Origin of the sequence: Enterobacter sp. 03-F-07-AD-ECC, assembly GCF_047530935.1 — a bacterium.
GTDB lineage: Bacteria > Pseudomonadota > Gammaproteobacteria > Enterobacterales > Enterobacteriaceae > Enterobacter > Enterobacter cloacae.
The window spans coordinates 1-49,176 of sequence record NZ_JBLKBZ010000025.1; the positions used below are offsets into that span (position 1 = coordinate 1).

Annotated in this window: 50 protein-coding genes, 1 tRNA gene and 2 pseudogenes; 24 read left to right on the forward strand and 29 right to left on the reverse strand. The window is 54.9% G+C overall.

What is annotated here, in order from left to right:
• Positions 1-8: 8 nt before the first annotated feature.
• A complete protein-coding gene (locus tag ACMWKA_RS22350) occupies positions 9-692 on the reverse strand; it encodes an MBL fold metallo-hydrolase (protein ID WP_414760614.1) in 684 nt (227 codons plus the stop codon).
• Positions 693-882: 190 nt separating this feature from the next.
• On the opposite strand from ACMWKA_RS22350, the gene ACMWKA_RS22355 reads away from it, so the two are divergent.
• From ACMWKA_RS22355 to nfsB, 3 genes are all read left to right on the forward strand, one after another.
• Positions 883-1,473: a TetR/AcrR family transcriptional regulator gene (locus ACMWKA_RS22355; protein ID WP_013097680.1), complete on the forward strand. Its 591-nt coding sequence runs from the start codon at positions 883-885 to the stop codon at positions 1,471-1,473.
• Positions 1,463-1,831, forward strand: a complete 369-nt coding sequence (locus ACMWKA_RS22360) for an MmcQ/YjbR family DNA-binding protein (RefSeq protein WP_013097681.1) — start codon at positions 1,463-1,465, stop codon at positions 1,829-1,831. The genes ACMWKA_RS22355 and ACMWKA_RS22360 overlap by 11 nt, the downstream gene beginning before the upstream one ends.
• A 120-nt stretch (positions 1,832-1,951) precedes the next feature.
• A complete protein-coding gene (gene nfsB / locus ACMWKA_RS22365) occupies positions 1,952-2,605 on the forward strand; it encodes an oxygen-insensitive NAD(P)H nitroreductase (protein ID WP_013097682.1) in 654 nt (217 codons plus the stop codon).
• Between the two features lie 27 nt (positions 2,606-2,632).
• Here the strand turns inward: nfsB and ACMWKA_RS22370 are convergent, their stop codons facing one another.
• The 5 genes from ACMWKA_RS22370 to ACMWKA_RS22390 form a co-directional block, all read right to left on the reverse strand.
• Positions 2,633-3,235 (reverse strand): hypothetical protein, encoded by a 603-nt coding sequence (locus tag ACMWKA_RS22370; protein ID WP_414760615.1) that lies wholly within the window; start codon positions 3,233-3,235, stop codon positions 2,633-2,635.
• A gap of 78 nt (positions 3,236-3,313) precedes the next feature.
• Positions 3,314-3,601, reverse strand: coding sequence for a helix-turn-helix domain-containing protein (locus ACMWKA_RS22375; RefSeq protein ID WP_013097683.1), 288 nt, complete (start codon positions 3,599-3,601; stop codon positions 3,314-3,316).
• Positions 3,582-3,911: a type II toxin-antitoxin system RelE/ParE family toxin gene (locus tag ACMWKA_RS22380; protein WP_044158813.1), complete on the reverse strand. Its 330-nt coding sequence runs from the start codon at positions 3,909-3,911 to the stop codon at positions 3,582-3,584. Before ACMWKA_RS22380 ends, ACMWKA_RS22375 begins: the two co-directional genes overlap by 20 nt.
• Positions 3,912-4,050: 139 nt before the next feature.
• Positions 4,051-5,085 carry a DUF2157 domain-containing protein gene (locus ACMWKA_RS22385; protein WP_214452873.1) on the reverse strand — a complete coding sequence of 345 codons (1,035 nt, stop codon included), beginning with the start codon at positions 5,083-5,085 and terminating at the stop codon, positions 4,051-4,053.
• Positions 5,082-5,951, reverse strand: a complete 870-nt coding sequence (locus tag ACMWKA_RS22390) for a helix-turn-helix transcriptional regulator (protein WP_013097685.1) — start codon at positions 5,949-5,951, stop codon at positions 5,082-5,084. Before ACMWKA_RS22390 ends, ACMWKA_RS22385 begins: the two co-directional genes overlap by 4 nt.
• A gap of 107 nt (positions 5,952-6,058) precedes the next feature.
• Here ACMWKA_RS22390 and ACMWKA_RS22395 point away from each other — a divergent pair, with 107 nt between their 5' ends.
• Together ACMWKA_RS22395 and ACMWKA_RS22400 are read left to right on the forward strand one after the other, a co-directional pair.
• Complete coding sequence (locus ACMWKA_RS22395) at positions 6,059-7,495, forward strand: MFS transporter (RefSeq protein WP_129253500.1); 1,437 nt, start codon at positions 6,059-6,061, stop codon at positions 7,493-7,495.
• Positions 7,496-7,559: 64 nt separating this feature from the next.
• Positions 7,560-8,804, forward strand: a complete 1,245-nt coding sequence (locus ACMWKA_RS22400) for a mechanosensitive ion channel family protein (protein ID WP_020689363.1) — start codon at positions 7,560-7,562, stop codon at positions 8,802-8,804.
• On the opposite strand, the gene ACMWKA_RS22405 is transcribed toward ACMWKA_RS22400, so the two are convergent.
• The 4 genes from ACMWKA_RS22405 to ACMWKA_RS22420 all read right to left on the reverse strand — a co-directional run bounded on the left by ACMWKA_RS22405 (position 8,805) and on the right by ACMWKA_RS22420 (position 13,266).
• Positions 8,805-9,776, reverse strand: a complete 972-nt coding sequence (locus ACMWKA_RS22405; protein WP_414760616.1) for a LacI family DNA-binding transcriptional regulator — start codon at positions 9,774-9,776, stop codon at positions 8,805-8,807.
• Positions 9,777-9,851: 75 nt separating this feature from the next.
• Positions 9,852-10,994, reverse strand: coding sequence for a Gfo/Idh/MocA family protein (locus ACMWKA_RS22410; RefSeq protein WP_130626547.1), 1,143 nt, complete (start codon positions 10,992-10,994; stop codon positions 9,852-9,854).
• Positions 10,987-12,012: a sugar phosphate isomerase/epimerase family protein gene (locus ACMWKA_RS22415; protein ID WP_414760617.1), complete on the reverse strand. Its 1,026-nt coding sequence runs from the start codon at positions 12,010-12,012 to the stop codon at positions 10,987-10,989. The genes ACMWKA_RS22410 and ACMWKA_RS22415 overlap by 8 nt, the downstream gene beginning before the upstream one ends.
• A 15-nt stretch (positions 12,013-12,027) precedes the next feature.
• Entirely contained in the window at positions 12,028-13,266 is a 1,239-nt protein-coding gene (locus tag ACMWKA_RS22420) for an MFS transporter (RefSeq protein WP_029882613.1), read from the reverse strand.
• A 235-nt stretch (positions 13,267-13,501) separates the two neighbouring features.
• On the opposite strand from ACMWKA_RS22420, the gene ACMWKA_RS22425 reads away from it, so the two are divergent.
• Positions 13,502-13,801 (forward strand): helix-turn-helix domain-containing protein, encoded by a 300-nt coding sequence (locus tag ACMWKA_RS22425; protein WP_013097693.1) that lies wholly within the window; start codon positions 13,502-13,504, stop codon positions 13,799-13,801.
• Positions 13,802-13,924: 123 nt separating this feature from the next.
• On the opposite strand, the gene pheP is transcribed toward ACMWKA_RS22425, so the two are convergent.
• The 8 genes from pheP to ACMWKA_RS22465 form a co-directional block, all read right to left on the reverse strand.
• Entirely contained in the window at positions 13,925-15,313 is a 1,389-nt protein-coding gene (pheP, locus tag ACMWKA_RS22430) for a phenylalanine transporter (protein ID WP_414760618.1), read from the reverse strand.
• Positions 15,314-15,415: 102 nt separating this feature from the next.
• Entirely contained in the window at positions 15,416-17,389 is a 1,974-nt protein-coding gene (locus ACMWKA_RS22435; protein WP_414760619.1) for a PhoX family protein, read from the reverse strand.
• A gap of 125 nt (positions 17,390-17,514) precedes the next feature.
• Positions 17,515-19,698, reverse strand: a complete 2,184-nt coding sequence (locus ACMWKA_RS22440) for a TonB-dependent receptor (protein ID WP_029882617.1) — start codon at positions 19,696-19,698, stop codon at positions 17,515-17,517.
• A 223-nt stretch (positions 19,699-19,921) separates the two neighbouring features.
• Positions 19,922-20,197, reverse strand: a complete 276-nt coding sequence (gene yahO, locus ACMWKA_RS22445) for a DUF1471 family periplasmic protein YahO (RefSeq protein WP_013097697.1) — start codon at positions 20,195-20,197, stop codon at positions 19,922-19,924.
• A 150-nt stretch (positions 20,198-20,347) separates the two neighbouring features.
• Positions 20,348-21,379, reverse strand: a complete 1,032-nt coding sequence (locus ACMWKA_RS22450) for an ABC transporter ATP-binding protein (RefSeq protein WP_040021458.1) — start codon at positions 21,377-21,379, stop codon at positions 20,348-20,350.
• 1 nt (position 21,380) lies between these two features.
• On the reverse strand, positions 21,381-22,955 hold the full coding sequence (locus tag ACMWKA_RS22455) for an ABC transporter permease (RefSeq protein WP_414760620.1): 1,575 nt from the start codon (positions 22,953-22,955) through the stop codon (positions 21,381-21,383).
• A 24-nt stretch (positions 22,956-22,979) separates the two neighbouring features.
• The gene (locus ACMWKA_RS22460; protein WP_335261385.1) at positions 22,980-23,996 is read right to left on the reverse strand and encodes an iron ABC transporter substrate-binding protein; all 1,017 of its coding nucleotides are present in this window, start codon (positions 23,994-23,996) and stop codon (positions 22,980-22,982) included.
• 358 nt (positions 23,997-24,354) lie between these two features.
• Positions 24,355-25,185: a CPBP family intramembrane glutamic endopeptidase gene (locus tag ACMWKA_RS22465; protein ID WP_094085173.1), complete on the reverse strand. Its 831-nt coding sequence runs from the start codon at positions 25,183-25,185 to the stop codon at positions 24,355-24,357.
• A gap of 705 nt (positions 25,186-25,890) precedes the next feature.
• On the opposite strand from ACMWKA_RS22465, the gene ACMWKA_RS22470 reads away from it, so the two are divergent.
• The gene (locus ACMWKA_RS22470) at positions 25,891-26,142 is read left to right on the forward strand and encodes a helix-turn-helix transcriptional regulator (protein ID WP_023620425.1); all 252 of its coding nucleotides are present in this window, start codon (positions 25,891-25,893) and stop codon (positions 26,140-26,142) included.
• Positions 26,097-26,438 carry a DUF3024 domain-containing protein gene (locus ACMWKA_RS22475; RefSeq protein ID WP_023620426.1) on the forward strand — a complete coding sequence of 114 codons (342 nt, stop codon included), beginning with the start codon at positions 26,097-26,099 and terminating at the stop codon, positions 26,436-26,438. Before ACMWKA_RS22470 ends, ACMWKA_RS22475 begins: the two co-directional genes overlap by 46 nt.
• Positions 26,439-26,712: 274 nt before the next feature.
• On the opposite strand, the gene ACMWKA_RS22480 is transcribed toward ACMWKA_RS22475, so the two are convergent.
• From ACMWKA_RS22480 to ACMWKA_RS22490, 3 genes and pseudogenes are all read right to left on the reverse strand, one after another.
• The gene (locus ACMWKA_RS22480; protein WP_023620427.1) at positions 26,713-27,036 is read right to left on the reverse strand and encodes a hypothetical protein; all 324 of its coding nucleotides are present in this window, start codon (positions 27,034-27,036) and stop codon (positions 26,713-26,715) included.
• Between the two features lie 2 nt (positions 27,037-27,038).
• Positions 27,039-27,794, reverse strand: coding sequence for a DUF4225 domain-containing protein (locus ACMWKA_RS22485; RefSeq protein WP_040021465.1), 756 nt, complete (start codon positions 27,792-27,794; stop codon positions 27,039-27,041).
• A 66-nt stretch (positions 27,795-27,860) separates the two neighbouring features.
• Positions 27,861-28,314: pseudogene (locus tag ACMWKA_RS22490) on the reverse strand (recombinase family protein); the annotation flags it as partial.
• A gap of 1 nt (position 28,315) precedes the next feature.
• Here ACMWKA_RS22490 and ACMWKA_RS22495 point away from each other — a divergent pair.
• Positions 28,316-28,498: pseudogene (locus ACMWKA_RS22495) on the forward strand (integrase); the annotation flags it as partial.
• Positions 28,499-28,513: 15 nt separating this feature from the next.
• Here ACMWKA_RS22495 and ACMWKA_RS22500 read toward each other — a convergent pair.
• Positions 28,514-28,590, reverse strand: a tRNA-Arg gene (locus ACMWKA_RS22500).
• Positions 28,591-28,868: 278 nt separating this feature from the next.
• Here ACMWKA_RS22500 and ACMWKA_RS22505 point away from each other — a divergent pair.
• The 3 genes from ACMWKA_RS22505 (at position 28,869) to fimZ (ending at position 31,752) form a co-directional block, all read left to right on the forward strand.
• Positions 28,869-29,567, forward strand: coding sequence for an EAL domain-containing protein (locus ACMWKA_RS22505; RefSeq protein ID WP_414760621.1), 699 nt, complete (start codon positions 28,869-28,871; stop codon positions 29,565-29,567).
• Between the two features lie 24 nt (positions 29,568-29,591).
• Positions 29,592-30,314, forward strand: coding sequence for a helix-turn-helix transcriptional regulator (locus ACMWKA_RS22510; protein WP_023622262.1), 723 nt, complete (start codon positions 29,592-29,594; stop codon positions 30,312-30,314).
• Positions 30,315-31,119: 805 nt separating this feature from the next.
• Complete coding sequence (gene fimZ / locus ACMWKA_RS22515) at positions 31,120-31,752, forward strand: fimbria biosynthesis transcriptional regulator FimZ (RefSeq protein WP_013095936.1); 633 nt, start codon at positions 31,120-31,122, stop codon at positions 31,750-31,752.
• A gap of 51 nt (positions 31,753-31,803) precedes the next feature.
• Here fimZ and sfmF read toward each other — a convergent pair whose 3' ends face one another.
• From sfmF to fimA, 6 genes are all read right to left on the reverse strand, one after another.
• Complete coding sequence (gene sfmF / locus ACMWKA_RS22520; RefSeq protein WP_013095935.1) at positions 31,804-32,328, reverse strand: fimbria assembly protein; 525 nt, start codon at positions 32,326-32,328, stop codon at positions 31,804-31,806.
• 9 nt (positions 32,329-32,337) lie between these two features.
• Complete coding sequence (gene fimH / locus ACMWKA_RS22525) at positions 32,338-33,342, reverse strand: type 1 fimbria D-mannose specific adhesin FimH (protein WP_020685033.1); 1,005 nt, start codon at positions 33,340-33,342, stop codon at positions 32,338-32,340.
• A 13-nt stretch (positions 33,343-33,355) separates the two neighbouring features.
• Positions 33,356-35,920 (reverse strand): fimbrial biogenesis usher protein, encoded by a 2,565-nt coding sequence (locus ACMWKA_RS22530; protein WP_013095933.1) that lies wholly within the window; start codon positions 35,918-35,920, stop codon positions 33,356-33,358.
• Between the two features lie 14 nt (positions 35,921-35,934).
• Entirely contained in the window at positions 35,935-36,627 is a 693-nt protein-coding gene (fimC, locus tag ACMWKA_RS22535; protein ID WP_013095932.1) for a type 1 fimbria chaperone FimC, read from the reverse strand.
• 34 nt (positions 36,628-36,661) lie between these two features.
• Complete coding sequence (gene fimI, locus ACMWKA_RS22540) at positions 36,662-37,207, reverse strand: type 1 fimbrial protein subunit FimI (RefSeq protein WP_013095931.1); 546 nt, start codon at positions 37,205-37,207, stop codon at positions 36,662-36,664.
• A 68-nt stretch (positions 37,208-37,275) separates the two neighbouring features.
• The gene (gene fimA / locus ACMWKA_RS22545) at positions 37,276-37,839 is read right to left on the reverse strand and encodes a type 1 fimbrial major subunit FimA (protein WP_013095930.1); all 564 of its coding nucleotides are present in this window, start codon (positions 37,837-37,839) and stop codon (positions 37,276-37,278) included.
• A 311-nt stretch (positions 37,840-38,150) separates the two neighbouring features.
• On the opposite strand from fimA, the gene folD reads away from it, so the two are divergent.
• The 5 genes from folD to ACMWKA_RS22570 all read left to right on the forward strand — a co-directional run bounded on the left by folD (position 38,151) and on the right by ACMWKA_RS22570 (position 42,668).
• Complete coding sequence (gene folD / locus ACMWKA_RS22550; RefSeq protein WP_013095929.1) at positions 38,151-39,017, forward strand: bifunctional methylenetetrahydrofolate dehydrogenase/methenyltetrahydrofolate cyclohydrolase FolD; 867 nt, start codon at positions 38,151-38,153, stop codon at positions 39,015-39,017.
• A gap of 1 nt (position 39,018) precedes the next feature.
• Complete coding sequence (gene ybcJ, locus ACMWKA_RS22555; protein WP_040021473.1) at positions 39,019-39,231, forward strand: ribosome-associated protein YbcJ; 213 nt, start codon at positions 39,019-39,021, stop codon at positions 39,229-39,231.
• Positions 39,232-39,466: 235 nt separating this feature from the next.
• Positions 39,467-40,966, forward strand: a complete 1,500-nt coding sequence (locus ACMWKA_RS22560) for a PTS transporter subunit EIIC (RefSeq protein WP_014830936.1) — start codon at positions 39,467-39,469, stop codon at positions 40,964-40,966.
• A gap of 83 nt (positions 40,967-41,049) precedes the next feature.
• Positions 41,050-42,066, forward strand: a complete 1,017-nt coding sequence (malI, locus tag ACMWKA_RS22565) for a Mal regulon transcriptional regulator MalI (protein WP_020685029.1) — start codon at positions 41,050-41,052, stop codon at positions 42,064-42,066.
• A gap of 74 nt (positions 42,067-42,140) precedes the next feature.
• Entirely contained in the window at positions 42,141-42,668 is a 528-nt protein-coding gene (locus tag ACMWKA_RS22570) for a metal-dependent hydrolase (protein ID WP_045902391.1), read from the forward strand.
• A 52-nt stretch (positions 42,669-42,720) separates the two neighbouring features.
• Here ACMWKA_RS22570 and cysS read toward each other — a convergent pair whose 3' ends face one another.
• On the reverse strand, positions 42,721-44,106 hold the full coding sequence (cysS, locus tag ACMWKA_RS22575; RefSeq protein ID WP_414760622.1) for a cysteine--tRNA ligase: 1,386 nt from the start codon (positions 44,104-44,106) through the stop codon (positions 42,721-42,723).
• Between the two features lie 174 nt (positions 44,107-44,280).
• Between cysS and ppiB the strand changes: the two genes are divergently transcribed.
• The 7 genes from ppiB to mnmH all read left to right on the forward strand — a co-directional run bounded on the left by ppiB (position 44,281) and on the right by mnmH (position 49,002).
• Positions 44,281-44,775 carry a peptidylprolyl isomerase B gene (gene ppiB, locus ACMWKA_RS22580; RefSeq protein WP_020685026.1) on the forward strand — a complete coding sequence of 165 codons (495 nt, stop codon included), beginning with the start codon at positions 44,281-44,283 and terminating at the stop codon, positions 44,773-44,775.
• Positions 44,776-44,778: 3 nt separating this feature from the next.
• Positions 44,779-45,501 (forward strand): UDP-2,3-diacylglucosamine diphosphatase, encoded by a 723-nt coding sequence (lpxH, locus tag ACMWKA_RS22585; protein WP_414760623.1) that lies wholly within the window; start codon positions 44,779-44,781, stop codon positions 45,499-45,501.
• A 140-nt stretch (positions 45,502-45,641) separates the two neighbouring features.
• Positions 45,642-45,851: a YdgH/BhsA/McbA-like domain containing protein gene (locus ACMWKA_RS22590; RefSeq protein WP_013095921.1), complete on the forward strand. Its 210-nt coding sequence runs from the start codon at positions 45,642-45,644 to the stop codon at positions 45,849-45,851.
• A gap of 65 nt (positions 45,852-45,916) precedes the next feature.
• Positions 45,917-46,102, forward strand: coding sequence for a hypothetical protein (locus tag ACMWKA_RS22595; protein ID WP_023620085.1), 186 nt, complete (start codon positions 45,917-45,919; stop codon positions 46,100-46,102).
• A 160-nt stretch (positions 46,103-46,262) separates the two neighbouring features.
• Positions 46,263-46,772, forward strand: coding sequence for a 5-(carboxyamino)imidazole ribonucleotide mutase (gene purE / locus ACMWKA_RS22600; RefSeq protein ID WP_040021485.1), 510 nt, complete (start codon positions 46,263-46,265; stop codon positions 46,770-46,772).
• Positions 46,769-47,836 (forward strand): 5-(carboxyamino)imidazole ribonucleotide synthase, encoded by a 1,068-nt coding sequence (gene purK, locus ACMWKA_RS22605; protein WP_013095918.1) that lies wholly within the window; start codon positions 46,769-46,771, stop codon positions 47,834-47,836. The genes purE and purK overlap by 4 nt, the downstream gene beginning before the upstream one ends.
• A gap of 95 nt (positions 47,837-47,931) precedes the next feature.
• Positions 47,932-49,002: a tRNA 2-selenouridine(34) synthase MnmH gene (gene mnmH / locus ACMWKA_RS22610; RefSeq protein WP_057071963.1), complete on the forward strand. Its 1,071-nt coding sequence runs from the start codon at positions 47,932-47,934 to the stop codon at positions 49,000-49,002.
• Positions 49,003-49,176 lie beyond the last annotated feature (174 nt).

Consider the following 49,176-nt stretch of genomic DNA (forward strand, 5'->3'; position numbering starts at 1 on the left):
CTTTTCTTTCACCCAATGGGTGAAAGCTGAATTTCGAAGGAATGCATATTTATCAAGGCTTTGATTATGCTTTTTGAAGTACTGACGTAGAATCTAGGTCCCCAGTAACGCAGGTGCGATCCCACGCCCAGCGGAGTGACCACGCGTTTCACCTTCGGCAGCAGCGCCGTGATGGTGGCGTAATCCAGGTGATCGTAGTGATCGTGCGAAATGATCAGCAGGTCGATCTCCGGCATGCTGCTCGCCTGCCAGGGATACTCTCCGGCGAAGGCTTTGTTGAGGAATGAAAACGGCGCGGCGTAATTCCCGAGAACGGGGTCGATAAGGATCCGTTTCCCCGCCAGCTGCATATACCAGGAGGAGTGACCGAGCCACACCAGCGTCTCTTGCTCCCGCGGCAGGCTCGCGAGATCGGTTTTCACCAGCGGCAGCGGCTGTGCAGGACGGGCGTTTTCAGTCTTTTTGGTCAGGAACTCCCACATCGCCACCAGCATATTTTTGTCGCCGTTATAGCCTGGTGTGGGTAACGTATTGTGAAATTTGCCGTCGCGATACTGCGGCGAGGCCTCCACTTCCGTGAGCTGCGCACCCTGCGGTGGCTGGCCAAATCCGGCATTCAGAACAAACGGTAAACTCGCGGCTGAAGCAATAATCATGACAAACACCACGCAGATGAAGAGGAACTTTTTCATATCCTGACCCGAAAACGCGCCCCATCCGATGGTTTGCGCGGGCTGAACTTGATTATGAGTGAGTAAGCACTCATTATAGATATGATGATAAAGTCGTCAAGACGTTTTCGATCTTTGACATTCCGCGTTGCAGCGGGTCAAAGCACGTGTTTCAATCAGGGTTTTTACAATTGACAGGAGGAAAAATTTAGTGGCACGTCCGAAGAGTGAAGATAAAAAACAGGCCTTACTGGACGCCGCAACCGCGGCATTTGCGCAGTCAGGTATTGCCGCCTCAACGGCGTTAATTGCCCGTAAAGCGGGCGTCGCCGAAGGCACCCTGTTCCGCTACTTTGCTACCAAAGACGATCTGCTGAATGCCCTCTACCTGCACCTCAAGCAGGACCTCTGTCAGTCAATGCTCTCTAATCTGGATCGCAGCCTTACCACACCGAAAGAGCATACGCGAAACATCTGGAACAGCTATGTGGACTGGGGGATTCGTAACCCCGTGGCGCATGCGGCAATCCGCCAGATAGGCGTGAGTGAAAAGCTGAGTGCCGAAACGGAACTGGCGGTGAAAGAGATGTTCCCGGAGCTGCATGAACTCTGCCGCCGCTCGGTGCGCCAGGTGTTTATGTCCGATGAGTTTAAAACCTTTGGCGATGCGCTTTTCTTATCGCTTGCCGAATCCACAATGGAATTTGCCACCCGCGATCCTTCTCGCGCCGTCGATTTTAAAGCGCTCGGGTTTGAGGTTATGTGGCGCGGGCTTGCCCAGGAAGAGAGCGATGGACAGTAAATCCCTGCAGGAGCACGCCAAACGCGTGGCGCTGGAGCTGCCTTTCACCGAACACTGCTGGCCGTTTGGACCGGAATACGATGTGTTTAAGATAGGCGGAAAAATTTTTATGCTGATGGGCACCGTACATGGACGGCCCCACGTCAGCCTGAAGTCAGACCCGGAAAAATCGCTGTTAAACCAGCAGATTTATCGTGGAGTGGAACCGGGCTATCACCTCAATAAAAAACACTGGATTTCCCTCTACGGTACCGACGACGTTACGCCAGAGCTGGTGACCGATCTCATCAATGACTCGTGGAATCTGGTGGTGGATAAGCTGCCGAAAAAAGACCAGAAGTGGATCAGACCGGTTTGATTGTTCGTCTGAGACGAACAGTATAAGCGCTCGAATCGCACTTATCTTTTTCCGCGTCTCGCTGTAATCTGCTCTCCTTTCGCGCCCGCGTGCGGGCGAATTTCATTACCAGGAGTTGTTATGGATATTATTTCTGTCGCCCTGAAACGCCACTCCACCAAGGCGTTCGACCCCGCTAAAAAACTGACCGCAGACGAAGCGGAAAAGATCAAAACCCTGCTGCAATACAGCCCGTCCAGCACCAACTCCCAGCCGTGGCACTTTATTGTCGCCAGCACCGAGGAAGGTAAAGCTCGCGTGGCGAAATCTGCCGCAGGCACTTACGTCTTCAACGAGCGCAAAATGCTGGACGCTTCTCACGTGGTGGTGTTCTGCGCGAAAACCGCGATGGATGATGCCTGGCTGGAACGCGTGGTGGATCAGGAAGAGGCCGATGGCCGTTTCAACACGCCAGAAGCCAAAGCGGCGAACCATAAAGGTCGTACCTACTTCGCTGACATGCACCGTGTGGATCTGAAAGATGACGACCAGTGGATGGCGAAACAGGTTTATCTGAACGTGGGTAACTTCCTGCTGGGCGTGGCTGCACTGGGCCTGGATGCGGTACCGATTGAAGGCTTCGACGCCGCGATCCTCGACGAAGAGTTCGGCCTGAAAGAGAAAGGTTTCACCAGCCTGGTGGTGGTGCCGGTTGGGCATCACAGCGTGGAAGATTTCAACGCCACGCTGCCAAAATCTCGCCTGCCGCTGAGCACGATTGTGACTGAGTGCTAATACATACGGGCCGCTCGCAGCGGCCCTTTACGCCTTACTGATCACCAATCTGCGGTGCGGATGAACGTCACGATAGTACCCCCACGCAAAGGCGATCCAGCGCTCTTCCAGTTCCGCGTATGAACTTACTGGCGTGAGTCTCCACTCTTCTCCTTCCGTGCCGTCCGCCACGCTAATGCGATAATTCATGGTAAATGCCCAGTCGATCATGCGTAACCAGAACCGTTGACCGTCTCCGGTTTGCTCGCTGTCTGACACTACAATGTCGTATTCGCTTAGCACCCACTGAAAAAACAATTGTGGTAATCCGCTTATCACGCGTTGATGGACAGCGCGGGGCGTACGCCAGACCATAACTTGCGTTGCGGCACCGTGAGGAAAGGTGATCTCTTTATGGAACGCCAGCTTCACGGCATATGCCGTATAAGGTTTGCCTTCGTCGGTAGTGACGAGACGGTATTCATCGCTATAACGCGATTTCAGGAGCCGGTATCCTGCAGGTAGCAAATATCCCGGCAACTGAAAATCCACCGTGCCCCGCGCCAGGAATGCTTCTGTATGTTCGACATTTCGGGAGATAAGCCCGAGTTTTTGACTAAAATCTGCTGACTCAATCATCAGTGGCGACATCGGTGGTTTCTCATCGCGTAAGTATAGTCCACTTTACAACGCATCTAAATGACGCAGATTCAACAGGTTGAACAATGATTAATACAACGTGATCTGCGGATGCTTTACCCCACACACCAACGCATAACGCGTTAAGGTATCCAGACTGGCTCGTGTGATATTTGCTTCCATTCGTGAAACCGTTGGCGCGCTAACCCCCATCCTCTCTGCCACCTGCGCACGCGTCAGTCCGGCCTGGTTTCGCCATTGCGCCAGCATGTCACGCAGACGCGCTTTACGCTCTTCCGCATCAAAAGATGCCTGTACCTCGGAATCACTTAATAACTCTGCTCTTAATTCGTCCCAGTTAATAATCTTCTTGCTCATCTAACATCTCCTGTTGTCTCTTCAGTGCCAGACGGATTTCAGCGGAGGGGGTTTTTTGCGTCTTCTTAATAAAGACCCGCAACAGAAAAATGGTCTTCTCCCGTTGATAGACATAAATTCCGCGACTATGGAGCAGCCCAATTGTTCTTATTTCAAACAAGCCATGTGGCAACGGCTTGCTATCAGGCTCCCTCAATGCGGTTGGATGAGTACGCAATTTATCTAGCTGGCGAATCAACTTCGCCTGTACCACCGCAGGCAATGCGAGGATCTCCTCCCGAACCGCATGATGAACGATAAGTCTGAACATGGTTATTCATCCCTGACGATATTAACATATAAGGCAATTTGCATTAAAGGCTAATTTCACCTTTCGTGATTTACCTTACACGTTTGCGCCAGGATCAACCGAGTCCACGTCGATTCCCTGAATCCTTCTCGCAAAAAACTTACCTGGCCGGGTTACCGGCGTGCCAGATTCGTTCTGCATAGCGCCCAATCACCGCCAGCGACGCCGCGAGGAGCAGGAAGAACACCACTTTGTTCATGCCGTCCCAGAAGTATTCGAAATAGCGGGTGTAGAGGTTAATGCCGAGGAAGGTCAGACCAAAACCGCGCAGCATGCCGTCGTCGGTTTTAAGGCTGATGTAAATGCAGAGCACCGCCGCCACGGCGAACAGCAGCGCCCACGGCAGCAGCGAAGCCTGCGTAACGCCATACCAGTTGTCGATATCGTAGTTGCCGAAAATCGACATGATCCACAGGGCGACAAACAGATACGTGAGCCCCATCGCTTTGCTGGTCGTGTATAGATGGCGCGCCTGCAGCCTTCCGCGCAGCAGCCAGCACAGTGCCAGCAGCGCACCGCCGAAGAAGATAAAGCGTACCGGGTAGTTCATTCCCAGCCAGTAGGCGCCCCAGCCGGACATATAGCCCGTCTCCGCACCAAACCAGTTACCGAGTGAGAGCAGGAAAAACAGCCACACCAGGCCAGAGCGACCAAAGAAGCCCACCAGCCCGTAAACCGCACATCCCGCCAGGAACAGCGGTGCGATATGGCCGCTGCCGTTATCCAGACGCTCCCCAAGTTGCCAGAGCGCGATGGCGGTAAAGAGCACGCCGAGAAAAAGCATGGCTTCAGTGCTGTAATGCCACTGGGTTTCCCGACGCTGTCGGCTGAAGCCCCACAGATAAAACAGCACGGCAACCAGCGCAGGCAGCCCGATGCGGGCGATGGAGGAGAAAGAGAAGAATGCAATAATGCGCGCCATCAGTTCACTGTCGGAGAACAGGCTGCCGATAGCGATGATCACGCAGGCCAGCGCCGTCCAGAAGGCATAGCGGCTGAGCCGCTGCCAGTCCATGGTGACGCGTGTCAAGGTGCCCGCCAGACGCTGATGCTCGTCAGCGCTTAATGTACCTTCCTGCTGCCACTCGTTGAGCGCGCGGCGCAAAAGCCGCTCCTGTTTTCGGGTTACCTTCATTTTGCCTGCTCCGCCAGCCATTCCATCGCCCGCTCCCCCGCGTCATCCACCGGCAGATAGACCAGCAGCCGCGATCCATTACGCGGTGCAGAGTACCAGTACATCTGCTGCAGGGTAAACTCGCCCAGCTCAGGATGGGTAAACAGCTTGAGCTGGTTCTCCACTCCGCGCACGTCGTTGCGCTGATGCCACAGGGTTTTAAATTCTTCAGACACCGCAAAGAAACGCGCCAGTTTCGCTTCCCACAGCGGATCGCCCCGGTGCTCGGCCATCGCCGCGCGGAAATAGGAGACAAAGATCGGCAGCACGTCGTCACGCTTGCCAAGCCGCGCACGCCATGCGGGATGGGTGAGGAAAAGATAAATACAGTTGCGATCTTCCGGCGGGATCGCATTGAAATCGACGCCCATTAAGTGCCCGAAGCTGTCGTTCCACGCCACGATATCGAAGTTGGGTTTCTGGATGCTGGCGGGTTTCGGCATGAGGGTATCAAGCAAGCGACGCGTGCCCTCGCTGATCCCCTCGCAGCCCGTCGCCTGTGGCGCTTCACCCGGCGGCAATCCGGCCAGCACAAAAAGGTGGCGCGTCTCGGTCGGGGTGCATTGCAGCGCTTTTGCCACTGCCGCCATCACGGTGCTGGAGGGATTAACATCTCTGCCCTGCTCCAGCCACGTGTACCAGGTCACGCCCACGTCAGCCAGCAAAGCCACCTCTTCACGGCGCAGCCCCGGCGTGCGGCGGCGGCCGCTGCGCGGCAATCCAAGACGCTGTGGATCAAGGCTCTCACGCCGGGCGCGTAAAAATGCCCCCAGCTGTTTTCGCGTGTCGTCCTTGAGTGAGACAACAGGTTCAGACATCAGCGCCATAACTCCCCCTGCATGGTAGTGCCAGTACCAGTATAAGCAAGAACTGGTACCCGTTTATCAGATCGTTGATGCTACGACCATCTGTTGAATGACGCAATGGAGTTACCATGAATACGTCAGTTGTTTCACCGGGTCGCGCAGGCCTGATATTGCTGTTAACCGGCCAGATGCTGCCGCTGATTGATACCTCGATCACCAACGTAGCGCTGGACGCTATCACCCACTCCTTGCACGCCACCGCCACCGAACTGGAGCTGATTGTCGCGCTCTACGGCGTGGCCTTCGCCGTCTGCCTTGCCCTTGGCAGCAAGCTCGGGGATAACCTCGGGCGCCGTCGTCTGTTTATGTGGGGCGTGGCAAGTTTTGGCCTGGCGTCGCTGCTGTGCGGAATGGCGGGAACCATTGAGCAACTGCTTGCCGCGCGCATCATTCAGGGCGCAGGAGCGGCGCTGATCGTGCCGCAAATCCTCGCCACGCTGCACGTGACGCTAAAAGGCACGGCCCATGCGAAAGCGATCAGCCTGTTTGGCGGTATCGGCGGCATTGCGTTTATCGTCGGGCAGATGGGCGGCGGCTGGCTGGTGTCGGCGGATATCGCCGGGCTGGGCTGGCGTAACGCCTTCTTTATCAACGTGCCCATCTGTCTGGTGGTTCTGGGGCTGAGCCGTCGCTATGTGCCGGAAACCCGTCGCGAAACCCCGTCGCGCATTGACTGGACGGGCACCGTCCTGCTGGCCATCATTCTCTGCTGCCTGCTGTTTCCGATGGCCCTCGGCCCGCAGTGGCACTGGTCCTGGCCGCTGAAGGCCGCACTGATGGCGATTATCCCGCTGGGGTATTTGATGGTCTTAAATGCCCGTAAAAAAGAGCGTGAGGATGCCCATCCGCTGATCCCGCCGCGTCTGATGCAGCTTCGCAGCATCCGCTTTGGCGTGCTGATTGCGCTGCTCTTTTTCAGCGTCTGGTCCGGGTTTATGTTCTGTATGGCGCTGACCATGCAAACCGGTCTGGGAATGGCACCGTGGCAGTCGGGGAACAGTTTTATCGCCCTGGGGGTGACCTACTTTATATCGGCATGGTTTGCCCCGCGTCTGATTGCCCGCTACAGCACCAGCTCGATTCTGCTGACCGGGCTGGCGATTCAGATTATCGGCCTGCTGGCGCTGATTGCCACCTTCCGTCTCTGGGGCATGGACAACACGGCGCTGACGCTGGCACCGGCAACCGGGCTGGTTGGCTATGGGCAGGCGCTGATCGTCAACAGCTTCTACCGCATCGGGATGCGCGACATTCAGCCAGACGATGCCGGGGCGGCCAGCGCGATTTTAAGTACGCTGCAGCAGGCCGCCCTGGGGCTTGGCCCGGCGATTTTTGGTGCGATCCTGCTACACGCGCTGCAAAACCACCACGGCGATTACACCCAGGCGATTAACGTCTTCCTCGCCGTGGAAACCGGCATGATGATCGTGCTGGGGCTGGCAACGTTACGTATGCGCCATCGTCTGTGCCTGCCGGTTGTGAAAACCTGCCACGCCACCAAATAAGCCGCGAATTTGCATAATAGATCCGCAGCCGCCATTATGGGGCTGCATCAATACAGGAGACGTTATGCAGGAATTAATTGCTCAGGTTGAAGAGTTAGGGATTGAAATTAATCACACCACCTCGTTAGTGATTATCTTTGGTATTATTTTTCTTACCGCCATCATTGTTCATTTTATTTTGCACAAAGTGGTGCTCCGCGCTTTTGAGAAACGCGCGCAGGCCAGCAGCCATTTGTGGTTGCAGATCATTACGCAGAACAAGTTATTTCACCGCCTGGCGTTTACCCTTCAGGGGATAATCGTCAACGTTCAGGCGGTACTGTGGCTGCAAAAAGGCAGCGAAGCAGCGGAAATGCTCACCACCTGCGCGAAGCTGTGGGTGATGGTGTATGCCCTGCTCTCTTTCTTCTCGCTGCTGGACGTGATTTTTAATCTGTCGCAGAAAATGGCGACCGCCTCACAGCTGCCGCTGAAGGGGATCTTCCAGGGTATCAAGCTGGTGAGCGCCATTCTGGTGGGGATCTTAATTATCTCCCTGCTGATCGGCCAGTCACCCGCCATTCTGATAAGCGGCCTGGGGGCCATGGCAGCGGTACTAATGCTGGTGTTTAAAGACCCTATTCTGGGGCTGGTCGCCGGTATTCAGCTCTCCGCTAACGATATGCTCAAGCTCGGCGACTGGCTGGAGATGCCGAAATACGGCGCTAACGGCACGGTGACGGACATTGGTCTCACCACGGTTAAAGTCCGCAACTTCGATAACACCATCACCACCATTCCGACGTGGGCGCTGGTCTCCGACGCGTTCATCAACTGGAGCGGCATGTCTGCCTCCGGCGGGCGACGCATTAAGCGCAGCCTGAATATCGACACCACCAGCATTCACTTCCTCGACGAGCAGGAGCAGCAGAAGCTGATTCAGGCGAAACTGCTGAAGCCTTATCTGGCCGCGCGACATGAGGAAATAAACCTGTGGAATCAGCAAAACGGTGAAGGGGAATCGGTATTAAACCTGCGCAAGATGACCAATATCGGCACCTTCCGCGCCTATCTGAATGAATATCTGCGTAACCACCCGCGTATTCGTAAAGATATGACGCTGATGGTGCGCCAGCTGGCGCCTGACGCAAATGGTCTGCCGATTGAAATATATGCCTTCACCAACACGGTGGTCTGGGCGGAATATGAAGAGATTCAGGCTGACATCTTCGACCATATTTTTGCCGTGGTGGATGAATTTGGTCTGCGTATTCATCAGTCCCCCACCGGGAACGATATTCGCTCCCTGGCGGGCGGCATCGCACAATAATCAGGTACTGGCGCGGGAAATAAAGCGCCAGTCCAGCATCACCCTCTCCGTGGGCGCATCCGGGTTATCGATTTTATTCAACAGCAGATCGACTGCCTTGCGCCCGATATCCCGCGAAGGCTGTTCAATGGTGGTCAGCGAGATCATCTCCGCCAGCTCCGTACCGTCAAACCCTACCACCGCGATATCCTCCGGCACACGCAGCCCCACCTGCTGTATGGCACGCAGCGCCCCTGCCGCAAGGGTATCGGACACGGCAAATACCGCGTCCGGCGGGTTGTCCTTCAGCAGATTTTGCATCGCCGCCATGCCCGCGCTGGAGCTGAGATCGCGGGCATATTCCACCACCTGATAATCCAGATCCCGCAGGTGGAGCACGCTTTTGTAACCGCGTTCGCGCAGGCGGGCATATTTGTAGCTGAGATCGTGATTGATCATCGCGATACGTTTGCGTCCGCCGTCGGCAAGCTGGCTGATGGCATGCTGTGACGCGTCCACATCATTGATGCCCACGCAGGAGACCGTTCCGGCATCGGCGTATTCGGCGCACTGCACCCACGGCGCGGAGCCGATCAGGGCGGCAAGTTCAGGCAATTTTGAGAAGGCATCCATGGTGATAATGCCGTCGACGATTTTGCCCGACAGCAGGCTTAACCCCGAGCGGGAGCGTTCGATATCAGACCCGGAATTGCACAGCAAAATACGGTAGCCGTTCTTCTCGGCTTCCTCTTCAATGCCCTTCACCACTTCGGCACAGAACGGGTTGGCGATATTCGAGACCATCACCAGGATCATATAGCTGCGCGCGGTGCGCAGCTGGCGTGCCAGCAGGTTGGGCTGGTAATTGCTCTCTTTGATGGCCTGCAGGACGCGCTCGCGGTTTTTCGCCTTCACGGTATCGCTGTTGTTAAGCACGCGCGAGACCGTTGCCACGGACACTCCGGCAAGCTGAGCGATTTTCTGAATTGACATAGCGACGGCACTTCCTGCGGTTAACGTTTTATGCAGGCTACCATAAATTCGTTGCCCGGCGAACCGGGCAACGCGTTACGCTTGCACACGAACCCAGCGCTGCTGCTGATGGCTTTTCACAATGGCATCAATGATATACATCACGTTCGCCCCGTCGTGGAACGTCGCAAACGCCGGCCGTTCGGGCATCACGCCGACCTGCACGGCACGGTAAAACTGCGCCATCATGTTTTTAAACGCATCGGGCCAGCCTTCGATGTGTCCGCCGGGGAAGTGAGCGCTGTCGGCCACATCGTGGTTCATCAGACCCGGATCGTCACTGAGCGTCTGATTGGCCTGTGCACGATGGCCAATCCACAGCTGTTGCGGCACCTCCTGATCCCATGCCACCGACCGTTCGCTGCCGTTGATTTCAAACGTCAGACGGTTTTTGCGCCCGGCGCTCACCTGCGAAACGCTAAAGCAGCCTTTGCTGCCGTCGTCAAAGCGGAACAGGACTGAGCCAACGTCTTCGGTGGTGACCCGCTTGTCTTCATACTGCGCGTTTTCGTCATGAGTGAAGGTGTGATTGCCTGCCACGTTTGCCTTGCGCGTCGGCCAGACGATGGATAAATCGGCCATCACCTCGATGATGCGACGCCCGGTAACAAACTGCACCGTGTCACACCAGTGCGAACCGATATCCGCCACCGCGCGCGACGCACCGCCCAGGGCCGCATCCACCCGCCAGTTGTAGTCCGTTTCCAGCAGCATCCAGTCCTGCAGATAGCTGCCGTGCGCGGCGAAGATCCGACCGATGCTACCCGCCCTCATCATGCTTGCGGCCTGGCGCACCATGGCAAACTGGCGATAGACAAAGCTGACGCCGTGAATCACCCCTGCCTGCTCCGCCAGCGCTACCAGCTCACGCGCTTCGTCCGGGGTCATGCACAGCGGCTTCTCGGAGAATACGTGCTTTCCCGCGCGCAGGATCTGGCGGTTAATCTCCGCGTGCAGATGGTTTGGCGTGCAGTTGTGCACCACGTGTAAATCCGGATGTGCAAGCAACGCTTCCACGCTGTCGAAGGCGTGCGGCACGTTAAGCTGACGCGCTTTTGCCTGCGCCTCGGCAAACGTACCGTCGCAGAGCGCCACCACCTGCACAAACCCGAGACGCCGAAGCGCCTCGATATGCGCCGGGCCGATAAACCCGCTGCCGATAATGCCGACGTTAATCATCGTTACCCCCTGCGGCAAAATCATCAAACGCGCGCCCGGAGACCGGAATGATGTGGCGGCGGATAAACTCGCTGCCTTCCCTCGCGCCGGTATCACCATCCTTCAGGCAGCACTCCCACTCCAGCACCGCCCAGCCGTCGTAGTCGTACTGGGTCAGCTTGCTGAAGATGCCGTTGAAGTCGATCTGCCCGTCCCCCAGTGAGCGGAACCGCCCGGCCCGGTTGAGCCACGGCTGGTAGCCACCGTAGACGCCGCTGCGCCCGTTGGGGCGAAACTCGGCATCCTTCACGTGAAACGCTTTAATACGCGCATGGTAGATGTCGATAAAGGTCAGGTAGTCCATCTGCTGGAGCAGCATATGGCTTGGGTCGTAGAGAATGTTGCAGCGCGGGTGGTTATCAACAAGCGCCAGAAAACGCTCAAAGGTCACTCCATCGTGCAGATCTTCCCCCGGATGCAGCTCAAAGCAGACGTTCACGCCCTGCTCGTCAAAGGCGTCCAGAATCGGGCGCCAGCGGGTTGCCAGTTCCTGGAACGCCGCCTGAAAACGCTGCTCATTGTGCGGCGGCCACGGGTAGAAAAACGGCCATGCCAGCGAGCCGGAGAAGGTGGCGTGCACCTTCAGGCCTAATCTCGCCGAGGCCACAGCGGCCTGTTTCAGTTTTTCTGTGGCCCATGCCTGCCGGGCGGCGTCATTGCCGCGTACGGCTGCAGGGGCGAAGTGGTCAAACGCGTCACTGTACACCGGGTTTACCGCCACAAGCTGGCCTTCCAGATGGGTCGACAGCTCGCTGATCACCAGCCCGTGCTCCGACAGCGTGCCGGTGATGTCATCACAATAGGTCTGGCTTTCAGCCGCTTTCTGCACATCAAAAATAGCCGGATGGTTACAGGGGATCTGCACCGCCTTATAGCCCATCGCTGCCGCCCAGCCCGCCAGCCCGTCGAGCGTGTTGAACGGTGCATTCACACCAATAAATTGCGACAGAAAAATACCCGGTCCCTTAATCGTTCTCATACCACCTCCAGAACATTACGCCTTGTCATCGTCATACTTAAACGTGAGAAGGAAAATCAGCGCGATCGCCGCGGCAGCCACCGCCGGGATCCACCAGAACGTGACCCACGCCTGCGGAACGGCCTGCCCGGCCACCAGGCGGTTATAGAGCGCGCCGGATATCTGCGAGCCAAGCAGCATGCCGATGCCGTAGGTGAACATCACGATCATGCTCTGCGCCTGACCTTTAACCTTTTCGCCTGCGACCCGGTCGGTATAGATAAAGCCGACGACAAAGAAGAAATCGTAGCAGACGCCGTGCAACAGAATGCCGAGATAGAGCAGGATGCGCCCCTCTTCACTCACGCCCAGCGCAAACATGGCGTAGCGCACAAACCACGCCAGCATGCCGATCAGCAGCATGATTTTCACGCCCAGACGGCGGAACAGCAGCGGAATGACCAGCATGAAGAAGATCTCAGACATCTGCCCGAACGACATGGCGGTACTGACATCCGCAATACCCGCATCCGCCAGATACGAGGCAGTGTAGGCGTAGTAGGTCCCCAGCGGGACGGAGATCAGCATCGCGCAGACGGAAAAGACGAAAAAGTGGCGGGTTTTAAGCAGCGCAAAGGCATCCGCGCAGAAGAGATCGCGAACCTGCACCGGCAGCCCTTTCGCGGGAGCAGGCGTGTGCGGTAGCGTCAGGCTGTAGAGAGCCAGCAGCACGGAGCTGACTGCCGCCACCTGGAAGATGGTGACGCTTGCCGCCACGCCGGTGACGCCGATGAAAATGCCCGCCACAATCCAGCCGATAGTGCCAAACACGCGCACCACCGGGAAGGTTTTATCCACGTTCGCCAGGCTGTGAAAGGCGATATTGTTGGTCAGCGCCAGCGTCGGCATATAGCAGAGCGTATAACCAAACAGCAGACCGATCAGCAGCGCACCGTTTTCAGCAATCAGCGCGCCCGGCACGAACCAGAGGATTGCTGCCCCGGCCAGATGCATCACCGCCATCACCTTTTGCGAAGCGAAGAAGCGATCCACCAGCATGCCGAGCACAAACGGCGACAAAATAGAGGCGATAGGCCCGGCGGAGAACGCATCGCCAATCAGCAACGACATGTTGTGCTGGGTCATCACCAGACCCAGCGTGACCGACCAGCTTCCCCAGATAAAAAACTGCAGAAACATCATCAGCGACAGACGCGGCACCAGCAGCCGGTGCGGTGCTATCGCTTTTCCACTACTTTCAGTTGTTGACACCATGATAAGCCTCACCCTCAAAAGTAATCGATTACAAAACAGTTCAAACAAAAAAGTAATCGATTACAAAATAAAGATCCTGTGGATCGTAGAAGATTTGGGAGGGGGGTCACGATAAAGAGGCTTGCCTGATAAACAGATGTGTTCTGATTGGAATTATAGCCAATAGGCTATAAAATAAGATGATAGCGCTGGCGGACTTTGAGTATCACAGACATCTGGCGAATAAGGAGGCCATATGGCAACGCTAAAAGAACTTATGGCACAACAGAGCGCGGAAAGTCAGGAGCGCATTGCGGCGAAAGTTGAAGTGATGCGCAGAATTGTTGCGCTGAACCAACTGCGGGAAGAGCTCAATATTTCGCAGACAGAACTGGCCGCGGCAATGGGGGTAAAACAACCCACGGTGGCGAAAATCGAACAGCCGGGAAACGACCCCCGACTTTCAACGCTCAAACGCTATGTGAGTGCGCTTGGAGGGGAGCTAAGCATCGATGTAACGTTACCAAACGGGAAACGGATAGCGTTTGAGATTTAATAGTGCAACATGTAGGCCCGGTAAGCGCAGCGCCACCGGGCGTGAAGGCAGGTGCGGTCTGGTTTGATGCGGTCTGTTGCCCTCACCCCGGCCCTCTCCCACAGGGAGAGGGAGAAAAACGGGCTACTTTTTGCGTGAGAGCTTAAACGCGATAAACAGGAACACCACCCACACCGGCAGCAGCATCGCGGACAGACGCATGTCCTCAATGGTGCACATCAGCACCAGGATCATCGCCAGGAATGCAATACAGATGTAGTTGCCTGCCGGATAGAGCAGCGCCTTAAACTGCGTCTCACGCCCCTTGCGGCGCATCGCGGCGCGAAAACGCAGGTGCGCCAGGCAGATCATGATCCAGTTCAGTAGCAGCGTGGCGACAACCAGCGCCATCAACAGACCAAAGGCGGATTTCGGCAGCAGGTAGTTGATCAGCACCACCAGCGACGTAATGGCCCCGGAAAGCAGCAGAGAGTTGACCGGCACGCCGCGGCGGCTGACGCGGGTGAGGAATTTCGGGGCGTTCCCCTGCACCGAAAGGCCAAACAGCATGCGGCTGTTGGAGTACACCCCGCTGTTATAGACCGACAGCGACGCTACCAGAATGACGAAGTTCAGCGCCGAGGCCACCACGTTGCTGTTCAGATCGTGGAAAATCATCACAAACGGACTGCTGTCGGACTTCACTTCCACCCACGGGTAGAGCGCCAGCAGTACCACCAGCGAGCCGATGTAGAACAGCAGAATACGGTACACCACCTGGTTAACCGCTTTTGGAATGCTTTTATGCGGATCGCGCGCTTCGGCCGCGGTGATCCCAATCAGCTCCAGCCCGCCGAACGAGAACATAATCACCGCCAGCGACAGGATCAGCCCCTTCCAGCCCGTCGCCAGGAAGCCGCCGTGCTGCCAGAGGTTGTCGAGAGTGGCCCGCTCGCCGCCGTGGCCTGAGAACAGCAGCCACAGGCCAAAGCCGATCATGCCGATAATCGCCAGCACCTTGATCAGCGCGAACCAGAACTCGGTTTCACCATACAGGCGCACGTTCACGAGGTTAACGGCGTTGATGATAATAAAGAAGGCCGCAGCCCAGACCCACGTTGGCACCTCGGGCAGCCAGTACTGCATATAGATGCCTGCGGCGGTCAGTTCGGCCATTCCCACCAGCACAAACATCACCCAGTAGTTCCAGCCGGAGAGGAAGCCTGCGAACGGGCCCCAGTATTTATAGGCAAAGTGAGCGAACGAGCCTGACACCGGCTCTTCGACGACCATCTCGCCGAGCTGGCGCATGATCAGGAAGGCGATAACCCCGGCGATACCGTAGCCCAGCAGGACCGCCGGGCCAGCCATCTGAATGGCGGGGCCGATACCCAGGAACAGCCCGGTACCGATCGCGCCGCCAAGGGCAATTAACTGAATATGTCGATTTTGCAAACCACGTTGCAGCGTCGGGTTCTGTTCCGACGAAGCTTCAGCGCTACCGTTGCCTGAAGCGGATGACGCGTCTTTCACGTCCTACCCCTGTCTCTTTTTTAGAAGGGGCACGTTTTAACACTTCATGCTGGTGGTAGCAAGTTTAACGCCGGGCCACTGCGTGCACCCGGCGGATAAACGTCACGAACCGATGATCCCACCGTCCGCTTTGATGATCACCACCGTCGACGAACGCGGACGTCCGTTCGGGTTCGCGTCTGGCCAGTTGGAAACAGCACGCGGATTGGCCGGGTCGGTAATATCATCCCCGCCCTCTCCCGGATGCTGAATGTTAATAAACAGCGTGCGGTTGTCCGGCGTAAACGCAATCCCGGTGATTTCACACCCGCGTGGGCCGGTCAGGAAACGGCGATACTCATTGGTGCCCGGAATGGTAGCCACCATCTGGTTATTGCCCATCCCTTCGTACGCTTTCTTATTAATGGTGCTGGAAGAGACATCGGTCTGGATCCACAGCACGCCCTGGTGATCGAACGACAGGCCATCCGGGCTGCCGAATGCTGCCCCCTGCATGGAGCCTTTGGCCTTCGGATCGTCGCTGTCGGTACGCCCGGCCATCACCAGAATATCCCACTTAAAGCGAGCGGCGGCCGGATCGGCTCCCTCTTCGTGCCAGTGCATAATATGACCAAACACGTTGTTGGCTCGCGGGTTGGCGGCATCGACCGGCGCCTTACCCTCTTTACCGCGATCGCTGTTGTTGGTGAGCGTACAGTAGACGCTGCCGCTGGCGTGCGGATCGACCGCAATCCACTCTGGACGATCCATTTTCGTTGCCCCCACCACGTCGGCCGCCAGACGGGTTTTAATCAGCAGATCGCCCTGGCTTTCGAAACCGTTGCTTTTATCCAGGCCATTCTGCCCGAAGATCAGCGGCAGCCAGTCGCCGCTCCCCTCCTCGTTGAACCGGGCAACGTACAGCGTGCCGGACGTCAGCAGCTGCATATTGGCTTCACGGTTGGCAGGATCGTATTTTTTGTCCGAGACGAATTTATAGATGTACTCAAACTTCTGGTCGTCCCCCATATAGACCACCACGCGGTTATCGGCGGCGAGCGTGACGGCGGCGCCTTCATGCTTGAAGCGGCCCAGAGCGGTGTGCTTGCGCGGCGTGGAGCTGGGATCGTAAGGATCAATCTCCACCACCCAGCCGAAACGGTTGGGTTCGTTAGGGGTTTTATCGACGCTGAAGCGGTCATCCACCTCGTTCCAGCGGTAGGATTCATCGCTGTCGCTGATGCCGTAGCGTTTTTCCAGCGGATTAAGATCGGCTTTTTTGACAAAAATATCCGACCAGTTCTCCTCGCAGGTGAGATAGGTGCCCCACGGCGTATGGCCGTTGGCGCAGTTTTGCATGGTGCCCAGCACGCGTTCCCCCTGCGGGTCAGCGGCGGTTTTCATTAAGTCCTGATGCCGCGCCGGGCCGGTAAGCTGCATCGGCGTATTGACGGTAATGCGGCGGGCATACGAAGACGGGCGAACTACCTGCCAGTCGCTGCCCGATTTTTTCACTTCCACCACCGACACGCCCATCGCGTTCTGCCCCTTGCGGGCCTTGTCGAGATTCCAGTTGGCCGTGCCGTCGGTAAACAGCATCCCGTTATCGATGTACTCATGATTCAGCGCCAGCAGGCCATGTTCCGGGTTTTGTTTCCCTTGCGGCAGGCTAAACCACGCCATCCCGTCGTGGTGCATGCCCGCCTGCACGGCCTGTTCGTCGGTGGTGTTGCTGGCATCCTGTTTAAACGTCGGCATGTTGTTCTTGATCCCCGTCGGGTCACCCCAGCGATAAAACGGACGGGCGATATAGCCTTCCGGCACCCTGACCGTATCTTCCGTGGATACGTCGATGCTGGTAAAGCCCAGGGAAACCGCTTTTGCCAGTGCAGATGGCTTTGATACTGCGGCAATGGCGCTTTCAGGTTTGATCAGAAAAGGGAATGAAGCGGCAGCACCCGCCACGGCGCCCATCTGTAAAAAACGGCGGCGGGAGAGGAATACCTCCGCAACCTCGGAGAATACCGGGTTAGCGCTGCGGTTAGTGATATCGTCGCGATGTTCTTTTTTAAATACAGATTTGAGGGGTCTGCCCATAGCGGCTTCCTGTCATTGGCCAAGAGGTAAAGGTCTGGAGGCCAGTGTAAGAAGCTTTTATTACAATTTTATAACAAGGTACGGAAGGATGGGGCATCCCTGCCCCGGATAACGAGGTGGAACGCTTAGAACTCGTAGCCAACCGAGACCTTAAAGGTACGCGGTTCGCCCTGCGTGATGTAGGTGCCGGAATCGTCAACGCTGGACCAGTAGTTTTCGTTGGTCACGTTGTCGATGCCCGCGCGCACCGTCATCTGGTTTTCATTGTGGTTCACCGCGAAGCGATAGCGCATGCCCAGATCCAGCGTGGTATAGCTGTCGAGCTTTTTGCTGTTCGCAAGGTCGGCGTACTGCGTGCCGGAGTGGTTGACGCGGGCGGTAGCCGTCAGGCCCTCAATCGGTTTGATGTCGTACTCTGCGCCCAGCACGGCGTAGAAGTTCGGGACACCAATGGCATCGTTGCCCTGATTCACGCCGTTTTTGGTTTTGGTCAGCTCGGCCTGCAACCAGGTGGCGCTGGCGTTCAGACGCATCCCGAGCATTGGCTCGCCGAAGACGTTCAGCTCTACGCCACGGTTACGCTGCTCAGCGTCCAGGCCGTAGTGACCGCTGTCGTCAAGGATCGCCGACGGCATTTTGATCTCAAACAGCGCCAGGGAGCCGCCCACACGACCAAAGTCCGCCTTCACGCCCACTTCATTCTGCTTAGAGTGAACGATACCGGTGCTCTGGCCGTAGTTGGTGGCCGTGTTGGGCGCGGTTTTACCCGGCTGCAGCGCTTCGGTGTGGTTGGCGTAAAGCGAAATTTCCTCCCACGGTTTATAAACCACACCGTAGGTTGGCATCCAGCGGCTGCCGTCAAAACCGTCCGCGTCGTTTTCCGCACCGGTAATTTTGTTGTACCCGCGGATGACCACTTTCTGATGACGTGCACCAGCGGTAAACAGCAGCTTGTCATCCAGCACGCCCAGGGTATCACTCAGCAGCCAGCCCTGAGTGCGGGTGCGCCCGCTGGTCAGCGGATCGCTGTATTTGCCGCCAGAGCCGTTGAAATTGGAGCTGTCCGGCATCGCGACGCCGGTGTTGTGGTAAATGTTGGTGGTTGGGTTATCCGCCGTCGCCGACATTTTCCAGGCGATTTTTTCGTTTTTGGTCATCGCGGAATACCCCACGTTGACCTTGTGCGAGACAAAGCCGGTAGTGAAGTGACCGCGTATCCCCGCCATACCGCTGACGGAATCGCTGATACGGTTGGTATCAAGACGGCTGACCGTGGCCTTACCGCTCTTGTCCACCAGCTTCGGCGCGCTGTAGATCCCCTCTTCGTGCGCGTGCTGCGCGCCGAGGCCGGTATAGGCCGTCCAGTTGTCAGTGATGTCGTACTCGCTGCGCCACATCCCGAACTCGTTTTCAATGTCGCTGTAGGCCCATTTCTGCGAGAAGTTACGATCGTTTTTCGGCGGCTCAGGCACAAAGTCCACGGCGGAAATGTTGACGCTGGTCGGGCTGCCGTGGAAGGTTTTCTTCTGATAGCCCAGATCCAGCGAGGTGCGGAAATTGTCGCCTTTGTAATCCAGACCGGTGGAGAGCAGCGTGGTGCGGCGGCGGTCGTTCGGCACGCCGGTTTCCCCTTCCCGGTGAACCAGGTTCACGCGCGCGCCGAACTGGTCGTTGTCGCCAAAGCGTCGGCCTGCATCGAGCGTGGTGCCAATCTGTGAGTCGGAGGTGTAGTCCACGCCCACTTTCGCCTGCGGGACGTCGCCCGCATGTTTTGGCTCAAGGTTAATCATCCCGCCCACGCCGGAGCTTGCCGCGCCGTTCATCAGCGAGTTTGCCCCTTTGAAAATTTCAATGCGATCGACCATCTGGGCATCCACCACCTGACGCGGCAGCACGCCGGACAGGCCGCCAAAGGTCATGTCATCGCCGTCAAACTTCAGGCCACGAATACGGAAGGTTTCGGCGCTGTTACCGTAACCCTGAACAAACTGCACGCCCGCATCGTTGGCAACCACATCAGCAATGGTTTTCGCCTGCTGATCTTCCACCAGCTTCGAGGTGTAGCTGATGATATTAAACGGCACGTCCATGGCATTCTGCTGGCCGAGCATCCCCAGACGGCCGCCGTTTGCCACCTGTCCATCCAGGAAGGCGGGTACCAGCTGGTCGCCGCCGGGAGTGAAATCAGGCCCGGTGGCAGACTGGACGACCATGGTGTCTTCTGGCTTTGCCTCTGCCGCCAGGGCAGCGTGGGTCACTGCGCCAACTGCGAGCGCCAGCAGTGTTTTATGCATTCTGGTGTTGTTCATAATGGACTCATTAAATGTGCGCGCAAAAATGGCCCGTTGTCGGGCCTTAGAAAAGCTTATGTGTAATGCAAATGAGAACTATACGCATTATATCTGCGTTAGCAAGTGTAACCGCGCGTTTCGGCCTGAGGACAGGGGGTTAAATGAAGCCGGGGAAGAGAGAGATGTTACAGAGGGAAAGCGTGACGCACAGCCACCCCGGATCCGGGATGGCTGCAGGACATTATTTTTTCTTGTAAATATCGGCCGTGCCGTGAATTTTGTTGTTGGTATTACCTGACGTGAGCACCAGTACGTCGGCACCTTCTTTATCTGCTTTTTCAATCAATTCTTTCTTTGCATCATCAATAGAGACTTCATTTGAAGTGCTTACCGTACCGATTTTTTCATACTGCGATTCGACTTTCTCGAATTCATTTTTCGTCAGCAGTTCAGCCGCAAAGGTATTGGTGGTAAACAGAAACGCCGTTCCCAGCAAAATAGCAGTCGTCTTTTTCATAACCTTTTTTCCTTGAGATTAATCAGCAACTACGAAAAACCTCACACATGATGGTGAGGTTTTATGAGCATGGTAGAGAATCTCAGGAAATGCCACACGTTAAGGAAAATTCTTTTATAACAACCCATTGGATTAAATTACTAACGAACATTAAGAATATTCAAAAACGCGCGCCGTACCAGCAATATCAATACGCACCGCCGCCCCCGGGTGCCATCCAGGCTGACTGACGGTTTTCAGGGTAATCGGCTCCGTTTGTCCGGCTAACGCCAGCGTCAGCGTGGAGAGCTGGCCGGTGAAATCCACGTCAACAATCGATACCGGGCTTTCGTGCGCCGCGCATGCCGTCACATGCAGTTGCTCAGGGCGCAACATCACTCTGCCCTGCCCCGTCGCCTGGGCGTTATCCGTGGGCACCTCGCCCAGCGCGCAGAGCGCATAGCCGCTGGCGAGCTGAGCAGGCAGGATCACCGCATCCCCCAGGAACAGCGCCGTCTCTTCATCCACGGGCTGGCTATAGACCTGATAAGGCGTGCCGACCTGAGTGAAACGTCCGGATCGCATGACCGCCACCTGCGTGGCAAAGGACAACGCTTCGTTTTGATCGTGGGTAACCAGGATCGAGGCCACGCCCGCTTCCGCCAGCAGGTCAGCCGTGGCCTTACGCGTCATGGCGCGCAGGCCGGTATCCAGCGCCGAGAAGGGTTCATCCAGCAGCATCAGGGAAGGACGCTGCGCCAGCGCGCGGGCAAGCGCCACGCGCTGCTGCTGGCCGCCGGAAATCTCATGCGGCCAGTGCGTGGCGAGTTGTCTGTCAAGCGAGACCATCTCCATCAGTGCTTCCACGCGCTGGCGCTTCTCGTGGCGGGTACCGTCTAATCCCCAGGCAATGTTGTCTGCCACATTAAGATGCGGGAAGAGCGCCCCCTCCTGAGGAACAAAGCCAATTTTACGCAGATGCGCGGGAATAAAGTTGTTCTGATCGAACAGGGTTCGGCCCTGCATCACGATCCGTCCGCTATCCGGCGTTTCGAACCCGGCAAGGATACGCAGCAGCGTGGTTTTACCCGACCCTGACGGCCCGACAATCGCCGTCCGGCTTCCCGGCGCGACGCTCAGGTTTAAGCTGTCGAGCACCTGCGCATCGGAAAACGATTTAGAAATGGACGTTAATTCAAGCATCTCATAGCCCTGCAATTTTTTTGGACTGCATATAAAGAATGGCGGTCAGCGGAAGTGAAATCAAAATCATCAGCATGGCGTAAGGCGCAGCGGCAACATAATCGATCTCGCTGGTCAGCGCCCAGAAACCGGTGGACAGCGTGCGCGTTCCCAGCGGGGAGAGCAGCAGCGTCGCCGTCAGTTCGTTACTGACGCCAAGGAAGACCAGCGCCGCCCCTGCCGCCGCACCGGGCGCGGCCAATCGCATGGTGACGCTCCACAATGCCTTCGCGGGCGTGCTGCCCAGACTGCGCGCCACATTTTCGAGCTCCACCGGCGCCTGGGCAATCCCGGCCCGCAGGTTAATGAGCGCACGGGGCATAAACATCAGCAGATAAGCCAGGAACAGCGTAATTTCGGTCTGATAAATCGGACGTGCATAGTGAATGGTGACCGTGACCAGCGCGAGGGCGGTGACGATCCCCGGCAGAGAGCTGGTGATGTAAATGCACCCTTCCAGCATCCGGAAGATGCGGTGCGGATAACGGATACCGAGCCAGGCGATGGGAATGACACAGGCGGTGGTCAGCAGCGCGCCGCCCACGCCGAGCATCAGCGTCTGGCGCAGCGAGTGCCAGAGATCGGCGCTCATCCAGTTCTGTACGCCGCCAAGCCATATCCAGCGACACAGCACAATGAGCGGTACGCCCAGCGCCAGCACAATCAGCACGAGGAAAAACAGCTGGCCCAACACCGCTGCAACAGGCTTTAGCGGCCAGCGCGTCTGTTCACGTGCCGCCCCTGCGGCGATGCGCGCATAACGGGCTTTCCCGCGGGTGACCCCTTCCAGCAGCAAGATGGCCAGACAGCATAGCGCCAGCACACCCGCCAGCATGTTTGCCGCCGGGCCACTGAATGTCGACTGGAACTGGTCGTAAATGGCGGTGGTGAAGGTATCAAAGCGGATCATCACGTACAGGCCATATTCCGCCAGCAGATGCAGGGCCACCAGCAGCGCGCCGCCGCAAATCGCGAGCTTAAGCTGCGGTAACACCACGCGAAAAAAGACCCGCCACGGCGGCGTGCCGAGCGAAGCGGCAACATCTTCAAGCGTTGGATCCAGACGACGCAGCACCGCCGCCACGGGCATATAGATAAACGGGTAGTAGGCTAGCACGGAGAGAAACACGCCCGCAGAAAGCCCATGCATGGAAGGCACCACACTCACCCAGGCGTAGCTTTGCACGAACGCGGGGATGGCCAACGGGGCCACCGCCAGCGCAGACCAGATCCCCCGCCCGGCCAGCAGAGTACGTTCCGTCAGCCAGGCTATCGCCACGCCGGTGACGATACAGAGTGGCACCGCTAAGGCCGTCAGCCACAGCGTGTTGCTGAGCAGCTCAGCGACACGCGGGCGAAACACCAACGCCTTAATGGTTTCCCAGCCCGTCTCAATGCCTATGGCAATGATAAAGCCCAAAGGCAGAAGCGCCATTAATGAAAACAGGACAGCTAACGCAACCATCGGCAGCGCAGGACGCCTGCGGGCAGGCTCCCGCACTCTGTTTTTGCCGATGTCGAGACTCAGACCAGACATAGGACGTTCACTTTACTCTCAGGATCACAGCAGGCCAGCTTGCGTCATCAGCTCGATGACTTTTTTACTGTTAAGCGTGGAAGGTTCCACTTTCGGTGCATCCAGATCGTTCAGCGGCACCAGTTTCGGGTTAGAGGCCGCGTTCACGCCCACCGCATATTCAAAGGCGTTATTGGTGCGCAGGCTCTCCTGCCCTTCTTTGCCGGTGATGTATTTAATGAAGGCCTGTGCCTGCGCTTTGTGTTTGCTGGACGCCAGCACGCCGCCGCCGGAGAGGCTAACAAAGGCGCCCGGATCCTGGTGTTTGAAGTAGTAGAGCTTAGTGTTTTTGCTGTTTTCACCCGTTTTGGACTGATCGACAAAACGGTAGTAGTGATAAATCACCCCGCCATCAATCTGACCGGCGTTAACGGCTTTCATAACGGTGCTGTTCCCTTTATAGGCAACGAAATTGGCTTTCATCGCTTTGAGCCACTCAAGGGTGGCCTGCTCGCCTTTCAGGGCCAGCATTGCGCTGACGATCGCCTGGAAATCGGCTCCTGACGGAGAGGCAGCCCAGCGGCCTTTCCACTCGGGTTTAGCCAGATCCATCAGCGATTTTGGCAGCTGCTGCTCGCTCAGTTTTTCCGGGTTATAGACAAACACCGTGCTGCGAGCGGCAATCCCGATCCAGCGACCGTGTGCCGGACGATACTCCACCGGTACCTGCTTTAATGTCTCTGCATCTAATGGCGCAAACAGTTTGGCGTTATCAACCAGCACCATTGACGGCGAGTTTTCAGTTAAAAATACATCCGCAGGCGATGCGCTGCCTTCCTGCACCAGCTGGTTGCCCAGCTCGCTGTCATCACCATTACGCAGCGTGACCTTAATACCCGTTTCTTTGGTAAAACCGTCTACCCACGACTTCACCAGATTTTCATGCTGCGCGTTATAAACAACGATACCTTCGTTGTTATCAGCAGCAAACGATTGAGTTGAAAGGAAAAGTGATGAAGACAACAGGGCAAGCGAGAAGCATGACAGCAGGCGAGAATTCATGAACATATCCTTAATAGACCAACGTGATAAACAACAAAGGGCTGTGTGGGACAGGATTAAAGCATACAACAACGCTAATGATAATTACTATCAATCGAGTTTAGACGTAAAAGTGTAAAATTTGTTTTTAGCAGATTTTAGAATGATAAAAACCCAAGTTTTAATGCGAGATAATTTTTAGATTAAGAAAACCTTAAGTCTGCCAACAATGAAATTCATTAGCCTTCTATTTATTCTGACGCGAAGATAAATGTGTTATTCATGCCCGCGGCATATATAAAAAAAGCCCCGATGCTTCGGGGCTTTTTATGCTTATCCGGAGGCAGCCAAATTTATAAGGCCACTATTTTAAAAAGCATCATACAGACGCGTGAGGGGCGTACATCGGATAGGTGAAGAACAATAAATGCACGCAGTTCAGCCCAAAATGGAAGAACGTTGCAACCCAGAGCCTGCCGCTCCACATCCACGCCAGGCCGTAAATAATACCGGAGAGGCTGGCAAAAATAATCAGCAGTAAACCGCCGCTATAATGCATTAGCCCAAAAATGAGTGAGGCAATCAACAGTGCTACAACAGGATGCACAACCCGGGACAAGCGCTGCTGTAGATAGCCTCTGAACAAGGCTTCCTCGGCCAAAGAGACGAAGAAAATATTCGCAAGGGCAAATTGAGCAAACCATTCTGGCGCATGCGGCTCAATTCTCAGCCCGCCCAACGCAACAGCCAGAAGTAACAGCGCGGGTATCGCCAATACCAATATTCCCCAGCCGACCTTGCCAGCTTTATAAAGGGGTTTTGCTACGAATAACGTTGGCATGCACGTAATTAAAAAGAACGGCACCACTGCCTTGTCCATATTAAAGTACATACTGAACGGCATGCTTTGCGGACCAACAACGACAGCGTCCAGTACTTGGGGGTTATGGAAGCCAGGGATCGCATGTAAAACCAGGGCAACGGCGATGACCACGCACAGGCCCTCGACCAGATAAGTATATTTATTATTTTTATTACGTAGCCATTCAACAACAGACCAGCCAATAACGATTAATGCAATCACCAGCAGCGCCGGGGCATCAAGAATGCTCTGTTTCCAGCCGAGAAATGCCGTTAACCCCAGCATCAGGTAAGCCAGGCTTTTATTCAGGGAAAGTGCGGCAAGCGAAGTTGCGAGTAGATACCACATAAATGTCCTTCATGATTGGCATGTACAACAGTGAAATGAATGTCGTGCCGGAGGCATCCCACGGGGAAGCCATAAATAGGGTGCCGACTACCGGAATCGAACGGATGACCTACGGATTACACGTCAGTTGCTCTACCTACTGAGCTAAGTCGGCGTTGGTCCGCCACCGGAGCCTCGAACCCCGTACTACAACATCCTGGTTGTCGCTCTTCCCGATGAGCTAGTGGCGGTATGGTGGCCCTGACTGGAACTACGCCAATGACCGGTCGATGGCGGAACAAACGTTCTGACCGACAGGCTACAGAGCCGGGTTCAGAATGATACACATCTGGAATTAACCACGCAAATCAGACGGTTAAAAGCGGGTACAGAGTGAAGGATCGGTAGCGGTTGGTCGGTCTGGGGAAGAGTGGGCTGGATTACCCTGTAGGATTGAATATTAAAAATCAACTCATTGAAAATCAATTGAATTATCACATTCAATAATCCTACATCCCCCTAAAGCCCCCATATTCGTCTGCATGGATACTGCGCCAGGAATCATCACGGGAATCCGTAATCAATTACAGCATTACGCCAACAAAATTTTATACGATGGCATAGTTTATGGCGGGGCAACTCGCAAACAAAAATACGCATATATATTCAGAAAACGTTGTTCTGGTTGTTCCAAATAGCGAAATTGGTACAACTGAGGAGGAAAAAATGAAACTAGCGGTTGGGAAGAAAGAGCTTCTGACTATAGTGCCTTTGTCACTGAGCACTATCTACAGGCTGGAAAAGAATGGAGGATTTCCGAAGCGTTGGTACATTACAGATGGGCGCTGTGCCTGGAACGCTGAAGAGGTTGAGCGCTGGCTTGATGAGCGTCAGGCTGCCAACCAAACAGTAAATATTGAACAGGAGGATGCATGGCATTCAATGACATTGAGTTCAACGCCATCAAAAAGGAAGTGAAGCAATTTGTTGAAAGCATCCGACCACCAGTCCATATCCGTTCTAAGCTGGATATCGTCTACAGCATCAGCGACCAGACTGTAGATATTGGTCAGTTACGACCTGTATGGCGAGGTGAACCAGGTGAAACGCACATTCTTCCAAACGTCAGAATCAGATACGTCCGCTCACAGGACAGATGGAAACTCTACTGGATGCGCAAGGATTTGAAATGGCATCTATACAGTACTGAGCTTTCGCTGACGGATGCACTTGAGCTTGTGCGTGCAGACCCGGATTATTGCTTCTTCGGATGACGAAAGAGGCATCTGCGTGATGAAAGAAGTCACAGAGATGTGGCCTTTCTTATTGGATGGAATTACTGGTGTGAAAAAATCAGCTGTAATCTGATCATTTTGTTGAAGTTTTTTTTAGCCTGTTACCTCAAGCGTTTTCCAAAGAAAATGATCGCCATAGCACGACGCACACGTGATCGCGGGCTGCAACCTTAACCACACTGGGCAGCCCACTACTGCTTATAAGTGGTTTCTCGGCCACCAAAGCCGGCACGTTGAACTACCGCGTGAAATGCTAAAAATTGTTTCTGGGCGTCGCCAGCAAGTAAAGCATGGAGAAAAACAAGGATCCCCAATATACCGAGTCATATCGATAGGGATCAAAATCAATATGCAAAAATCCTCTTACAAAATCGTATCCATTTGCAAAAATGTTTATCTGAATGGATGCAATAGCGATTACAAATACCATATAAGCAATAAACAATGGATATTTATGAAGCCTGTTAACTTTTAACTTCCCCAAATAAAGCAAGAAAAAAACCACAATAGACACAATGAAATAGACCACAGCAGGCCAGATCGGTGGATAAAGCGAAAATTCTAAATCTTGTGACATAATCAGTTCTCTTTAGCTATCTGGTACATCTGCCAACCTGTAATGCTACTACTGGTCGCATCAAGTGTAATTGCGGTTTTAGATGCCTCTTGCCAGCCTCTGATATAATCAGATTGGATATTGTGAAACAAACTCCATGACTTTTCTCTGGAAGCCAGAACTTTTCTACCTGCACCGTATGCTGATAAAGAAAGATCAATTACACCGTAAATTAAATCTGCTTGATTATTACCATAACCCAGCTTTTTTGCAGCAAATCTGTACGCTTCTCTCACGGTTCCTGATTGTTCTTCACGGAAAAGAAGATAGTACCCGTTTTCGTATACATTATTTAACCCATGAGCAATCATCGGAGCCCCGTATGCAGCACAAGCTAACCCAAGCGATCCAACGCATAAACTAGCCCCACCATAAACTTGTGCTCCGCCTGCAACAAAGCCAATCTGCTTGAGAGCTATAGTCGTTGTTGTTGCCTGATTTTTCTCGACAACTATAAACATTTTTGCTCGGTTAAAGGTAAGCAGATCATCCTGTTCGCGAAGATGTCGTATCTGTTCGTCAAGGATTTGAGTCCCTCCGAGAAAGGTAAGGCAGTGGGATTCGATCTCTCTTTTCAAATGACCCACGAGCTGTTGAATCTCAAAAAACAGACCAGAAGTACCATAAAATAAATGTTTTGCGGAAATTTGCTCTGTAAGAAGCTCAATTTCTCGCACTTTATGCTCAAACCGATTTTTGTCACGGTTATGGTTATACATTCGACCTCCATGTCACAAATACTTTTCAATAATAATACATTCGTTCAGACGACAATCAATAGCTCTTTATGTATCAGCAGTTGCGACAGTCAGAACGGGAAATTTTTTATACAAAGTACACACAGCCACATCATAAATTATCGCTACTTGCTTCCTGTCCACGCCATTCGCTATTAGTCGCCATACATGCGCCCATTGCTCCTGAGTCAGCTTCGGACGCCTCCCACCTATTATCCCCTTTGCCCTGCCATGGCTAAAACTGCTCTCGTTCTTTCAATTATATTTTCTCTTTCCATCTCAGCCGCAGTACTTAGCATTGTGTATGCGAATCGGCCGATTGAAGTACTGATCCTTATTCCTTCGGTGATTGAGACAAATTCAATATTATTAGCCCGAATTAGCGCAGTAAATCGATGAGGTGTATGCGTGAGCGTCCAAGCCGATCCTGCTTCCAGACAATGACAGTGTCACCTGGCCGCAATAACTTCATCTTCTTATCCAGCCCCGGCCGTTTCGACTTCGGCGTACCGCTGTCCGTTCTGCAGGAAACTGGAGGATGGGAGTCTATCGAAATGGTCCGTCGATATGCTCACCTGGCATCGAACCAATTAAGCGAACACGCACAGAAAATAGATGCCATTTTTGGCAACCATGACACAAATACGACACAAGGAGAAAATCATACTGGTTTGAAACTGGCGTAAGCGCCTGTTTTTAAATGGCACGCCCTGTAGGATTCGAACCTACGACCTACGGCTTAGAAGGCCGTTGCTCTATCCAACTGAGCTAAGGGCGCACTGAGAAGAGTGAACTTCGCGGTGGAGAAACGCGAAGAATTATACGGTCAATGGCAGGTGAGTCAATGCCTTTTCCGTTTTCACCTCCGATTAGGGCTAGCTGATTGTAAATATGGCTGTTTTTTCAACATTCCCGGCCTTTCTTTCGTAGAATTTAGCGCTGCGAAAAGGCTTAGCTGCATTTAAGTAACGCCTGCTGTTTTCCTGAGCGTCAGCTCGTCACACTAGTGTGAGGTATCCCGGCCGCCTGGAGGCTGACAGACAACAGGACAATGGAGTGACAGCGCAAAACCTGATCGATACGTCCCCCAGCTTACAGCACCTCTCTCACGATATCGCGGGCATCAAACTTGAGCCTATCATCGCCCTCTCCTCGCAGCGCCAGGTTGGGGTGGAAGTGCTGAGCGTTCTGTCAGCAAGAGAGCAAAGCGAAGCATTTTTCAACGATCGGTCTGCGGAGTGGTCACTTACGCTGCTTGAAGCGCAACTTGTCGCGCTAAAAAATACCCCGCACTGTCATAATCTTTACGTCAATCTGCCGATAACCGTATTAACGCAGCCGGACACCTTTCTGCGGCTTCTCCGGCTGCCTGCCGCACCGCTGAATATAGAAATTGTCGACCCGGCACGCTTTCTGGCGCTGTCTGACACAAAACGGCAGGACGTTCACCAGCGCCTGCTGCAGCTCAGAAGACAAGGCCACGGTATCTGGCTGGATGATATTGATGAAGCGATCGTCCAACCGTTTTTGTCCTGCCGGCTGCCGTTAACCGGCATAAAAATCGACAAGGAAGCATTCTGGCGTTTACGCGCCCCCCCTGCGCTCGGGCAACTGGTGACACGTTGCTTTCAGCTTGCCGACAACGTGCTTATTGAAGGTATTGAGACTGAAAAGGATCATAGCCGGGCACGACAGGCAGGAGCAGGACTCGGCCAGGGGTACTACTGGCCGTCCTGGACATGGCCGGAGGAATAAAAAGCCATTTCCAGGAGGGAAGCCATGCGAATGACAGTGCGCCGTTACCGGCGGCGGCGTACAGGAAGTGATGCACTGGGATTTACGCACTCGCCTTTTGCTCCCCCCTTTTTCGACCGGCTCGAATTTTTGAGCCAGTCCATCCACCAACATCGCAAAACAGACGCGCCCTTTATTATTCTGGTTACGGAAGATCATTTCCTGCGCACCGGTTTTCTGAACGGCCAGTTTCCCCTGAGCAGCTGTAGCGACTACCCGACGCTGGACGAAGCTTTTCAGGCGCTGAATCAGTGGCCTGCAGCCCGTCTGGTGGTAGATATTGAAAGCCGTACCACGGCGCTTATGGAAAAGCTGGATCAGCTGAGAAGACACAGCCTGTATCCGCCCTTTCTCACGCCGTATCTGTTGGTCAGGGCGGATAATTACGACACCCGTCTGTTCTGTAAAGCGGCGGGGCCGTTTCATGTCCTTGAACGCCAGTCAACGGCGGCGGCACTCCAGCACAGCCTGATGGACATTAGCCCTCCACAGGGCTCCAGTAAAGAGTGGTTCTCTCGCGGCGAGTGGCCCATTTTACAGGAGCTGTCGCGGGGGAAGTCACTACGTCAGATCGCCCTGCTGCAGAATCGCCCCTACAGTCGCATTATCTATCGCCTGAGCTGCATTCTGGTGAAGCTCGGGCTTAGCCATCGCCAGGAACTGCTGCATCTTCTCAATAATCTCTCCGACTGCCCGTTTTACTCTTAACCTAACCCCTTATTTCCTAAAGATCTTTAGGAAGTTACTTACTGAAAATGTTAATTTTATGTTAACTGTTAACATAAATCTCGAAATTACAACTATTCCTAATTTCTGACTCTGAACCACGTGAAATATTAAAGAATAAGTAAAGCGCAGCACTTTCATCCATGCGTTAAGGGATTGATGGTTCCGTTAACAGGATGATAATGATGTAAAAACAAGCAATTTGGTTGTACGCCCCTGGCGCTTAAAGCGAAGGCCGCAGAAGATTTTGCTCTTCCGGCATAGTATTTTTCTGATATCAGGGAGAGGTATCGGGATGAGGATGAGAAGCGCTATCTGTGCAAATTCACGCCACTTCAGCAGCAGGTGAGACGTTTTACTGCCCCGCCATTTCATTAACAACTTTGCAACATATAGTGGTATCTGTTATTTTTTGTTATTACATAAAGATGAAAAGATGCGGTAAATGGAATAACAGGACATTTCCGCTAAATTTAAAAAAATAGCCATTCAGATCCAGAAGATAATACAAATCAATAATCATGAATTAATCTGCAGGCTTTTCGGAGAAAACTTACGCGGTATAATAAGACGCGTACCAATTATGAATAAGAAAAACCTTTTTGCCGCCACCAGCCAAATGAGATGACCGCGCTGAGGCAATGACATTACCACTACGTTAACAAGGATGCTTTCGCTCTTTCCAGGGAAATACCACCCTATAAGGATCTGCAAATTTATCCTTCCGGCATTTCGAGAGTTTGAACCAAACTCAGCATAACGCTTTTAACAATCTGAGGCATAAAAAATGAAACCGGCATCCGTTATCATTATGGACGAACATCCTATCGTCAGAATGTCGATAGAAGTCCTGCTACAGAAAAATAAAAATATCACAGTCAAACTGAAGTCTGGCGACAGCCATGAAGTTCTCGACTGTATCCGCAATCACGCCATCGATCTGGTGATCCTGGACATTGAACTTACGGGCACCGATGGCTTCGCTTTATTGAAAAGAATCAGAAACTTAAACAAAGACATAAAGGTCCTGTTCCTCTCTTCCAAATCGGAGTCCTTTTACGCAGGCCGTGCCATCCGCGCCGGGGCAAATGGGTTTGTCAGTAAACGAAAAGATTTAGGTGAGATCTACAACGCCGTGGAAATGATTCTGATGGGCTATTCTTTTTTCCCGTCGGAAACGTTGAACTTTATTAATCACCTGGGCTCAGGGAAAGGGATGGCATCCGATATGCCATTATCGAACCGTGAGGTCACCGTACTGCGGTATCTGGCGAATGGCTTATCGAATAAGGAAATTGCCGAACAGCTGCTATTAAGCAACAAAACCATTAGCGCGCACAAATCCAATATTTATTCCAAGCTCGGTGTGCAAAGCATTGTGGAATTAATTGATTACGCCAAGGCACACGAGCTGCTATAACCTGAATTCACTCCCTGCAGTTTATCTGAGTTGCAGGGAGTGCGGTCAGCGCTAATTATAATTAATCATAAATGTGGCATCCGCATCGGCGCGTCCGGGTCGGGGGTTATCCGCTGTGGCAATATAATTAGCATAAAATGACAACACGGCATTACCCTGCGCATCTACCGCCACCGGCTGGCTGGCCTGCTGTAACGCAAGACGTGTTTTATCCGCATCCCTGATCTCCACCGCGACGTTATTCGCCGTACTGGCGTCATTCAACGCCAGCAATCCGCTGTCACTGCCGTCAGTTTTCCCGGAAAACGTAATTGATGCCGAGCCTGGCGGACAGCCAGTCAGCTTCAGCGTAAAGGGCATGGGCTGCGTGCGGCTCCCCGTGGTGCTGAGCTGCTTCGTCGGCCAGGTGCCCAGCGTGACGGTCTTGTCGCTGTCGCTGCCCTCTGCCACGCAGGTAAAATCAACGATATTGCCGTACATCTGAATATTGATCTCGCCCAGCGCTGTGGCTGACCACGCGTTTGCCTGACACATCGTCAGGGCCAGCGCAGCGAAAGGCCATTTCCAGTTCCCCATCTCTTCCCCTTAATCGTAATCCACGCGCAGATAGCCGCGAGAAGTGAACCGGCCTTCTGCTGGCTTATTCCCCGTAATGCTCACCGGCCAGACCCGGATCCCCACCTGCGCCTGCGCGCTGTCATCCAGACGGAACGGAATTTTGCTGTTCAGGTTGTTAGGCGTCAGAGGCGTACCGCTATCGTTCGCCACGACAAACCCTAAATCCGGGTTATCGGAAACCAGCGCATTGCCCGAGATTTTTTCCGCCTCGATGCGCATCGTCAGATACGCATTGGCCTCCACATTGGTGCACTTAATGGCAATGGTTTTGCTTTGTGGTGAGACGTTCTGAGGACGATTGCCCGCCCCCGCCTGGCTGAACAACGACGCGCCAATATCACCAAAATCAAACTCCACCACCTGCCCGGCGTTAATCGCACAGCTTTGTGGTACCTGAATGGTGCCGCTGTAGCTGATGGTATAGACCGGCGTATTCAGCGGATCGGATGACGTGGTGGTGACATAGACGGTGAACATGGTCTGCTGGGGGATCACCACCATGTTGATAAACCGCCGTGTGACCCGCAGACGAAAGACCAGCTTCGAATCGGTGACAGGAAACGCTTTGTTGTTCGGAACGTTAGGGTGCTGCCCCATCTGAATGTAGTCTGACGGTGGATAGAAAGTGCCCGCGTAGTCATCGTGGATCTGCATTGCGCCATCAAGGTAGTCATTCAGCTTCACATACTTATAGCCATCAATTACCGTCGTTATCGGCAGGCTGGTGACATAACTACGCATCGTGGACTTTCCGGTTGTTCCTTTAGGGCAAATGGCGTTCACGCCCACCAGCCCGGATTTTTGCGCAAGGGTCACAATCTGCCCCGGTTTGTTATTGGAGCTGTTAAAGACGTTTGAAAGATCGTATGAGATATCCTTCGGCACACCCGTGGCGTTCTGGCAAACCGTCGCCCACGCGGGCATCGTGCTGCAGAGCAGCGCTAAGCTAAACACATTGCGTAAACTGCGCATCTTTGGGTTCCTGTTAACGGTCACAGCTTGCCCCCGCCATGGTAATGGCCTGGTTTTGGCTTTCAGGCGATAAACGATAGTGCGCACGACACTGGGACTGCATCCCATTGCCCCACTGAATAAGCAGCTCCCCTTCCAGCGGCAGCCCGCTCAGGTAAATCTGCCCGTCATCGCCCACCATACTGGTGACCCCGCTCTGGGTTTCACGGACCACGGCACCAAACGGCACAGGCTGGTTGCCGCGGGTCACGGTCAGCAGGGCACGTACGCCGATACGGGTATCGAAGCTGGCGCGCACCAGCGCACCTTTGGTCGGTACTACGCTGCTGACGTTATTTTCGATGTCGGTGTTGTTACTCATGGAGTTGGTATCCAGCGCCACGCGGTTATAGCGGTAGACGGTGGCATACGGCATGACCGCGTAGCCTCGCCAGTCGGTTTTCACCCCGGTCTGGTTTTCCACGCTGACGCCCGAGGCTCCCGGCGCTTTGATCAGGACGTTAGTGTCGCCCAGCGGCTGGCTGAAGGTGACGCCGTCGGCATGGCCCACCACCCCACCGGAGAGCTGCCAGTTGAGATCGTGCTGATCGCGCGCGTAGTTGTAGCCCACCCCCAGCGTGCCGTAGGTCGCCTGCCAGTTTGCGCTGGCGCTACCGCTTGAGCCGTTGGTGCTGGTGTGCCCCTGCGTAACGCTGTAGTTCAGGTTGCGATCTTCCAGCAGGGTGCCGCTGACCCCGGTTTGCCAGCTGGTATCACCGTCGCTGTTGCGGCTGGCTGAGGCCGTGGCGTAAGCGCGATCGATGGCGCTGTCCCGGCGATATCCCTGACGGGTAAAGAGGCTGAACGGCACCGAGACGTTAAAGGACGCGATCCGGTCCGTGCCCTCTATCCCGACGGACTTGTTCCACGACCATGACAGGGAGTAGTTGATCCCTTTTACACCTCCGGCATAGCCGAGCTGATACCAGAGGTTAGACTGGCTGGTGCCCCAGTAGGTCTGCTCGCTGCCGGAGACATAGACTGAGCCGTAATCACCCAGCGACTGAGAGATATTGAGCTGGAAGCGCCCTTTTTTGTTCCACGTCAGGTTGTGATAGCTCTGCACGTCCGGCACGCCGTCATCATCCTTGCTGTCGGCATACTGATAGCCTTCCATCGAACGCCAGGCCACATCATCCAGGGTGTAAAACCCTTTCGTGGAGTAGCGATAGCCCAGCAGCTGGAAGTTGGTGCCGAATCCGTTGAGTGATTTTGCATACAGGAAACGCAGGGACTGGCCCTCATGGCGGCTGTCGTCCGCCAGCTGGCTGCGGGCATGGGTGATATCGACCGACACCGCCCCCCAGTCACCGAGGTTTTTCCCGGCGCCAATGGCCACCGCGGTATAGCGCGACGCCAGCTGCGTACCGCCGTAGAGCGTGTAACCATTGGCCAGACCGGTAATCAGCGTGCCCTGGGTGAAGAACGGTGTGTCCTGATCGCTGTTACCGCTGCGGTAATCCCCGGCCACGAGGTCATACTTCCAGCGACCTTCCCGCTGCAACAGCGGCACGGTGGAGTACGGCACGGTATAGCGTTGCTGGCTGCCGTCCTTCTCTTCTACGGTCACTTCCAGATCGCCGCTTGAAGAGGTAGGGTTCAGATCGGTAATGGCAAACGCGCCAGGCTGGACATAGCTCTGGTAGATAACATAGCCGTTCTGGCGAACAACCACTTTGGCCGGGGTACGGGCGATACCGCGCACGGTTGGCGCGTAGCCCTGCAGGCTGTCCGGGTACATGCTGTCGGACGAGAAAAGCCGCCCGCCGCGGAAACCGACGCTGTCAAAGACATCATTGCCGGTATTGCTGTCGCCCAGCACCAGCTCGCTTTTGAGCGGAATGACGGTGCGCTGCGCCCAGGTGCCAATGTTCTGCCAGTTACTGTGCCGCTGGCCGTTGTTTTGCGTATAACGCCAGGCGCCGTTATTGCGTAAACGCCAGGCGCCATAGTTCAGCCCGCTCTGCAGGTTCAGATAGTAGCTGTCATCCTCGCTTCCCCGGTTGCCGGTAAAGCTGTAGTTCAACAGCGCGGCGGGGATCCCTTCATCCCACTGTTCAGGCGGGATATAGCCACGGGCGCTGTTCTGCATCGCCACCTGCGGCAGGCTGATATTCAGACGCTGCGAGGCGAAGTTAAATGCGACCAGGCTGCCGGGGATCGCTGTCGCCAGCGGGACACAGGTGTCGTCCTGCACCTTTACCAGCTCGGGAAACGCAGCGAGGTTAACGCCAAACCGTTCCAGCATTTTACGTGTGATGCACGGCGCCAGTCCGCCCGCCACCGGTGGCGTATCGTCGGCCTGCTCAAAGCGCACGTCCTGGGTCGCGATAAACTCATCGTTACGCCAGATATCCACGCGATACACGCCGGGTGCCTGCTGGTGACCTTGTTCAAAACGCGATAAATCCGCCACGCTGGCGGTATCATCGGACAAAAAGGCCGGGTTAAAGTAGCTTTCGCTCCAGCCCGACTGCGGCCAGAGCGTTGCCATCAGCGCCAGTGCAACCGGGCAGTAACGCCATTGATGATTATTCATCGCCCTGACTCTGCTCACAGGTTGACACTACGCGCCGGAGTAATGGCACCGTAGTCATTGACGCTCTGCCAGGAGAGCGTACCGCCCGCACCAGCCGGCAGCGCCTGCTGTGCCGAATTTTTTGGCGCAATCATGATGTTATCCAGCGTCTGACCGCCCAGCTTCAGATTGACCAGCGTGATGTAATACGGTGAGGCGTTGCTGATCTTCAGATGCGAGCCAACGCGCTCAAAGCGCAGCTGAGAGAGCGCCTCTTCCGGCTGCATTGCCAGGTTATTCGGACGCACAAACAGCTTGATACGCGACAGGATGGCCAGTTGCAGCACGTTGTTGTTTTCGGTTTTGGCTTTGTTCACTGACGGGATCGCTTTCACGTTCATGTAAAACAGCGATTCACGATCGGCAGGCAACGCAGGCCCGGCGTAAATAATGCGCAGCGTGTTTTCGCTGTCCGGCTCGCTGACAAACAGCGGTGGCGTGACGGCAAAGGTTTTTTCTTTTTGCCCGTTTGCGTTTTCGATCCACGCGTTAATTAAATAGCGTTCTTGCTTGTTACTGTTGGTGATCGCCAGTGAAGTTTGTTTAGCATCTGCCGGATAAATAACGCGCGTGGCTCCAAGTGCAATACCGCCGGACGCATTCGCGCTTGCAGAAACCATCATTAAAATAAACGATAAAATCAGTCCTGGTTTAATTAGGGTATTCATCAAAACCGTACCTTTAATAATGTGTTCGCAGGTGTTATGGATAAATCAACGTAAACCAGACATCCGACTGAATATTGCCTGGCACAAGGTGTTCGGAAATAGCCCGATATCGGGCGCTAAAATGAAACGCAAGCTCGCGGGTATCAATGGGCAGCCAGCTGACCGCCGTGGCGTTGGGGATAATCTGACGCTGCTGTTCGTCAAAGAGTGCCAGCCCCACCCCGCTGCTGATGGGTGTTTCACCGGGGCGCGATGTCGCCAGAAAAACCTGCGGGTCTTCCGCGGGCGTGATGCCCTGGAACTGGATCCCGACGGTGCGTGAGACATCCACGCTGCAATCCAGCAGCCGCACGGTAAAAGGCACATTTACGGTGGAAAAACTGCCCACCCCGGAAAACGAGTTGGTCCGGTATTGTCCCATATCGATGCGCATATTCTGGCTGTCTGGCGCCACGGCGCAACCACCGTTCACCAGTTCACCCCGGAGGTGTACTTTGCCGCCGTCAATCACCACCGTATGGGCGAATGCCTGGGAAGCCATCGCAAGGGTTAACAGCAGTAGTGTTCCTGTCCTTGTCATCCTTCGTTCCTGGCCTGAGCGTATGACGGGCCTCATCCCTGAGGCCAAAACATCCCTGTACGGAGGAATTATTCGTATTTCATAACGAAAGTGGCGTCAGCATTTGCCTGGCCTGGTTCAGTGGTCGCAGCAGTGGCTTTATAACGCGCACTGAAGTTCAGGGTGTTGGTGCCCTGGATCAGGTTCTGCGCAGCAGAGAAGGTGGCACCGTCTGGCGTGAGAACGCTGGATTTGCTGTCGAGGATCTCAATACCAACACCTTTCGCGGTGTTGTCGTTGCTACCGGAAGTCACTGCCAGCAGGGTTTTGTCAGTTGCGTCGATCTGACCGGTGAACGCCACAGCAGCCGTTTTCGCCACCAGCGGATCGCAATCGTTCAGTTCGATGGTGAATGGAATATTGGTGGTGGTATCACCCACTTTGGTGAATTTCGCGGTACGGTACTGACCGAGATTAACGGTCTGCTCGGAAGAATCGGTATTTACTGAACATGCAGCATTAACCAGTTCACCTTTAAAATGCACGGTACCGCCATTTACGGAAACTGGCGTAACCGGATCGGCAGCGTGAGCGGCACCCGCGACCAGGGCCAGTGAAGCAATAACAGTAGAAGCAATGTTGCTGAGTTTCATGTCTATTCCTTTAAAATGTAAATAACCCTTCCCGCGAATTTTCGGGAATAAGAAATACGTTCAATTGAAAAAATTGAAAGCTTATTTCGGAGGAGACAAAGTAGCTCAGGAAACTATTTTTAAATATGTCAAAACGCTGCCATTTTACCAGGTCACATCCTAATCCTGCCTAAGAAATTGACCATCACCCGAGAAGGGTCTTTACGCCCGCCGGAGGAAAACTCGCAAAGGGTGACTGACAGCGGCGCTCGCTTCTGCCAAAATACAGGCCATCCCCCCTTTCAAACGTTACAGACGGAATCTTCTCTCTGATGGCAGCAAAGATTATTGACGGTAAAACGATTGCGCAGCAGGTGCGCTCTGAGGTCGCGGAAAAAGTGAAGGCGCGTAAAGCGGCTGGTTTTCGCGCACCAGGGCTTGCCGTTGTGCTGGTTGGTAGCAACCCGGCATCGCAGATTTATGTCGGCAGCAAACGCAAAGCGTGTGAAGAGGTGGGGTTCGTCTCCCGCTCTTACGATTTGCCGGAAACCACCACCGAAGCAGAACTGCTGGAACTTATTGACACCCTGAATGCCGATAAAGAGATCGACGGTATTCTGGTCCAGCTGCCGCTGCCGGCAGGCATCGACAACGTGAAGGTACTGGAGCGTATCGCGCCGGATAAAGATGTGGACGGTTTCCACCCGTATAACGTTGGCCGTCTGTGCCAGCGCGCGCCGCGCCTGCGTCCCTGCACCCCGCGCGGCATCGTGACGCTGCTGGAGCGTTATAACATCGACACCTACGGACTGAACGCCGTAGTGATTGGCGCCTCCAACATCGTGGGCCGTCCGATGAGCATGGAGCTGCTGCTGGCCGGTTGCACCACCACCGTGACCCACCGCTTCACCAAAAATCTGCGTCATCACGTCGAGAATGCCGATCTGCTGATCGTCGCGGTCGGTAAGCCGGGCTTCATTCCCGGGGAATGGATTAAGGAAGGGGCGATTGTCGTGGACGTCGGGATTAACCGTCTGGAAAACGGCAAAGTGGTTGGCGACGTGGTTTATGAAGATGCCGCAGCGCGTGCCTCTTACATCACCCCGGTACCGGGCGGCGTAGGCCCGATGACCGTAGCAACCCTGATTCAGAATACCTTGCAGGCATGCGAGGAGTATCACGACGTAGAGGACGCGTAACATGGCGACATTTTCATTAGGTAAACATCCACACGTTGAGCTGTGCGATCTGCTGAAGCTGGAAGGCTGGAGCGAGAGCGGTGCGCAGGCCAAGATTGTCATTGCCGACGGGCTGGTTTTCGTCGACGGCGTGGTAGAAACGCGTAAGCGCTGCAAGATTGTTGCCGGTCAGACCGTCAGCTTTGACGGCCAGAGCGTGACCGTTACGGCCTGAGCCGTCTGATGCCCTCACCCTAACCCTCTCCCGGCCGGAAGAGGGGATAACAATCCCCGCACACCTATCACGGTTAATTATCGATCAACTTCAAATAATCACTATTTCATCTGTTGAAAAGTGAAAATTGTGTTGCGCGTTTTTCACGCTTTGCCCACGATAAGTAGAACGTTCTACTAAAACGTTCTACTTACAATAACAGCGCCAAAAAAAGCGCTTCTCGGGGGAAATCAGCATGAGTCTGATATCAGGGTTTGTTAAATCGCTGTCTAAGTTATCGATGATTGGTCGCGCCTTAATGCTGCCAATTTCACTGCTTCCCGCTGCGGGCCTGCTGCTGGCCTTTGGCGATAAGTTTCACCTGCCGCTGATGATGAACGCGGGTGGGGTTATCTTTGATAACCTGCCCATGCTGTTTGCCATTGGCTCCGCAGTGGGTCTGGCATCGGAATCCGGCATTGCCGCACTGTCTGCCGCCGTCTCGGTGTTTGTTACCAATATCACCATCAGTACCGTGCTGAGCATTACGCCGGAAATGGCCTCTCAGGGCGGCAAATACGCCATGGTGGTCGGCATCCCGACGCTGCAGATGGGCGTCTTTGGCGGGCTTATCTGCGGTATTCTGGCGGCGTGGTGCTATAACCGTTTCCACACCATGCAGCTGCCGGAGTTCCTTGGCTTCTTCTCCGGCAAACGCTTTGTGGCGATTGCCACGGCGTTTCTCTCGTTCCTGCTCGGTCTGCTGCTGCCCTACGTCTGGCAACACATTCAGGCAGGCATCGACGCGCTCTCCGTGGTGGTGAACGGCGATAATCAGGCCGCCTCAACCTTTATCTTCGGTCTGGTCGAACGCGCCCTCATCCCGCTCGGTCTGCACCATATCTGGTATCCCTCTTTCTGGTATTCATTTGGTGATTACACCACTCAGGCGGGCCAGGTGATCCACGGCGACCAGACCATCTGGTTCAAGATGCTGGAAGAAGGTGTGAAATCCTTCAGCAGCGACACCTACCAGAACGCCGGTAAGTTCATGCAGGGTGAATTCCCGCTGATGCTGTTTGCCCTGCCTGCGGCGTGTCTGGCGATGTATCATGAAGCGCATACCAAAAATAAAAAAATCGCGGCCGGTATTCTGTTCTCTGCGGCACTCACCTGCTTCCTGACGGGGATCACCGAGCCGGTGGAGTTCACTTTCATCTTCGTCGCGCCGATCCTCTACGTCTTTAACGCCATTATGGCGGGCCTGGCGTACATGACCATGTATCTGCTGCACGCCCATATCGCCAAGTCGTTCTCGGCAGGCTTTATCGATTATCTGTCGTTCGGGATCCTGCCGTCATTCAACGGCTATCAGACCAACTTCCTCAATGCCATTATCATTGGTATTCCGATGGGCCTGATTTATTACTTCACCTTCCGTTTCGTGATCCGTCGCTTTGACGTGAAAACGCCGGGCCGTACCGAAGTGACCGCCAGCGCGGATGATAAATCCGATTCTGAACTCGCCACCGAAATCATTACCCTGCTGGGCGGTGCACACAACATCGACTCCGTTGGCTCCTGTATCACCCGTCTGCGCCTGGAAGTGGCAAAAAGTGATGCGGTGGATAAAGATGGCCTGAACGGACTTGGCGCTCGCGGCGTGGTCTTCGTGGGTGATAACGGAATTCAGGTGATTTTCGGTGCCAGAGCACAGTTTATCGCCCAGACCATGTCCACCATGATTGGCAAATAATAAGATGCCGGAACGACACGTCTCCTGTAGGCTGAGAGACGTGTCGTATCTGGCTGATAATCGGTAAATTTCAGGGAGCGGTTTTGAAGAAAGTCAGCATCATTGATGTCGCAAAGCACGCGGGTGTGTCGGTCTCTACCGTATCGCTGGTGCTGCGCCAGAAAGGGAAAATCTCCGAAGCAACGATCGAGAAGGTCAATGCCGCCATCACGACGCTGGGCTATGTTCATAACGTTGCCGCTGCTAACCTTCGCGCCAACACCTCCAACCTGATCGGCCTGATCCTGCGTGATTTTAGCGACAGCTTTTCCATCAAAGTCATGGCGAGTATCGTCCAGGAGCTGGAGAAGCAGGGCTATATGGTTTTTCTCGGCCAGCCGCTGAACGATCGGGAGCATTTAGAGCGCACCCTGCTCTCCTTTAAGCAACAGGGCGTGGCGGGTGTGATCTATCTCGCGTCGGATACGCGCTCCTCAACCCTGCCGGAGCAGATCCGCCAGTGCCCGCTGCCGCTGGTGGTGGTCTCGCAGTCTCTGCTGGATGAAAAATGCAACCTGGTGATGCGCGATAACCGCCAGGCGGCAAACCTGGCCGCGCGCTATCTTATCGAGCGCGGGCACCGCAACATCGCCTACATTGGCGGACGCGAAGGCTGCCTTATTCGCGAACAACGCCTGCTTGGATTTCGCAGCGCAATGACCCAGAACGGGCTGGTGTGGCGCGATGAAAGCTCCCCGGCCTGCAGCGATGACACGCAAGCCGCCGCAATGGCGACCCGCCAGCTGCTTGAAAAAAACAACACCATCACCGCCCTGCTCTGTCATTCACCGGATGCGATGATCGGCTGCATTAGCGGCATTCATCAGGTGGGCCGCACCGTGGGAAAAGACGTGTTTCTGACGCAGCAGGTCGCGCTGGTGGGCTTTGAAGATATGCTGCACGTCAACCTGACCTCGCCGTCGTTTACCTATGTCTCCTCCGCAAGTGACGAGACAGGCCGCCAGGCGGCGGGTCTTATCATCCGTAAGCTGAAAGAGCCAGAGCTGCAGACGCAGCGCATTACCCTCTCCGGCCAGCTTATCGCGCGGGAATCGGCGTAAAAATCGGAATTTAGCACAGGTCAGTTTCAGCGAAATCGCTGCTATATTCCCATGATTTGTCATGGAAAATTACGATGCCTACCGTTATCACTCACGCTGCTGTTCCGCTTTGCCTGGGCTTAGGCCTGGGAACCCGGGTTATTCCTCCCCGCCTGCTTTTCGCCGGTGTCGTGCTCGCGATGCTGCCCGATGCCGACGTGCTGGCGTTTAAGTTCGGCGTTGCTTACGGCAATGTTTTCGGTCATCGCGGCTTTACCCATTCACTGCTGTTTGCCTTCGTGGTGCCGATACTCTGCGTACTGGTCGGGCGACGATGGTTCAGGGCAAGTTTGACGCGCTGCTGGCTGTTTTTAACCGTGTCGCTGCTGTCGCACAGCCTGCTGGATTCCGTCACCACCGGCGGCAAGGGCGTCGGCTGGCTGTGGCCGTGGTCAGATGAACGCTTCTTTGCGCCGTGGCAGGTGATTAAGGTCGCCCCGTTTGCCCTGTCGCGCTATACCACGCCGTACGGGCATCAGGTGATTATCTCTGAACTGCTGTGGGTGTGGCTGCCGGGAGTGGTGCTGATGGGGTTGTTGTGGTGGCGAAAGCGTGCACGCTGATGCCCTCACCCCGGCCCTCTCCCACAGGGAGAGGGTTAGAGTGAGGGGAAAATTACTTACGGCGCCAGGTGGTCCCCTGTGGGCCATCTTCCAGGATGATCCCCATCTCGGTCAGGCGATTGCGCGCCGCATCCGCTGCCGCCCAGTCTTTCGCATGACGGGCTTCCAGACGCGCGTTAATCAGCGCTTCAATCTCTGCCACTTCGCCGTCATCCGCCTGCGCACCGCTCTGCAGGAAGGCATCCGGCTCCTGCTCCAGCAGGCCAAGCACGGAAGAGAGTTTACGCAGGTGAGAAGCCAGCGCATTCGCCGCCGCCATATCTTCTGACTTCAGACGGTTGACTTCACGCGCCATATCGAACAGCACCGAGTAGGCTTCCGGGGTGTTGAAATCATCGTTCATCACCTCAACAAAGCGGGCCTCAAACGCCTCGCCGCCCGCGGCCTCCACGGACTTGTCGGTACCGCGCAACGCAGTGTACAGACGCTCCAGCGCAGAGCGTGCCTGTTTCAGGTTCTCTTCACTGTAGTTCAGCTGGCTGCGGTAGTGGCCCGACATCAGGAAGTAACGTACGGTTTCCGCATCGTAATACTTCAGGACGTCACGCACGGTGAAGAAGTTGCCCAGCGATTTAGACATCTTCTCGCGGTCAACCATCACCATCCCGGAGTGCATCCAGTAGTTCACATACTCGCCGCCGTGCGCACAGGTGGACTGCGCGATTTCGTTTTCGTGGTGCGGGAACATGAGGTCTGAACCGCCGCCGTGAATGTCAAAATGTTTGCCCAGCTGTTTGCAGTTCATCGCCGAGCACTCAATGTGCCAGCCCGGACGCCCTTCTCCCCATGGAGATGGCCAGCTTGGTTCGCCCTCTTTGGACATCTTCCACAGCACGAAGTCCATTGGGTTACGCTTCACGTCAACCACGTCAACGCGCGCGCCAGCCTGCAGTTGGTCAAGATCCTGACGGGAAAGCGAGCCGTAGGTAGGATCGGTTGGCACTGAGAACATCACGTCGCCATTGTCCGCAACGTACGCGTGGCCGCGTTCAATCAGCTTTTCCGTGATCTCGATAATTTCGTGAATATGGTGGGTCGCACGCGGCTCGCTGTCCGGGCGCAAAATGTTTAACGCGTCAAAATCCTTGTGCATCTCAACGATCATACGATCCACCAGCGCGACAAAGCTTTCGCCATTTTCATTAGCGCGCTTGATGATTTTGTCGTCAATATCGGTGATGTTACGCACGTACTTCAGGTTATACCCGAGGAAACGCAGGTAACGCGACACGACATCGAATGCGACAAAGGTACGGCCATGGCCGATATGACAGAGATCGTAAACCGTAATACCACACACGTACATGCCGACTTCCCCGGCATGGATAGGTTTAAATTCCTCTTTCTGGCGCGTCATTGTATTAAAGATTTTTAACATCGAAGATTCCATGTAAACACGTGTGTGGACGAAAACCGGGTATTCTACCCGTAATTCAAACCCGAAGCAGCACACAATGCAAGGTGATCGCATCCTGTGGTTATGCTATAACAGGCCCCTATATCTGACCCGAACGCGGGTCGACGTACCACAATAACGGAACAGGATGCAAAAATGGTTACTTTCCACACTAATCATGGCGATATCGTAATCAAAACCTTTGATGACAAAGCGCCTGAAACAGTTAAAAACTTCCTGGACTATTGCCGCGAAGGTTTCTACAACAACACCATTTTCCACCGTGTGATCAACGGCTTTATGATCCAGGGCGGCGGTTTTGAACCGGGTATGAAGCAGAAAGAAACAAAAGAAGCGATCAAAAACGAAGCCAATAACGGCCTGAAAAACACCCGCGGCACGCTGGCGATGGCGCGTACTCAGGCACCTCACTCTGCCACCGCGCAGTTCTTCATCAACGTGGCTGACAACGACTTCCTGAACTTCTCCGGCGAAAGCCTGCAGGGTTGGGGCTACTGCGTATTCGCAGAAGTGGTTGAAGGCATGGACGTGGTCGACAAGATCAAAGCCGTTTCCACCGGCCGCAGCGGCATGCATCAGGACGTTCCAAAAGAAGACGTTGTGATTACCAGCGTGACCGTCAGCGAGTAATTCGTGGCGACACTCTTTATTGCAGATTTGCACCTGCAAACAGAAGAACCGGCGATCACCGCCGGTTTTCTGCGTTTTTTAGCGGGTGAAGCCAGACACGCCGACGCGCTTTACATCCTTGGCGACCTGTTTGAAGCCTGGATCGGCGACGACGACCCCAACCCGCTGCACCGTAAAATGGCTGCCGCCATTCACGCGCTGGTCACCTCCGGCGTTCCCTGCTACTTCATTCACGGCAACCGCGATTTTCTGATCGGCCCTCGCTACGCCCGCGAAAGCGGCATGACGCTGCTGCCAGAAGAACAGGTGCTTGACCTCTATGGTCGAAAAGTCCTGATCATGCACGGTGACACGCTCTGTACGGACGATACCGGCTATCAGGCGTTTCGCGCGAAGGTCCACACCCCGTGGATCCAAAAGGTGTTCCTTGCCCTGCCGCTGTTTATCCGGAACCGTATCGCCGCCAGAATGCGCGCGGGCAGTAAAGCCGCCAACAGCAGTAAGTCGATGACCATCATGGACGTCAACCCGCAGGCAGTGGTCAACGTGATGGAGAAACACCACGTCCAGTGGTTGATCCACGGTCATACCCACCGTCCCGACGTGCATACGTTGGTCGCCAACGGCGAACCGGCTCGCCGTGTGGTACTGGGCGCGTGGCACAGCGAAGGATCGATGGTGAAAGTCACGCCTGAAGGTGTGGAACTGATCGCTTTCCCGTTTTAATTTCTCCCGCAAAACTCATTCTATTTTTTTGAACGATATCGGCAAATTGTTTCGATTTTAATCAGCCCGTGGTCGGCCTATCATTTATCACATCAGGGCAACACGCCCTATCCCAAACAAAACACTTAAGGATTACGACCATGAAATCTATCAAAACTTTCGTTGCAGTTGCCGCTCTGTCTCTGATCTCTTTCGGTTCTTTCGCACAAAGCGTTAGCGCGACAGCCTCAACTCTGGATCGTGCAGAAGCGAAAATTGCCGCTCAGGCTGCTGAACAGGGCGCGTCTTACAAAATCACCAGCGCACAGTTCAATAACCGCGTGCACATGACTGCAGAACTGACTAAATAATATCGCCGTTTGCCGTGCCGCCAGTAGATCCGCGACAGCGACAAGACGATGAGGAAGGAAAGAGAATGAAAAAAATCAGCATCGTAAGTGCCCTGCTGCTGGCCGCTGGACTGTCCACTGGCGCGATGGCAGCAGAGAATGGCTTCTGTGTACCGGAAGCCGGCTCGAATATCGACACCAGCATGGTGAATCATATTGATGTCAGCCACGCATTCGACAAAGAGAACCTGACCGCAGGGGATCTTCAGTAACCTCTCAAAACAGACCGCCTGAATGCGGTCTGTTTTGTTATTCCCGCGCACCACAACGGCTCGGTTTTTAACCGCGCAACCGTTTTCCTTGCCCGTATTACATGCTATTCTCTGTGCCCTCGAAAGCAGTGTGTTTCGCACCACAGGAGTTTTAAGACGCATGTCTTCCCGCAATAATCCGGCGCGTGTCGCCATCGTGATGGGGTCCAAAAGCGACTGGGCTACCATGCAGTTCGCCGCCGAAATCTTTGAAATCCTGAATGTTCCTCACCACGTTGAAGTGGTTTCCGCACACCGCACGCCGGATAAACTGTTCAGCTTTGCCGAAAGCGCGCAAGAGAATGGTTACGAGGTGATCATTGCCGGTGCGGGTGGTGCAGCTCATCTGCCGGGCATGATTGCCGCCAAAACGCTGGTGCCGGTACTGGGTGTTCCGGTGCAGAGCGCCGCACTGAGCGGTGTCGACAGCCTTTACTCCATCGTGCAGATGCCGCGTGGCATTCCTGTGGGTACGCTGGCCATCGGCAAAGCGGGCGCGGCAAACGCGGCTCTGCTGGCAGCGCAGATCCTGGCGACGCACGATAAAGCCTTACTTCAGCGTCTGGCGGACTGGCGTAAAGCCCAGACCGACGAGGTGCTGGACAACCCGGACCCGCGGGGTGCGGCATGAAGCAGGTTTGCGTCCTCGGTAACGGTCAGTTAGGCCGCATGCTGCGCCAGGCCGGTGAACCGCTGGGTATTGCCGTCTGGCCGGTCGGTCTGGATGCCGAACCCGAAGCCGTGCCGTTCCACCAGAGCGTCATTACCGCTGAGATTGAACGCTGGCCGGAAACCGCGCTGACCCGTGAACTGGCGCGCCATAACGCTTTTGTGAACCGCGACGTGTTCCCAATCATTGCTGACCGTCTGACGCAAAAACAGCTGTTCGACAAGCTCGGACTGGCGACCGCGCCGTGGCAGTTGCTGTCTGATAAAAGCGAGTGGAACGATGTCTTCGCTATGCTGGGCGAACTGGCGATTGTAAAGCGTCGCGTCGGCGGTTATGACGGCCGCGGACAGTGGCGTTTGCGCGCGCACGAAACCGCCGAACTGCCGGAAGAGTGCTACGGAGAGTGCATCGTTGAGCAGGGCATCAACTTCAGCGGTGAAGTGTCGCTGGTTGGCGCTCGCGGCCACGACGGGCGTACCGTATTTTATCCTCTCACCCATAACCTGCATCAGGACGGGATCTTACGCACCAGCGTCGCCTTCCCGCAGGCCAATGCTGAACAGCAGGCCCAGGCGGAAGAGATGCTCTCGGCCATTATGCATGAACTGGGTTATGTGGGCGTGATGGCGATGGAGTGTTTTGTAACGCCATCTGGTCTGCTGATCAACGAACTGGCACCGCGCGTTCACAACAGCGGTCACTGGACGCAAAACGGCGCATCAATCAGCCAGTTTGAGCTGCACCTGCGCGCCATTACTGACCTGCCGCTGCCGCAGCCGGTGGTTAACAGCCCTTCAGTGATGATCAACCTGATCGGTACCGATCTGAACTACGACTGGCTGAAGCTGCCGCTGGTGCACCTGCACTGGTACGACAAAGAGGTTCGTCCGGGGCGTAAAGTGGGTCACCTGAACCTGAACGACAGCGACGCAGGCCGCCTGAGCGCTACCCTGGAAGCGATGATCCCTCTCCTGCCGCCGGAATACGCAAGCGGGATTGTCTGGGCGCAATCAAAGCTCAAATAAGCGATAATTGCCGGGGAGTTGATCTTCCCCTTCCCCGGCCTCTCCTCACGCGCGTAAAATCCCCCTCCATTGCTGTTTTGATTTCTGGAATAACCATGAACGATGGAACGGATTATCGCGCGATACTCGCGTCCGATACCCCTTTGATTGACGTTCGCGCGCCGATCGAATTTGCGCAGGGTGCGATGCCTGCGGCAATCAACCTACCTTTAATGAACGACGACGAACGCGCCGCCGTGGGGACCTGCTACAAACGCCAGGGGCCCGACGCTGCGCTGGCGCTCGGCCATAGTCTGGTGAACGGCGACACGCGGGAGGCCCGGATCAACGCCTGGCGCGAAGCCTGTCTTGCCCGACCTGAGGGCTTTATCTGCTGTGCGCGCGGCGGACAGCGCTCGCATATCACGCAGGCCTGGCTGAAAGAGGCGGGCGTGGATTACCCGCTGATCCGCGGCGGCTATAAAGCCCTGCGTCAGACGGCGATTCAGGTCACTATTGAGCAGTCACAAAAACCGATGGTGCTTATCGGCGGCTGTACCGGAAACGGTAAAACGTTGCTGGTGAAGCAGCACGTGCAGGGGATCGATCTGGAAGGGCTGGCCCACCATCGCGGCTCATCGTTTGGCCGCACGCTGACGCCACAGCTTTCCCAGGCAAGCTTTGAAAATCATCTGGCCGTCGAGCTGTTGAAAAAAGATGCTGCACGTTGGGTGCTGGAGGATGAGGGCAGGATGATTGGCTCTAACCATCTGCCGGAATGCCTGCGCGACCGGATGGCCGAAGCCCCTATCGTGGTGGTAGAGGATCCGTTTGACATTCGTCTTGAGCGCCTGCGCGAAGAGTATTTCGACCATATGTGGGCCAATTTTTCTGCCGCCTACGGCGAAGAGGCAGGCTGGAAGGAGTATAACGAGTATCTGCACCACGGCCTGTTCGCCATTCGCCGCCGTCTGGGGCTGCAGCGTTATGCGGAATTCACCGCGCTGTTAGATTCCGCACTGCTGGAACAACAACGCTCTGGCAGCACTGACGCACACTTTAGCTGGCTTGCGCCGCTGCTCAGAGATTATTACGACCCGATGTACGGCTATCAGCTGGAGAAGAAGGCAGAAAAGATTGTATATCGCGGGACGTATGGCGAGGTCGCTGACTGGCTTGATCGCTAAAAGAAAGCCGGGTGGCGAGGTAAAAGCAAAACGGCAACCTGGTTGCCGTTTTTAATGTTTGTACCCTCTCCCTGTGGGCTGAGGGATCCCCAGTAATATGGTCATGCCACCATGACCATATTACTGTACTCTTTTCCCAGCTTTTTCATCTCGTTAACTATATTCAGCCGTCTC

What these genes read in the sequence shown, in the direction of transcription:
- ACMWKA_RS22350 (WP_414760614.1), bottom strand. Translation starts at nt 692, where the DNA reads ATGAAAAAGTTCCTCTTCATCTGCGTGGTGTTTGTCATGATTATTGCT.
- ACMWKA_RS22360 (WP_013097681.1), top strand. Translation starts at nt 1,463, where the DNA reads ATGGACAGTAAATCCCTGCAGGAGCACGCCAAACGCGTGGCGCTGGAG.
- nfsB (WP_013097682.1), top strand. Translation starts at nt 1,952, where the DNA reads ATGGATATTATTTCTGTCGCCCTGAAACGCCACTCCACCAAGGCGTTC.
- ACMWKA_RS22370 (WP_414760615.1), bottom strand. Translation starts at nt 3,235, where the DNA reads ATGTCGCCACTGATGATTGAGTCAGCAGATTTTAGTCAAAAACTCGGG.
- ACMWKA_RS22375 (WP_013097683.1), bottom strand. Translation starts at nt 3,601, where the DNA reads ATGAGCAAGAAGATTATTAACTGGGACGAATTAAGAGCAGAGTTATTA.
- ACMWKA_RS22380 (WP_044158813.1), bottom strand. Translation starts at nt 3,911, where the DNA reads ATGTTCAGACTTATCGTTCATCATGCGGTTCGGGAGGAGATCCTCGCA.
- ACMWKA_RS22385 (WP_214452873.1), bottom strand. Translation starts at nt 5,085, where the DNA reads ATGAAGGTAACCCGAAAACAGGAGCGGCTTTTGCGCCGCGCGCTCAAC.
- ACMWKA_RS22390 (WP_013097685.1), bottom strand. Translation starts at nt 5,951, where the DNA reads ATGGCGCTGATGTCTGAACCTGTTGTCTCACTCAAGGACGACACGCGA.
- ACMWKA_RS22395 (WP_129253500.1), top strand. Translation starts at nt 6,059, where the DNA reads ATGAATACGTCAGTTGTTTCACCGGGTCGCGCAGGCCTGATATTGCTG.
- ACMWKA_RS22400 (WP_020689363.1), top strand. Translation starts at nt 7,560, where the DNA reads ATGCAGGAATTAATTGCTCAGGTTGAAGAGTTAGGGATTGAAATTAAT.
- ACMWKA_RS22405 (WP_414760616.1), bottom strand. Translation starts at nt 9,776, where the DNA reads ATGTCAATTCAGAAAATCGCTCAGCTTGCCGGAGTGTCCGTGGCAACG.
- ACMWKA_RS22410 (WP_130626547.1), bottom strand. Translation starts at nt 10,994, where the DNA reads ATGATTAACGTCGGCATTATCGGCAGCGGGTTTATCGGCCCGGCGCAT.
- ACMWKA_RS22415 (WP_414760617.1), bottom strand. Translation starts at nt 12,012, where the DNA reads ATGAGAACGATTAAGGGACCGGGTATTTTTCTGTCGCAATTTATTGGT.
- ACMWKA_RS22420 (WP_029882613.1), bottom strand. Translation starts at nt 13,266, where the DNA reads ATGGTGTCAACAACTGAAAGTAGTGGAAAAGCGATAGCACCGCACCGG.
- ACMWKA_RS22425 (WP_013097693.1), top strand. Translation starts at nt 13,502, where the DNA reads ATGGCAACGCTAAAAGAACTTATGGCACAACAGAGCGCGGAAAGTCAG.
- ACMWKA_RS22435 (WP_414760619.1), bottom strand. Translation starts at nt 17,389, where the DNA reads ATGGGCAGACCCCTCAAATCTGTATTTAAAAAAGAACATCGCGACGAT.
- ACMWKA_RS22440 (WP_029882617.1), bottom strand. Translation starts at nt 19,698, where the DNA reads ATGAACAACACCAGAATGCATAAAACACTGCTGGCGCTCGCAGTTGGC.
- yahO (WP_013097697.1), bottom strand. Translation starts at nt 20,197, where the DNA reads ATGAAAAAGACGACTGCTATTTTGCTGGGAACGGCGTTTCTGTTTACC.
- ACMWKA_RS22450 (WP_040021458.1), bottom strand. Translation starts at nt 21,379, where the DNA reads ATGCTTGAATTAACGTCCATTTCTAAATCGTTTTCCGATGCGCAGGTG.
- ACMWKA_RS22455 (WP_414760620.1), bottom strand. Translation starts at nt 22,955, where the DNA reads ATGTCTGGTCTGAGTCTCGACATCGGCAAAAACAGAGTGCGGGAGCCT.
- ACMWKA_RS22460 (WP_335261385.1), bottom strand. Translation starts at nt 23,996, where the DNA reads ATGAATTCTCGCCTGCTGTCATGCTTCTCGCTTGCCCTGTTGTCTTCA.
- ACMWKA_RS22465 (WP_094085173.1), bottom strand. Translation starts at nt 25,185, where the DNA reads ATGTGGTATCTACTCGCAACTTCGCTTGCCGCACTTTCCCTGAATAAA.
- ACMWKA_RS22470 (WP_023620425.1), top strand. Translation starts at nt 25,891, where the DNA reads ATGAAACTAGCGGTTGGGAAGAAAGAGCTTCTGACTATAGTGCCTTTG.
- ACMWKA_RS22475 (WP_023620426.1), top strand. Translation starts at nt 26,097, where the DNA reads ATGGCATTCAATGACATTGAGTTCAACGCCATCAAAAAGGAAGTGAAG.
- ACMWKA_RS22480 (WP_023620427.1), bottom strand. Translation starts at nt 27,036, where the DNA reads ATGTCACAAGATTTAGAATTTTCGCTTTATCCACCGATCTGGCCTGCT.
- ACMWKA_RS22485 (WP_040021465.1), bottom strand. Translation starts at nt 27,794, where the DNA reads ATGTATAACCATAACCGTGACAAAAATCGGTTTGAGCATAAAGTGCGA.
- ACMWKA_RS22510 (WP_023622262.1), top strand. Translation starts at nt 29,592, where the DNA reads ATGCGAATGACAGTGCGCCGTTACCGGCGGCGGCGTACAGGAAGTGAT.
- fimZ (WP_013095936.1), top strand. Translation starts at nt 31,120, where the DNA reads ATGAAACCGGCATCCGTTATCATTATGGACGAACATCCTATCGTCAGA.
- sfmF (WP_013095935.1), bottom strand. Translation starts at nt 32,328, where the DNA reads ATGGGGAACTGGAAATGGCCTTTCGCTGCGCTGGCCCTGACGATGTGT.
- fimH (WP_020685033.1), bottom strand. Translation starts at nt 33,342, where the DNA reads ATGCGCAGTTTACGCAATGTGTTTAGCTTAGCGCTGCTCTGCAGCACG.
- ACMWKA_RS22530 (WP_013095933.1), bottom strand. Translation starts at nt 35,920, where the DNA reads ATGAATAATCATCAATGGCGTTACTGCCCGGTTGCACTGGCGCTGATG.
- fimC (WP_013095932.1), bottom strand. Translation starts at nt 36,627, where the DNA reads ATGAATACCCTAATTAAACCAGGACTGATTTTATCGTTTATTTTAATG.
- fimI (WP_013095931.1), bottom strand. Translation starts at nt 37,207, where the DNA reads ATGACAAGGACAGGAACACTACTGCTGTTAACCCTTGCGATGGCTTCC.
- fimA (WP_013095930.1), bottom strand. Translation starts at nt 37,839, where the DNA reads ATGAAACTCAGCAACATTGCTTCTACTGTTATTGCTTCACTGGCCCTG.
- folD (WP_013095929.1), top strand. Translation starts at nt 38,151, where the DNA reads ATGGCAGCAAAGATTATTGACGGTAAAACGATTGCGCAGCAGGTGCGC.
- ybcJ (WP_040021473.1), top strand. Translation starts at nt 39,019, where the DNA reads ATGGCGACATTTTCATTAGGTAAACATCCACACGTTGAGCTGTGCGAT.
- ACMWKA_RS22560 (WP_014830936.1), top strand. Translation starts at nt 39,467, where the DNA reads ATGAGTCTGATATCAGGGTTTGTTAAATCGCTGTCTAAGTTATCGATG.
- ACMWKA_RS22570 (WP_045902391.1), top strand. Translation starts at nt 42,141, where the DNA reads ATGCCTACCGTTATCACTCACGCTGCTGTTCCGCTTTGCCTGGGCTTA.
- cysS (WP_414760622.1), bottom strand. Translation starts at nt 44,106, where the DNA reads ATGTTAAAAATCTTTAATACAATGACGCGCCAGAAAGAGGAATTTAAA.
- ppiB (WP_020685026.1), top strand. Translation starts at nt 44,281, where the DNA reads ATGGTTACTTTCCACACTAATCATGGCGATATCGTAATCAAAACCTTT.
- ACMWKA_RS22590 (WP_013095921.1), top strand. Translation starts at nt 45,642, where the DNA reads ATGAAATCTATCAAAACTTTCGTTGCAGTTGCCGCTCTGTCTCTGATC.
- ACMWKA_RS22595 (WP_023620085.1), top strand. Translation starts at nt 45,917, where the DNA reads ATGAAAAAAATCAGCATCGTAAGTGCCCTGCTGCTGGCCGCTGGACTG.
- purE (WP_040021485.1), top strand. Translation starts at nt 46,263, where the DNA reads ATGTCTTCCCGCAATAATCCGGCGCGTGTCGCCATCGTGATGGGGTCC.
- purK (WP_013095918.1), top strand. Translation starts at nt 46,769, where the DNA reads ATGAAGCAGGTTTGCGTCCTCGGTAACGGTCAGTTAGGCCGCATGCTG.
- mnmH (WP_057071963.1), top strand. Translation starts at nt 47,932, where the DNA reads ATGAACGATGGAACGGATTATCGCGCGATACTCGCGTCCGATACCCCT.